This is a genomic window from Ignavibacteria bacterium (assembly GCA_017302895.1).
Classification (GTDB): domain Bacteria; phylum Bacteroidota; class Ignavibacteria; order Ignavibacteriales; family Ignavibacteriaceae; genus UTCHB3.
This window is the reverse complement of record JAFLBV010000004.1, coordinates 1-57671: the sequence shown is the minus strand read 5'-3', so window position 1 is coordinate 57671 and position 57671 is coordinate 1. Positions and strand designations below refer to the sequence as shown.

Below are 57671 nucleotides of genomic sequence, written 5' to 3'. Positions count from 1 at the left end.
GGTTTATTCCGCACAATTTGCGGAGAAGATAAACACTCATTTGCTGAGTATTGAGATGATCGTTAAAGACGGGGCAGATTTCGTTTCAATGTCTGACTTTGTAACGGATGAAGAGGCATTCAACTACTTAACAAAAAACCTTGAGAAAAGTAAATTATTGTTGGGCTCACGCTTCGCATTTGAGCCGGAGTATTCCAAGGGGAAACATCGCCTGTTATCCGTTTCAAAAATAGACGGAAAACCTTTCAAATCAGATTTGTCTAATCTCATTGATTATACAGATACTTCCGAGACCTGGTACCAAAATGTAAAGAAATATAATCAATCCTTTTGGGAGAAGCCGTTTGTAGACCGGGAAACAAAAATACTGGCTTCCCGTTTTTCGGCTCCCATTATTAGAGATGGCAAATTCATTGGTGTGGCGAGTGCCAGAATTGATCTAACAGGCTTCAAGTCCATCCTTGACACCTCATTTTACAAATCCGTTAATTTTATTGTCGTCTCCGGAGATGGTACTTTTATTTACCATCCTTCAAAAAAACGCATCATGAAGGATAACATTCTTACCATTAGCGGGAGCAGTATCAACCCGGAAGATCAGCATGCCGAGGGCAAGTCGATGATTAGAGGTTTAACGGGGAAGGCGGTTCTTCGGAATAATGATAAACCCGGTGAAAATTTACTCGGATATTACCATCCGATTAAACAGACCGGGTGGAGTGTAAGTATATCAGTTGATGAACAGGAACTGTTGGCACATGTGAAGACGGGAACTTACATTTCGATGCTGATTTCAGCATCCACGATATTGATAATGTTCCTTTTGTTGTTCTGGCTTTCAGATAGAATTGCAAAACCGATAAGAACACTGACTGATAAAGTAAATCTTATTGCTGGGGGTGGAAAGCGGGAGCAAATTGAAGTAACCTCAAATGATGAAATAGGCGTTCTGACTGAGTCTTTTAACCTTATGTCCTCCGAGATAGAAAAAAGGGAGACAGAATTAAAGGAATTGACCCACAGATTCAAGTTTGCTTTTCAGGCAACCAATGATGGTATCTTTGACTGGTTTATTAAATCGGGTGAGCTATACTTTAGTGACAGATTTTTTGAGATCTTTGGTTACAGTCCGGGTGAATTTACTCCTTCAGTTGAAAAATGGCTTTCAATGAATCATCCATCTACAGTGGAGGACTCGTCAAAGGCTGTTTATGAGGCGCTTGCGAATAATTCATCATATGAAACTGAATTTCTCGGAATTAAAAAGAATGGAGAAACTTTCTGGGTACTTGCCCGAGGCATCGTTGTCGAAACTGATGAGGATGGAAAAGCAACAAGAGTTGTAGGGACTAACTCCGATATAACCGCCAGGAAAAACGCCGAATTTCAAATCCAGGAATTAAATAAAAACCTTGAAAGCAAAGTTGAAGAGAAAACAAAATCACTCGAAGAAACTTTGCAGAAGATGAGCTCCCTCAATTCAAGACTGGCTTCCCAAAATCTCGCCTTAAATTTGTCAGCTATCGTTTCCCACTCGGATATCAAAGGAAATATTACAAAAGTTAATGACCAGTTTTGTCTTGTCTCCAAATACTCTGAAGAAGAGGTCATAGGCATGAATCATCGAGTTCTTAACTCAGGTTATCATTCGAAAGAATTCTTTGCGGAAATGTGGGAGACAATACAAAACGGAAATGTCTGGCGTGGACAGGTTCGGAACAAAGCAAAAGACGGTTCATTCTTTTGGGTTGATTCAGTGATTGCCCCTGTCATGGGCGATGACGGAACTCCTGTTGAATACCTGTCAATCCGTTTTGATATTACCCAACAAAAATTGATTGAAGAAGCAGTTAAAGCAGCGGAGGAAAAAAGCAGAAATATTTTACAATCTGTGACCAACGGTATTTTTGGAACCGACAGGGACGGTTATATAACCTTCGTAAATCACTCGATGGAAACAATGCTGGGCTTTGCTCCTGATGAGCTTATCGGACAGAAATCGCATCCGGTTTTCCATCATCATCATGCGGACGGGAGTGAGTATCCGTTAGATACCTGCCCGATGTATCACGCGTTGTCGGAGGGGAAAACAAGTATCGTGGATAATGAAGTCTTATGGAGAAAAGACGGCAGTTCGTTCCCTGTGGAATACTCGGCGACACCCATCATGAACGGGGACGAGATTATTGGTTCTGTAATAGCCTTCACTGATATAACTGAAAGAAAGGCAATTGAAAACAGACTTCGGATAATTCAATACAGTGTTGATAATGCAGCTATAGGAATATTTTGGATAGACCCCGTTAGTGCCCGTCTCATAGATGTGAATAAAACCATTCTGTTGAAAACAGGCTATTCAAAAGAAGAGATAGCTTCATTAACAATTCCTGAAATCGATAAAAGTTTCTCCATGGAAAAATGGACCGGTCTTGTGGAAAAATTAAAAACCGGAGAAGTAGTCTCCTTTGAATCCGGTATATGGACAAAGGACGATTTCAGAATACCTGTGGAAGTTAATGTCCGCTACCTTGAGTTTGAAGGACAGGGGATAGTCATTGCTTTTGCACCCGATATTACAGAGCGGAAGCTTGCCGAAAATCAAATTCTTGAAGCCCGGGCAAATTTAAACCTTGCTCTCGAAGCAGCCAAGATGGGCACATGGAAATATTATCCTGCTGAAAACAGACTCGAAGCTGACAAAAACACGATCAAATTATACGGTTTGGATGATGTTGAGCTTGATGGCTCCATGGGGCAGTGGTTTACCTTTGTGCATCCTGACGACATTCCCGGTATTGCATCCGTTATGGAACAAACCATCAAAAATCAAATTAGTGACTATCGAACTAATTTTAGAATTGTAAAACCGGATCAAGAGGTCAGGTATATCATGTCAATCGGGAAATTCTCTTACAATGAGAATGGTGAACCTGCGATATCCACCGGGCTTATTTGGGACATCACAGATATTAAAAAGATTGAAAATGAATTGTCGATGGCGAAGGAATCAGCGGACGCAATTGTCGAATCTTCGCCTGTACCGATGGCTGTTACTGATCCTGCAACGGGTGAGATAATTAAAGTAAATAATGCCATGGCTGAATTTAACCTGATGTCGACCGAAGAGCTTAAATTCAAAAAATCAGTAGATATCTATTCTGATGTTGAAGCTCAGCGTCCCATAATTTTTCAAAAACTCAAGGAAAAGGGCAGAGTAGAGAATTACGAGATACTTTTAAGACGGATTGGGACCGGTGAAAACAGATGGTGTTTGCTCTCACTTTACCCGATTTTCTATCTTGGAAAAAGTTCTTTCCTCATCTCCTTGATTGATGTCAATGATTTGAAAGAGATTCAAACACAACTGGCTATGGCGAAGGAAGAGGCCGAAGCGGCAACTGTTGCGAAAAGTCAGTTTCTTGCGACCATGTCACATGAAATTCGCACACCTATGAACGCGATTATCGGGCTTTCTCATCTCGCGCTTAAAACCAGTCTGGACAATAAACAACTCGATTATTTATTAAAAATCGAGCGGTCGGCCATAGCTTTGCTTGGCATCATAAATGATATTTTGGACTTTTCCAAAATTGAAGCCGGAAGACTTACCATCGAAAAAACTGAATTTGACCTTGAGCATGTGCTGGAAACAGTCTCCAACCTCGTATCTGAAAAAGCACAGGAAAAAGGTTTGGAGTTTGCCATACGAATTGCCAATGATGTTCCACTTAATCTTATCGGTGATCCTCTCAGAGTAAGTCAAATCGTCACCAATTTTTGCAGCAATTCAGTGAAATTTACCGAGTCCGGTGATATTGTGGTGACAGTTGATGTTGAGAAAAGAGAGGGGAAAAACATAAAATTGCGGTTTGCTGTCAGCGATACAGGTATCGGTCTCTCTTCCGAACAACTCGGCAAAATGTTTCAGTCGTTCAGTCAAGCGGACAGTTCAACAACCCGTAAATATGGCGGTACAGGTTTGGGATTGGCAATCTGTAAAAAACTTGCCGAACTGATGGACGGTACTACCTGGGTGGAAAGCGAGTATGGCAAAGGCAGTACATTCTACTTTAATGCTGTTCTTCAGGTACAGGAAGAGCAAAAGCGTGATGAATATATCCCGGCAATTGATCTGCGCGGTCTTAAAGTGTTGGTCTGTGACGACAATGAAACTGCAAGAAATATCCTCCGAGAAGCCCTTGAAGCATTTTCATTCAAAGTGACCTTGGTTGATTCCGGACAACATGCGATTGAATTAATTGATCAGGAAATCGAACATCCATTCGAACTTGTACTGATGGACTGGAAAATGCCAAAGATGGACGGGTTGGAAACATCAAAAATAATCGCACAACATAAAAAGAACAATGTTCCTACCATTATTATGGTAACCGCTTTCGGTCGCGAGGAGATTGCAGAAAAAGCGAAGGAAATTGGGATAAAAGCCTTCCTTACCAAACCCGTCTCTTATTCAGCCCTGTTTGACACTATCATGGAGGTATTCGGTAAAGAAGCCAGGACCAAGCATGCCGGTACAGGTAAAGGTATGAAGCATGTAAAGGAACTGGAGAAAATTAAAGGAGCGAGAATCCTTCTTACTGAAGATAATGAAATAAATCAGCAGGTTGCCTCCGAATTACTTGAAGGTGCCGGATTTATTGTTGAAATAGCCAACAATGGTAGAGAGTCATTTGAAAAGGTTAAAGTCTCAGGAACCCCTTCCGGGTATGATATAGTTCTTATGGATTTACAGATGCCGGTTATGGATGGTTATACTGCCACCAGATCCATCCGGGAAATGAAAGAATATGATGATCTTCCAATAGTTGCCATGACAGCCGATGCAATGATAGGAATAAAAGAAAAATGCTTCTCGGCAGGAATGCAGGACTTTGTTACCAAACCAATAGATCCTGATGAAGTATTCGGAGCACTCGTCAAATGGATTAAACCGGGTGAAAGGGAGGTTGTTGAAGCAAGGGTTGTGACAGTAGACCGCTCAAATCCAGTTGAATTACCGTCTTTTTCAAATATTGATGTGATTGATGGATTGCGCCGTGTGGGTGGGAATCAGAAATTGTATCTAAGTCTGATTGATAAATTCTATTCCAAAAATCAGGACTTGGTAAACGAAATAAAAGAGGCAATAAGTCAAAATGATCAGGAGAAGGCGGTCCGTATTGCTCATACTGTAAAAGGAGTTGCGGGAAATCTCGGTGCGAATAAACTGAATAGAGCCGCAGCATTTGTGGAAGCTGAGTTAAAGAAGTCACTCGAAGTTGATACTGATGTTCTTTTATCAGAGTTCGGTGATGAATTATCATTGATAATTGAAGAAATAAGGCTGTGGAAAGAGTTATCAAAACCCGCTGAGAATGAGCTGATTGTTGCAGATGAGGGTCAGTTGGATAAAGAGAAATTTAAATCTTTAATATCCGAATTAATACAATTAGTCGAGGATAACGACTTTGCCGCATCCAACAAACTCGAAGAAATTTTAAGTCTTTCAGGTATCTCAGTGTTTAAGGAAGATTTAAACAAGGTTTCAGTATCGTTAAAAGATTATGAGTTTGATGAGGCGCTTGAACTTTTGGCAAATATTTCAGCAAAAAACATACTTTGAATTTGAATTCAAGTTTAGGAATTGTTAAATTAATTTCCATAATTAACAAAATATGATACACCGAATTTTATTTGATTCCAACAAAAAGATTCTAATGTCTAAGCTTTCAGGCAGAAAAGCCGGTTGCTGTCAGGAAAAAACACACACCATAACTAAATATAATCCCTTTATATGAATACAATTTACGATTACAAAATCCTGATCGTGGACGATGCCCCTGAAAACCTTGATGTTTTGGGCTCTGTTCTAAAGGATTTTAAGAAAAGTGCTGCAATCAACGGTGAACTCGCTCTGAAAATAGCAAACGGTAAGAACAAACCTGACCTTGTTTTGTTAGACATTATGATGCCGGGCATGGATGGATTTGAGGTTTGCAGGCAATTGAAAGCAAATCCTGAAACAAAAAACATTCCCGTAATTTTTATCACAGGTAAATCATCCGTTGAAGATGAAACACTCGGGCTTGAACTCGGGGCTGTCGATTTTATTCCCAAGCCGATCAGCCCGCCGATTGTTTTAGCTCGCGTAAAGAATCATCTGGAACTCTTGAAAGCCAGGGCTAACCTTGAGCGTCAAAATGAAGCTCTGTCGGAACGAAATAAATACATCACCGACAGCATCAATTATGCCAAGAGGATTCAAACGGCCATTCTACCGGACAATGTTAGATTCTCGAGCATGTTCCCTGAAAGTTTTCTCTTCTACAATCCCAAGGATATTGTCAGCGGAGATTTTTACTGGTTTGGGGAGGTCGGCAAAAATCAGATTTTAGCTGCGGTTGACTGCACGGGGCACGGAGTCCCGGGAGCATTTATGTCATTAATTGGGAATACCCTTCTTAACGAGATAGTTTACACTAAACATATTATTGAGCCCGGTGAAATTCTTCAGGCGCTTGACTACGGAATAATTACCGAGCTGAATAAAGAGTCGAACACTGAAACACTGGATGGTATGGATATTGCTCTCTGTGTTGTCAACACAGAAGCACAGACATTGAAGTACTCCGCTGCCAACAGACCTTTGTTTTATTTTAACCAAGACGGTTTTAATGAGATAAAGGGTGACAGAAAGTCAATCGGTGACAACCGGAAAGTTATTACATATACAACTCACACCTTAAGCCTCAGAGATATTAAGGCGTTTTATATCTTTACTGATGGCATTATTGATCAGAATGACAGTGAAAATACTAAATTCGGTACAAAAAGGTTCCGGGAATTATTAATTGAGTTGCAGGGCAGCAGTGCATCCAACCAGTTGGAGCGTCTTGAAAATGAATTTAACATGCATCGTGGAAATGAATCGCAGAGGGATGATATTACAGTAATCGGCATACTTAACAACTGAGGAAATAATGGATTTGCCTGAACTGGAAGTGATAGAGGAAACCGGTACTCCGGAATTCTCATATGATTACGAAGGTGTCTGCAACAACGAGTTTCTTGTGAAATTTACAGGATATCTGTCGGGTATGTATGAAAAAATAATGACTCCACAGGAGTTCAAGACAGTATTGTTTTGCTCCAATGAATTATTGCAAAACATTGGTTTTTATTCTGTCGTCCGGGATGCGGGTGAAAAGAGTCTTGCAGCCGGGATCGGGAAATTTTCACTTCACGGCAATGCTGAAAAAATAACTGTCTCCTCCGAAAATGCTGTGACCCGTGAGCAGGCAGATAAAATTTCGAAAAAACTTGAATCATACAATCGCTTAAACCCGGAAGAACTAAAAGTTCTCTATAAGCAAAAGCTTAAAGAGCAGTCTCCTGAGGACTCCAAAGGGGGAGGGATTGGTTTTATAGAGATTATAAGAAAAACGAAGAATCCTGTCGTCTGTTCCTTAAAAACAATTGACGGCTCACTGTTTTTAAATTTAACCATTACAGTATGGAGAAAAGCTCATCATGAATAATTTAACAATACCAAAGACTCAAAACACCTTTGGTGTCAATTTCGATTGTTCCACCGGCATACTTGAACTGGCAGGTTCGTCATATCCGGAGAATACCACAGAATTTTTTAAGCCTGTTATCGACTGGATACAGCATTATTTTCTCGAAGTTACCGGTGATTTGACCCTCAACATTAAGATAGATTATCTTAATTCGAGTTCGATAAAATACCTCTCCGATATGATTGACAAACTGGATAACTATCACAAAAGTGGCGGGAGTGTCGAATTGAACTGGTATCACAAAGCGGATGATGAAGATATCATGGAGATGGGTGAAGAGATAAAAGAAGATGTTACTTTTCCATTCAATATTATATCCTATTGAGGCAGGCATGAACACAGACAAAACAGAACTTGACGATACAGAAGAAATATTTGCTGAATTTTTTGCAGTTGTGGCAAACGCAAAGGAATTACCTAACAGAGGTCAGCAAGACCCAAGGTTACTCATGATCGAGTATATGAAATTGACTGAGTCGATGGAGAAGTTGCTTAAAACCTCAGTGAGAATTGCCAAAATGAGCGACAAATCACAAAAGAAACTTCTCAAGTATAAAGAGCTGGTGGATTCGTTACGCAGGCTTGATTGAGGCGTGTTTAAAACAGGAACCCCGGGAAGATTGACTTTCCGGGGTTCTGCAGTTCTGAAACACCGAGGTTTTTATTTTATTTCGATGGTTTTTGGTTTTATTCTCTCGTGTTTTGCGAGGCGGAGAACCAGTTGACCGTCCTGGTATGAAGCATCAACACTTTCTGTATCTATTGAGTCAGCTACCTTGAACTTGCGGTAGAAGTTGCCGGTGTTGATTTCCTTCAGCAATATTTTCTTGCCTTCCTGTTTGCTTCTGTCGATTCTTCCCATCAGAACAAGATTTCCGTTTTCAAGTTTGATGCGGACATCATCTTTCTTTACACCGGGCATCGAAGCATATACATAGAAAGCTTCATCATCTTCGAGGAGATTGACCTCGGGGAGTACCCAGTTTTCTTTATCGAATGCTTCTTTCCAGGTATCCTCTGTCAGGCTTACCATTGCCTCGTTGTTTTCTGTCTTTTTAATTTCGTTTGACATGACAATTCTCCTTTCTCTTTATTTTATTTCAATGCTTTTGTTAGTGTCAGGTTCTTTCTCTGCTTTTTTGAGAGAGATAGAAAGAATACCATCTTTGAAGGAAGCTTCAATGCTGTTTCTGTCGACTTCGAATGGCATTTTGAAACTGCGTTTGAACGATCCTGCAATTCTTTCGCTGATATAGTAGCGTGTATTTTCATCTGCAGTAAGGGTTTTCTCACCCTCGACAGTAATGGTATTCTCTACAACCGAAAGCTTAATATCCTCTTTTTTCAATCCGGGTAATTCAAGGTGAATGGTAACAACACCATCTTTCTCAATTATGTCTGCTCTGGGACTGAATACAGCCGGCATCGAAAAAGACGACTTGAATTCCCTTTCCAGTGAATCAGCAATCTCGTTGCTCATTCTTAACATTTCTTTTACCGGATTATAAACTAAAGTTCTCATTGTTTTTGCTCCTTTGTTTAATTTCTGAATGATTGTTGAACTCTTTGGCTATTATTATACAAATAGCGTGCCAAACTGAAAATCGATCGAATTTCACTGTTTTGAGTTTGGCAGACTAAATTGTTATGACAAAATGACAGACAAAATGACAATTACTGTATGAAAAAAATGACATACTGCGACAAAATGACAGACAAAATGACAAAACAAAAAAATATTTATGTAAAACTTGATAAATTCGCAATAATTACGCATGTTTGAGAAGTTACTTCAGCACATTTGAAAGGCGTCAAGTTGCGATTCAGAAGCAGATATTCGATAAAAACCATTTTAACTGCAGGATTGATTGTCATACTTCTTCAGATTATTACTCAACTGTTGTTTAATGTGAGCGGGAATTCCTATGATCATAAAGCAACCGATGTGATCTACTCGTTCGCTTATAAGAATGGTGCAACGCCTGCTGCGAGCAACAGGGTGGTATTTCTGACCATAAATGATCAGACATATGACTGGTTGAAATCCAATCAGCTTGACAGAAAATTTCTGGCGAAGGCGATTGATGATTTGTCAGCGTACTCACCCGAAGCTGTAATGTTCGATATTCTGTTTGCAAGACCTTCATCTCCGGTTGCCGATTCCATTTTTGCTGAATCACTAAGAAGTGCGGGTAATATCTGTCTTCCTGCGGGACTTTCTGTATCGTTCGAGAATAAAGGAGGTTTGGACAAAGAAGGAGTTTACTATAACCGGCTTGTGAAGGAGTTTTTGATTCATCCCAGGGAATCAGGGGAGGGGCAGCCGTTTATAGCAGGAAGAGGCCTTTATCAGGCGGATATTTTCGCAGGAGTAACCAGCACTTCCGGTCATATCACTGCAGTTTCGGAATCGGATGGGGTATACAGATTTTATCCCATGCTCATTAAAGTTGACAGCGGTTATATTCCCACTTCAACCCTGGCGATGTTTCTTAGAATGTATGATATAGCTCCTGACAGCATTTATGTGAAATGGGGGGAGAGCATTACCATTCCGGCATTAAAGGAGAGCAAACTTGAAAAGGATGTGGTTATTCCGATCGATGAACATGGTCAGACTTTTATTCCCTACCCGTTGAAGTGGCAGGATGATAAAAGAAAGATGGAGATAAAAAATTTCACCGATAGAGCAGAGAATCCCGAGTTGACGGATGAACTTACTGCATTTTTTGAAGGAAATGTCGTTTTTGTGGGAGATGTATCCACTGGAATTTCGGATACGGGACCCACAACTCTCGATATTGCTGCACCTCTGGTGGTGATACATGCGGCGATGATGAACGCACTTATGACTGACAGTTTTTTCAGTTCCTTTGGAATTTTTACATTCCTTCTTGTGATAACAAGTGTTACTGTTTTGATGACAGTGATGAGTACATTCAAAAACGGCATATTCCTCCACTTCTTTTTTATCGCAGTATTACTTCTTTCCCTGCCTTTTGCCTATTTGATGATAGTCGAGCGGATACTCTTCCCGGTTGTAACATTTCAGGCATTCACCGTGCTGGGTTATCTGACTTTGTTGCTGACAATTCAATACACATCTGCAAAAGAGCAGTCATTCATCAAATCGGCATTTTCCCGGTATCTTTCGCCAACTGTGGTTGACAGGTTGATCGAAAACAGGGAGAGTCTTGCCCTTGGCGGAGAGGAGAGGGAACTGACGGTGCTCTTCTCTGATATTGCAGGATTCACAACAATCTCCGAGACTATCAAACCACAGGAACTTGTAAAGCTACTCAACGAGTATTTTACAGAAATGACCTCGATTGTGACAACCAATGGAGGGATCATAGACAAGTATATTGGTGATGCGATAATGGCGGAATTTGGTGCTCCACTTGCATTTGAAGGGCACGCTCTGGCTGCTGTTACTTCCGCTCTGCAGATGCAAAAACGATGTGATGAACTGAACAGACTTTGGAAGGAGAAAGGACACCCTGAAATAAGGATGAGAATCGGGATTAACACAGGTGGTGTGATTCTCGGGAACATGGGTTCTCAGCAGGTTTTTGACTATACAGTCGTCGGGGATACAGTGAACCTTGCATCAAGACTGGAAGGTGCCGGAAAAGTTTACGGTTGCAATATTATGATCTCGGAGACGGTTTATGATCAGATTAAAAACTCGGGAATAAAAACCCGGGCTCTCGATTTCATAAAAGTGAAAGGGAAAAACAAAGCCGTGAAGGTTTTTGAAGTAATTTCAGATGAAGTTTACGAAAAAGAGAGAGTTTATTTCCTGAAATTTGAGGAGGCACTTGGGAACTACTTTGCGCAACGGTTTGAAAGTGCGGCTGCTTTGTTTACAGAGTGTATTGATTTGAAACCCGGTGATGCTGCATCAAAAGAGTTTCTAAAAAGAATAAAGTACTTTACTGAAAATGAAGTCCCTTCTGATTGGGACGGATCATTCCAAATGAAGGAAAAATAAGAGGTGCAACGGTTGACGCATAAATATTAAATTTAGGGTCAGTTTTTTTTATTTTTTGTAAATAATGGTACCAATGAGACGATCAATATTCCTGTTTTTTCTTCTTTTTACATTCTCAGTATATTCACAGACCTACAAAGAACTCGCAACCAAAGTGCAAAATTTCTTCTCTCAGGGGAATTATGGCATAGCCCTTGTGTTTGCTGAACAGGCAGCGGTGCAGGCTGAAAAGGAATTCGGGAACAGCGACACATCATACGCCAAGGCGTTGAACAATCTGGCAATGGTCTATCAAAAGAGGCTGCGTTACCTTGATGCGGAGCGGACATTTCAGAAAACCCTGAAAATAAAAGAAAAAGCTGTTGGGACTTCCAACTTTTCATATTCAACTACCCTGATTAATCTTGCAGATCTCTATAAAACCAGAAAAGATTATGTGAAGGCGTTCGAATATTATCAGCTTGCAGCAAACATTGACAAGGGAATCGTCGGGGAGAACAGTGAAATTTATGCATCGAATCTCGCAAATCTTGGCAGGATCAGCTACTACCTTGAGGATATCGGCAAGGCATTAAACTACCTCGGTGCAGCGCTCAAGATTAGAGAGAAAACCCTCGGGAAAGACAATGCGCAATATGCGGTGAATCAGGTTTATCTTGCCGATGTCTATCAACTTACGGGTGATTTTCATACCGCTGACTCACTTTACAAGCTGGGACTTTCGATTCTTACATACAAGATTGGTACAATCCATCCCCTTTTTCTCGGTGCTCTCAGACAGCTTGCCAACCTTTATATACAAAAGGGGGAACTCAGAATCGCAGATTCCCTTTTGTTTAATGCACTAAGCATTATTGAACCAAGATATACGAAAAAGAGTCTGGTTTTCTTCGATTTCCTCGGAGATTATGCAGCCCTCAAGTTGAAACAGGGTGATCTGATTAAGGCTGAGGAGCTCGGAATTGAAGTATATAACGGTCGCAAGGAGTTGCTCGACAGTTTGCATCCTGACATCAACAAATCAGCCCTCCATCTCGCTAAGGTGTTTTTTAAGCAGGATCGATTTGAAGAGGCATCGATAATGCTGGCTGAGATATTCGGCAGATGTCTGGACATCCGGCAGATACTTTACCCGGCACTTCCGATACCCGACATTCAGTTAGTTGAGAAAGATGCGGAGGAGGCGTTTGGTCTCTACAATTCAATCTTTATGAATAAAATGGCATCAAATGATGAAATCCGCCATTTGGCTTTTAATAATTACCTTATACTCTCAATGTTGAATCCGGGAAAGTACTGGTTTTCAAAAAAACAGCTTGATGGAAAGTATATTACCGAGGAGGAGAGCGACTATGTTTTTTGGCTTCGTCACGCTGAATACTACGGCAATCTAAAACTCCTGCCGAAAAAGGATCTTGCAGCGTGGAATGAAAACCTGGAAACGGTTTATAACGCTGTCACTTCGACTGCATCGCGACTCGCATCAGATTCAGTATTTGCAAAGTCTTATCTCAAATTTTCATTTGAATGGAAAGAATATCTAAAAACACTTGCTAAAGATGAAGTTACAATAGTTATTCTAAGAGGCGAGACAAACAGTGGTGAATATCCGGGTGAAAACAGCTACGGAGCGCTCATTCTGGATGGTGAAAAAGATGCAGACCCACGGTTTATCGAAATAAAAAACGGTAACAAACTTGAAGAGGAAGTGCTTGCAGACTATAAAAAAGCCGATTCTGACAAGCGTGGTACCAAATTCTACAAGGAGCTTTGGGGTGACATTTCAGCAGTCCTGACAAATAAAAAGAAGCTCCACATCAAACTGTCCGGTATATACAAACAGGTGGCTATTGAGCTTCTTTTTGATCAGGCACAAGGGAAGACCCTTGGCGAGTTGTATCAGATAGAATCGGAGTAGGAAGTCTCGTAGAGGTGTTCTGCCATACCCATCCCGAGGTATGTTTTTTCACCAAACCCTGCAATGAATCCGGTCTTAATTAGATTCGGATCACCAATAATGGTGCAAGGTGAGAGGATACCGATCAAATCCATCGGTTTTGCCTTGGGATTCTCAACAGAAATCTTTTTGGTTATCCGCTCATGCTTGCTGGCGTATTCCTGATCCCAAAAAATGTGGAGAGGTCCTGCCTGATAACCGTAGTTTTTCGAGATAGCCTTGTATTTGTCGATAAGATTATCCCTGAGCAGGGCATCAAGTTCGTGCTTGTCCTCAGGTCTCAGGAAATAAATTCTTTCCTTCTGATTAATAAATCTGAATGTTGATTGAACCAGGGGGGAAAGAAAAATGAACCTCATCTCGGAAGAGAAGGAGGATTCAGGAATAAAATCGAGTTTTGCTCCCCTCACTTCCACATCCTCACCCGCGATTTTGATTTTCAAATCGTGTTTAACCGACTGGTCGAGCTGGTCGAAATCGAGGAATTCGTGAAGAATCGGGAATGAGACATGAATGAAGGCTTTTGGCGAAAGCAACTGTATCATCGGACCCGACATCTTCATTTTCTCGAACCGTAGAGAGAAAGTAAATAGATCAAATTTCTTTGGATCGATTTTGTAGTCGTTATCCTTCAAAAATTCGGCAAATTTGGGCGTACCTATCCTCAGCAACCGCCTGATGGCCGTTGAGATTCCGTAATTATAATTTACAGACAATTTTTTGGGCTCAAAATGAACCGATATTCTTATTCGCATAGATCCCGTAGTACGATTGAATATAAAAATGATTAAAATGCGGTTTAACGCAAAATTACAAAAGTAATGCTTAAAGATACTAAAAAATCGATAAAAAGCAGACCGTTTGTGCGGTTTTAATACTCAATAGTGAATTTAAAGTTTATCCATGTCACTTCCGTGGTATTACCTGTAGAAACCTGTTTAGCAGAATTATGCTTGAGTGAGAGATAAAATGTAAGATCACGAAAAGCCTCCCATGAGACACCCACCTCAAAGTTGTTATAGTTGTACACATCGCCGGTCAGGAATTTAATATGATCGGAGTCGAATTCCGGTCTGTGAGGTTCAAAAAGATTCCCACCTGCATTATAAGCCAGATTGCCGTTTTCATCATAAATATTCCAGCCTTTACGGGTGTAACTGTAAGAGGCAAAGATATTTGTAATGAAGTTGAGAGCATAATCGGCTTTGAAGAGAATTTGATCCGCATTCGGTCCGATTGGATGCCCGAGAGGGGAATCCCAAGAGGTGTAGGTGTTTTTTGGATTCGCATGTGTATAAACATAAGGTCTGATTCGAGTGTACTCAGCTATAAGAACAAGATCGGGTACGGGAGTATACCAGTAGGCACCGAGTTGATAAGCAGTTTTGTTTGAAAACCTTTCAAGATCTGCGAGTTGCATCAGGATGTTCTCATCGAGGAAGAAAGATGCCTGCAGTTCAAGATTTGGGATAAAATCGGATTGGAAATCGAAGAAAAGTGTTCCGTTATCTCTGTCCTGCAATGACATCTCGGCAAATTTGTAAAAGATCAACGGATTCAGGTAGGTAAGATCGACACCTCTGCCTGAATAAACTATCGCCTCACCGATTGAAAGATCGAAGAGATTGGGGAGGTGGAGTTGAAATTTATTCGCGGCAATATACTTTGTATAGTTGTCGTCCCGTATTCTCTGGAATCTGCCTACGGTGGAAGCCTGATATGAAGTGTATCTTATGGGACCGTATTTAAACTGGAATTTGAAGAAATCCAGATTGGCGTGATCGCCGGAGAGTACAAGATTACTCCCGTATCCAAATGCGAATTTTGTTTTTTCCCTTCCTATTTGAGCAAGCATTTCCATCCCTTTTACAGGGCTGGTGCTCCATTTCAAGTAGCCGTCTGTATAATCATAACTTGGGGCATACTCTATATCTTCGACAAATTTGAAATTGTAGGCGAGTCTGGGATCCACATCGAGTGCGAATTCCCTGTTACCTGTTGCGAGTCCCTTAACCACATAAAGCATGTAGCCGAAATTTTTAGCGACAGTTCCCTGGACACGAAAACCCATGTCGTATATGGCAGCGTTATTCACATTGGGTTTCAGACGGTGTCCGTACTGCAATGATCCGATTCCTTCTGCATAAGCCGTAACAAAACTGTCGGCGTAGGCGTAAAAATATTTGATTTTTTGCGACACGATGTCTTCAATATTTTGACCGAAGCTTTCACCCCCGAGGAGATTAGTTACATTTTCCCCCTTTGTAATGCCGGAAACATTCTCGAGGTAACGCTGGAGTTTCTTTCTCTCAGTGCGGGTAAGTTTTTCCTCTTGCCTTTTTATTTCTTCAAGATAGCCGGTAACCTCTGCATACGACATGTTTGGAACATCGTCATGTATACTTTCGATGATTCCCTTCACTTTCATTTTCTTCAAAAAGGCATAGATACCGTCATCGATGTGGAGATTTTCAATTTGTGAAAATAGTGGTACGGTGAATAATAAAAAGACAATAAATAAAACTGTTTTTTTCATATTATATTACATCCAACAAGTCTAAGGCAATGAGAAAACTGGAAATTAAAAGGACAATTTTGACAACTTTTTCACCAAGTTTGAGTACCGTTTTTGCTGAGAACCATGCTCCGAAAATGGAACCGATACCCAGAATGAAGCCTGCAATCCAGTCGATCTGTCCGTGATAAACAAAGATAAAAAATGCGGGTATTGTAAAAATAAAAGCTATAAAAACCTTATGAACATTTACTTTCACGAGGTCTATCTTGAGAAAACTCCTTAGAATAAACATTATAAAGATTCCCGTGCCTGCCTGAATAAAACCTCCGTAAAAACCAATTGCGAAAAGGAGGGGGTAAAGCAGGGCTTTTGTTTTTACGGGATTTGCGCCTTCACCGGTTTTTACAGGGATAAACATCAACAACGAAAGAACAATGGTGACAATACCGAGTATTTTTACAAAAACATCCCCCTCAATTCTTACTGCAGCCAATGCACCTATTACTGCTCCCGGTATTGTAAAAATTGCGAGTCTGAATGATTCCTTGAAGTAACTCATCTTCTCATTGGAAAATGCAACCACTGCTGTCAGATTCTGCATAAGGATGAAGATGCGGTTTGTGCCGTTTGCAAGATTCGGATCAAGTCCTATGTAAATCAATGCGGGTAGAGTAAGAATCGAACCCCCTCCTGCCATAATGTTCAAAATCCCGGTAAAAAATCCGGTTACAAGAAGAAGAGAATATTTGAGAAGGTCGTCCAAGTGCTGTTCATAAAGATTGAGAAGTAAAGACCAAAATTAAATAAATATTTCAGAACTTTAAACATTTCCGGAACTTGTAATAAATAATAACAGTTTGTAATAATAAATCCCGGAGGTTAAAATGAGATTGTTCGTATATGCATCGTTTGTTGCAGCTTTTATGTTTGGATTTTCCTGGAGTGGACACACGACACTTGCAGGTAATAATGGTGATCCAAAAAAAGAGTTGAAGAAGCAGGAATGTCCTTACCTTAACGGTGAAAAAGCTGCTGTTTGTCCCTATACCGGAAAAAAGGGGACACAGACAGGAGAGAAGAAGGATTCGGGGAAATCCGAGTGCCCTTACACAGGAATGAAAGGTGATTGTCCTTATTCCGGAGGAAAATCGGAGTGTCCTGTAACGGGTGAAAAAGGAAAGACTTCTTCAGAGAAGGAATCCCGTCCGGTGAAGAAGATCGAAGTGAAAAAAGTTTAGTTTCAAACTAATTAATTGGTCGCATTGAGGCTGCCTTGAGAAAGGCAGCCTCTTTTATTTTTGCCTCAATTTACAAACCTGTATTTCTCCTTTTTTCTGTAGTAGATACCGTGGATAGACTCCGGGGAGAGCGCAAATTCATCCGCCAGAATCTCTTTTATTATGCTTGTCTTAAGCCCCTGATTTTTAAGCTCATCGAACTTTCGTTTTATCAGGAAATTTCTGTACCCCGACTCGTCGATCAGCCCGTGGTTCCTCAGTTCCTCAAAATTCATTTCAGGTAATGCTTCCATTTTATCCTCTCTTTCATCAATTTGTTTTTTGATATATTAAGAAAATGTTGTACATTTAAGATGTTAATCTTACAAAAAATAAAATTATTAACTTATGGTAGCACCAAACTAAGATAAAGAGCTTATACAAGTCAAGTTTAAATTGAAAAAATGAGAGAAAAATCTTTAATAGCATCAAGATTAAGAGAATTCGCTTACTCCAAAACCGACCGTTTAACGGAGTTTGCGAAGTCACTTGATATGTTGCCCCAAACGCTTAATTCCTATCTCTCGGGGAAGATCACCCCGGGATCAGAGCTGTTGATAAAGCTTTCTGAGATGGGGTGTGACATCGAGTGGCTGCTTACCGGCAGAACCGGCAGTGATGCAAGAGCCCGACATAACACGGGTGACAGAAAAGAGCGGGTGTATCCGGTAATGGGGACTGTACCGGCGGGAAAAGCCGAAATTCAGGACTGGAGCGATCTGAACGAATTCCGTGATCTTGAGTATGATCCCGACACTCACTTCTACCTGAAAGTTGATGAAGAGTTTGGTTACAGCATGATGCCTCTGGTAAATCCGGGAGATTATGTTCTGGTGAGCATGTACGGAAAAGTAAAGCCGGGTGATCTGGTGGTTGCCCTGTATGATAAAACAAAGGGGGCATTAAAAATATACAATGAGAATGAAAATCTGCCCGGGATTGCCATGTTGAGTTCTTATAATCAGTCAATTCAACCCATGGTTTTCAAGAGAGATGAAATTAAAATTTATAAAGTTGTACTGATAGAAAAGAAGGGTTGATCATCAAACCGAAAAGTTATGCAGAACGCTCTTCCGATAAAGGAATGAAAACAACCTTCATCGGGATACTTGTTTCTTTTGTACTGGTAATAACCAAAGGCACCGCCGGAATTCTGGGAAACTCCTATGCACTCGTTGCTGATGCAATAGAATCATTATCAGATATTTTTACATCCACAATAGTTCTTGCCGGACTAAAATATGCATCCCGTCCCAAAGATGAAGACCATCCATATGGTCACGGAAAGGCAGAGCCGCTTGCGGGAATGTTTGTTTCATTGATGCTTGTTGCGGCCGCGGTTGTCATCATCGTGCAAAGTCTCCATGAAATCATTACCCCTCATCATGCCCCTGAATCGTATACACTTCTTGTGTTAATTGGGGTAATATTTGTGAAAGAAGTACTATTTAGGAAAATTATTGTCGTTGGCGAGGGACTTGGCAGCACTGCAGTGAAAAATGATGCATGGCACCACAGAAGTGACGCAATAACTTCAGCAGCAGCATTCATCGGAATAGCCATTGCGCTTATTGGCGGAGAGGGTTATGAGGAGGCGGATGATTATGCAGCTCTTTTCGCTTCATTTATCATCATTTATAATGCCATCTCGCTTTTCATGCCGGCTCTCAAGGAGATACTGGATACAGCACCTCCGGTGGAATTCAAAGAAAAAATAAAAGCTTGCGCCATGGAAGTGGAGGGGGTTGAGGATATCGAAAAGTGCCATATTAGAAAGATGGGTTTCGAATATTACATCGACATGCATGTTATAGTGAACGGTAATTTGTCAGTACACGAAGGACACAAGATCGCACATCAAGTTAAAGACCGGATTAAGGAAGTGTTCCCGAGCGTTTCAGATGTGCTGTGCCACATCGAACCTTTCGATCCCGACTCCTATGTCTCCAAGAACAAGGATGGGAACCTGTTTTTGTAATTCAATAATGCAATAATCCAATAATCCAACAATATTGAATAGTGGATGAGTTAAAAACACTTTAAATTAATCGTATGATCTCGGGGAAAGCCGCGACGAGAGCGAGGGCTACCAACTGAATAATGATATAGGGAATTACACCTTTGTAAATATCAAGGGTTCTTACCTCCTTCGGTGCAACACCTTTCAGATAGAAAAGTGAGAAGCCAAACGGAGGAGTGAGAAACGAAGTTTGAAGATTCAGAGCAATCAGAATAGAAATCCAAAGCATATCCATTCCAAAATGTCTGAAAATTGGATCTACTATCGGGACGACAATAAAAATGATCTCGATGAAATCAATCAGGAACCCCGCCAAAAAGATAATCAGCATCACCAAAAGCAGGAAAATCTGAGGTGAAATCTCTGAAGCCATTATCATCTCGGTAAGCACCACATCCCCTTCCAGTTCCCTGAAAACAAGACTGAATGCAGTTGCCCCCACAAGAATTATTAGTGCCATCGTTGTTATGGTCACAGTTTTTTTTGCGACATAAAGAACATTGTCTTTGTTCAGTTTTTTCCGAAGAGCTGCCAAAACGGTTGCACCGATCGCGCCCACACCCGCCGCTTCCGTGGGAGATGCAATTCCAAAAAATATTGAACCGAGAACGAGAAGAATCAGGATACCCGGGAGAAAGATGGCTGAGAGGAATTTTTTAATTCTTCCTTGTCTGAAATCGGCTAGTTCCTCATCTGACATTGGGGGAAAAGCAGATGGTTTGAAAAAATTGAGTGACAGTATCCATAAAAAATACAAACCTGTAAGCAGGAGTCCCGGGATTACCGCAGCCATGAAGAGATTACCGACAGGTACATTGGTTACACTTCCCAAAAGAATTAGGATGATACTCGGCGGGATGATCTGCCCGAGAGTACCCGAGGCCGCAATTATTCCTGCAGAATCGGGAATTGAGCAATTCCTTTTTATCATTACAGGGAGGGAGAGTATTCCCATCGTCACAACCGTTGCCCCGACAATGCCGGTAGAGGCACCAAGTAGAGCACCAACCAGCAGAACACCTATAGCCAGACCACCCCGCAGTTTCCCAAAAACCAATGCCATCGTTTCGAGCAATTCCTCGGCAATTCCCGATCTCTCAAACATTACCCCCATAAAAATGAAGAGAGGGACTGCCAAAAGGACAAAATTTGACATTATTCCGTAAACTCTGAGGGGAAGAATCGACAGGAATTCCGGTCCGAGCATTAAGGTACCGAACAAAACAGAGACACCTCCGAGTGTGAACGCTACAGGAAACCCCATCAATAGAGAAATAATGATAACTGCAAAAAATATAAACGGTACGAGCTCTTCCATCATTTATCCCCGGAGTTTTGTTTGTATTCAATTAGCGATGCATGCAAAAATGAGATACCCTGCATCAGGAGAAGGATAAATCCAATCGGAATGAAAAGTTTTAGAATGTAACGGGCAGGAAGTCCACCCGGATCGGAAGAAGCTTCATTGATTTCGAATGAGACGAGGAAAAAGTCGATTGAGAACCAGATTACAAAAAGACAAAACGGAATGAGAAGGAATATGACGCCCAGAATGTTAACGAGAGCCTGTTTCTTGGGAGAAAACCGGGAGTAAAGGACATCGATTTTAACATGTTCATCGTGTTTCAATGTGTAGCCGGCAGCGAGGATAAATATAAGGGCAAAGATATGCCACTCGAGTTCCTGTGCGGCTACACTTCCTGAATTGAACAGATATCTTGCGATCACATCGATAGAAACAAGCAGAACAAGCAAAACGGAGAGTAATGCAGAGATTCCCCCTGCAGCCTCCTGAATTTTGTCATTAAACCGTAAAAATTTTTCCATCAAGATTCCTGAATTGAAAAGGCGTAATTTAAGGAAAAATGAGTTTACAAAAATCTATTTGGCTTCCCAACTGCATACATACTGGAGCATATTTCCAACTTTCATAAAAATGCGGACAGGGAATCCCGTAACTTTTACCTTGCCGGCAAAGTTACCCGAAGAATTTTTTGTCAACATTGTCAGTTGTTCACCGCATTCTACCCCGGCTTCATCACCCGGGACAAAAAACTCAAAATTGACCATTCCGTCAGCTCCAGCCAGGAACGGACTTGTAAGCGGTGAAACCAGACGGCAGCCATTTTCGACAAATTTTTTGAATAAAAGGGGAAACTCACCGGTTTTACCCGTGGATGCATTAAAAGCAAATTCCGCGACACCAAAATAGTTGCCTTTTTCACCTTTATGTTTTGCGAAAAGGGTCAGTTTGTACTTGCCGGGTTTTGGGAAAATCATGTGAATCGTCCCTTTATCAGCAGCTCTTTGCGCAAGGGTTGAATGATCGATGCTGTTACCTTCGGAGTCATACAACGATGCCATAAAAAGGGCGTCTTCGGCTGCAATAAAATCAAGTTTGAAACTGTCTCCGCAATCGTACCGTCTTGCCGGCTTGGTGACAAGATCGAATCCCAGAGCGAAGAATCTCTCTGTGAGATATGGCATGTCAATAAACTGTTCAAACGAAACCGGTTTTGAGAGGAGTTGCCATTCAGGGGATTCGGGGAAGTGTGTGTGGATGAATTTTTCAGGAGACAAAAGGTAGTAACCAAGTGTATAATGGGGAACAAAGTTGATGCCATCTATGAAACCGGAGTTCCAGGTTACATCGATAAGCTGCCATTTCCCGTTTAGCTTCACAGCAGTCCAGGCATGATTATTTTCGAATTTCTCACCTTCCGCAAAGAGATTAAATCCGTAACCTCTGGCATAGCCGGGAATTTTTTTATTTTCAATTCCCGCAGTGGTGAGCAGTAATTCGAAAACATTACAGTATCCCTCACAGACCGATTTCCCCGTTTTAATGACATCGTATGTATCATAGACAATCTTGCCATTACCGAAATATCCTTCCACATCATATCTGATGTTCAAAGCTGTCCAGTCGTGGAGGACTCGTATTTTTTCTTCATCGGAGGTGATGCCCGAGGTGACATGTTTTACAAATTCAGGGATGATTTGTTTCGGGTCTGTTTTCATTTTTGCTGCAAGGTCTGACGGGATGTCTATCGCTTTTGGGTGGGGTGTTTGTGCCGACAGGGAACCGCACAGCAGAAATAAAATAACAATTGTAAAAAAGAGATGCTGCAACATTTCTGGAGCCTTAATTTTTCGTAAATGTTATTCGTAACATACGAATTTAGGGGTTCAATTGATTAAATTTGAAAAAGAATTTTTGAATTTTTACGGGTTAATCACTTTTGATCGACCTCTGCAACGGAAGGAATAAAATTTAATATGGAATTGATTTTAATAATTGCCGCCGTGTTCATTGGACTTTTTGTCTTGAAGAGTCTGGCGGGAATGGTAAAGCTGGTGGTAAAAATTGCAATATATGCGCTGATAGGCCTGGCAGTTTATCGGTTACTGGTACATTTAGGAGTAAATTTTTAGCTATTAGCTATAAGGTACGAACTATGAGCTTAATTCCAAAAAGATCATAGTTCACTGAAGGCTAAGCCGCCCGATAGTCTCTGATGTCAACGATGACACCTTTCTTGCAGGTTTCATTTGATAACTCAAGAAGCGACCGGGCGATTGAGCTGTCAACATACTCTTCACCACAGTTTTGGCAAATATCAGCCGGAACACTGCGATAAACAGCAATAAATTCACCTTTGGCCAAAGTTACCACAACTTTACCTTTAGCAGTCTCACCATTTTTACAAACAGGGCATTTCATTCTGTTACTCTTTCAAAAAAGAATTTTTCCATTCTTTTATTTCCAAGCTTATCTTGCGTTTCCATAGAGGAGCGCGGGCATTTCGAAACACCAAGCATCGGTCCATTAGACTTTTAAGATCATCGTTTGTAAATTTTTTATACCTGAAAATCTCGAACAAGTTAATAAAATCACCGAGTTCCATCGGGAGAATATTAACAAATTCTTCTTCATCATTTTTGTACCAAACACCGATCCTAAAAGTCTCAACTACATTATTATCAATACTGGGGGCAACGAATAAACAATAGACAGTTTTATCCTTAAAAATGTTTTGATATTGAACTGTGTGTCTTCTTACTGGCTCACTTTCTACTGCCATTTGCCTAGATGATGAAGTCAAAGTTACTTCAACAACCAAAATGTAGTTCTTAAATACAAAAATTAAGTCAGAACCCCCTCCGGGGGCAGTGTTTCGCGGGAAAAAATCATAATCTACGGGGAACCTTCTTGTTTCATGAACAGGACAAATAATTTCATTTATAGCGAGAAATGACCTCCATACAGCCCATTCTAGATATGCGGGTCTATCATCAATCTCAAGATGTCCCGTTGGTTTCTCATTATTTAATATAGCAAGATATTCAAGGATTTCATTGACTGATTTTATGGATTGCTGTTGTGAAGCGAAATCAACTTCTCTTTCCCAATTATTGTATTCAATGAGGTCAAGACGAAGATCATTGATTTCTTTCATTCCTGAATCTAAAGTAATAGTCTCGGCTCTTTTAAATAATTCGTGTCTTTTATCTTTTACTCCGGATTTTAACCTTTGAACCTCTTTGAAAGAAAATTCAATATCATCAATAGGAAGGGGATAACTACAGTTATAAAAATTGGAAAAATATTCATACGGATTGGTATTGAATGTGAACACGGGTTCCGATTCCAAAAGATAATTCACAAATTCAACTTTGCTGTCTCTTATACTGATTGTTTCTCCCTTTCTTGAAAATAACCCTGTCAGCAAAAAATACCTGAATGTGGTATCTGAATAATCAGAAACGACGGATTGAGGGTCTATGGTGATTTCCTTCCGAAGGGATTCCACATATTTTTTCTTAATTGCCTTTCGTTCATTTGAATTCTTACATGATGATAAATCGTGCCTGAAAGCAAGTAAATTCTTTACAATATTCTCAGCTAGATCGGGGCTATGAGTATAAAATCTTTGTAAAAATAATCCGACCTCTAGTTTTGATAATCCATCGAGATTTTTAGATCTTAATAGTTGTAATACTTGTAGAAATAGTATAAAAGGTTTTAAGGGGCCATTATCAAATCTTCTCTCCAAAGAATTTGGCAGTTCATAACAAAGTAATTGTCTGGTATAAATTTCTTCTATTTCTGCAATTCTATCCGTAGATATTAACTTTTTGCCTGCAGGAGTGATCTGATAAGGAAATGATATCTTTGAACAATTTATCTTTTTGAAGAATTCTTCAGCAGAAAATGTTACCTTATCTATGAGATACTTTTCATAGCTAATAAAACCGAGTTGATAGAAAGCGGCACGCCATTTTCGTCCATTCCAAGCTGAGGGTTCACCCTCGAACTCAACAACTCGGTTTTCTCTTAATTTGTTGAGGAGTCGTTCTTCCTGATCTTTACCTTTTGCGTTGCCAGAAAAACCTTCTTCAACAAATACCCTTAAGGCGTTTTCAATTCTCTTAGGATTTCTAACAGTAGTGTTTCCTATATTCCAAACTCTTAGCATAAAACTTATTTTCCTATAAACAGATATTCTTGAATTCGATTATTCGCATTGCCAATTTTGTGATTTTGGTTACCCATCGAATAAGTATGTTTGATTTCATGAGTTTGGATATTCGATTTATATTTTGACAGCATTTCGATTATCTCTTCCTTTTTGGGTAGACTATTGGAGGAGTATGAAATTACGATAATTGAGTTCTTAAACTTATTCATCAAGTTATCCAATGCAATTGCTGACGAAGTTTTTTTAGAGAAAGGAGTGTCATAGCTCTTAAACTTTTTCACTGCAGTGTGTTCCTGAATTTTCAGATTATCCCAATTTTTAACCAGTCCTTCGACGAAATGATACCTTCGTACATAATCATTGTCAGATTTTGGAGAATAGTATGGTGGATCTAAGTAGACGAGATCAGTATTAAGCTGAATATCTTCTGAATTCAGGTTGAGCGCTTTGTTTGTTTTATTGTTGTCAAATACTGCGTTGTTGTAAAGAGATATACTTTCTAAGAAATGATCTTGAATGGATTTTTGCATGTCAACCCGACCGTCATTATACCTTTCGCCTACAAATGTAAAAATTCCCCTCGACCTTTTCTTTAAACATGCCCTTACTAACGATGAATATGCAAGAGCTTTTTTATATTCATTTTCGAAAAGACTTATATTGAATCTTACGAAATCTAAAAATTTATTATCCTCTTCGGAAAAGAAAACATCCTTAAAGGTTGACTGAATAAAATTATCGTTTTCATTGTATTTTAATAATATCTGAATATCTTGATCTGATAGTTGTACGGAGGGATTTTCAATAATAGCTTTTGCGTTTAGATAACTAAAGGTTAAAAAATCATTGGAAATTACCCGCTTATTTTGGCATTTCATAAAATATCCAACAACATTACTCCCGGCAAAAACATCGAGAAAACTTTCAAACTCCAGTTTACCAAGGTGTTGCCAAATTGAACCGAGAATTTTATTTTTGCTCCCCATATATCTGGTACCGGGGAAATTTCGAAAATAATCCGGGAAGATGTCGGTTTCGATGATGTTTTCCGTTTATCGACCAATTACAATAATGTCAGTTCCTGAGCGAGAAGCGGCATTGCTATTGATTAGTCTCTTTGTTTGAAGGATTTTTATCTCAAAATCTTTATAAAGATCAAAAATTAGAGGGTGTTCTGAATTTGTCAGGAGGACATGGCACCCTTTATCAACAAGTTTCCTGAATACGGTTGCCAACTCAATTTGATCTGACTCGTAAAAAAATTCTTTTGTGTATCTCTTAAAGTCAGAGAATTTACCAACTGGTTGATAAGGTGGATCCAGAAATATAAAGTCTCCCTTTTCTGCAAATTTCCCTATTATTTCCTTGTAATCTCCGTGAAGTATCGTTGTATTTTTCAAAGCATCGGCGACCTTAAATAAATTGTCTGTGTTAATTTTAATATTCTTGTTATTCGCATAAGGGACATTAAACTCACCCTTTTTATTTACTCTGAAAAGCCCGTTGAAACAAGTCTTGTTCAAAAAGATCATCCTTGCCGCTATCTCAGTTTTACTGAGATCATCTGTTTTTAAAGACCTTAGCTGATAAAAGAAATCTGCTGTATTCCGATAACCATTAAGAACTGAAATAATGGATTGGACATCGATTTTAATTTGATTGTAGGTAATTACCAATTCTTCATTCGAATCTGAAATAATGGAATTTGAATGATTTAGCTTAAAAAATAATGCACCTCCACCTACAAAAGGTTCAATATACTTATTAAAATTTGCCGGGATTTCATTCATTAGGGCAGGTAATAACTGTGTCTTCCCACCTGCCCACTTTAAAAAGGGATGGGCTGCTAAACCATCGCTAAAAAGGAGGGGTGTAAAATTTTTATCAAACCTGAAATCAGTTTGGCCGAATGTTCTTTTTTCTGGTTGCATTATTTTTATCCTGAAAATATCTTTCTAACGCAAAAATAAGGTTTCCACTCGACAAATGCAAAATTCTCACTTGAGCTGCGCTTCAAAACTAATAAATAATTTCATTTCCAATAAATCAATTCAACTTTTGCGGGAAGGGATTTAATTACCACCTCGCCATCGAGGCCGGGTTCGATGTGTTTATCGTTCAGTTCGATTCTTTCTTTCCGGAATTTTGGAGGAATCACATATCTAATGCCACCTTCGGGAATTTTGATGTCACCAGTAATATTTATGGTGGCTTCAAGTCCTTTTTTTACAATTTCAAAGTTCAATTCCCCATAGTAGGTGGGGAGATTTTCGAACTTGAATCCCTCCTCAAATTCATACCAGGCGTTCGGAAAACCGGGAGCAACAAGAAGTGAATTATCAGATTCTCTCTCGTGGACAACCATTGCCCTGATTGCATTGATAAAATCGGATCCGCACCATGTGTGGGGCATATCACCGACGAATCTGGCATATCTGTAATCACGAGTGACCACTTCAGCCCAGTGGTTCCAGCCCTGTGGTCTTTGATCTTTCATGAAGAATTGAATCAGTTCCCAAACGATATCGGTTTGTCCCGAAAAGTTAAATGTGCCGATCGTTCTCATTTCATACGGGGTATACTCATTCCATTTTAACTTTCCATCCCGTCTGTCAGTAAAAAATTTGTAGTATCTCTTGAAAGTATTGTCGAGATACGGTTGTGGCAGATTGTGGATTTCACCTCCCGGATAGACGGCTATTGTTGTGGAAGTCGCATCGAAGTCACCTTTTTCTGCACACCCGGGGATGTAATCGATACCTGTTCTCTTGATGGAGAGATTTATTGAATTGTAGAGATTTGTCTCGAAAGAGTCTCTTGTAACTGACCAGGATGCTGCAAGATCGTTCCTTCCAATCAGTTTAGCCATCGTGACCGCATCCTTAAGTCCGAGCAATGTGAAGAAATTATCCCAGTATGAATGCATCGGTTTATCTGAGTACCCTTCGTGGCTTATCGATTCAGGAACCAGTCCATAGAGTGATCTGATGGAATCGTTTGGATTGTTTTTGAAGTGATCCGTGCTTCTTTGGGCGATCATGTGACGGATGAAACCAACAGCATCTTCAACCTTGGGGAAGAGGTTTTTAATAAAATCCTTGTCGCCTGTATATCTGTAATATTGATAAATCAGATAGATAAATTCGCCGTTGCTGTCATTTTCGGGAACGGGGTCGGGACCTCTTTTATCGACTACACAAGGGACCATTCCATTGGGATACAGATATTTTGAATACCATTCAGCGAATTGTTTAACTTCTTTTTGCAGCCCCATTTTCAGAAGTGCAGCCGAAGTGAGGGCACCATCCCTTATCCATGATCTTTCATAAGAGCGGGAACCGGGTTGGATACCGACATTATCTCTGTTTATCAGGATGTAGCCGATGTTGGTTTTAACTGTGTTAAAAACAGTTTCAAGTTCTTTCGGAACCTTCCATGAGATGTGTCCCAGTTTCTTCTGCCAGAAATCTTTGGTTTTCAAAAGTTCTGTTTTATAAATGTCATTTTTTGACGAGAGTTTAACCAGGGTTTCCGGAATTGTTTTTTTATACTGAGGAATGGCGAATGTAAACCGCCGGGTCTCACCGGGTTTCAGTTTCAGATTAAAAGAATAGGCGGCTGAGCCCAGTCCGGTTTTATCGGTAACTTTTTTTGAATCTGGGAGTTTGTTTTCCGAGATATAAGTTGAAATGTCGCCTTCGTCAAAAGTGAGGGCTCCAAAATTCCCGGTGATGCCCAAAGGAATTACGGCTGTTTTACCGTTTACAAGAGCGTATCCATTTTTCAGGTCGATGGTCTCAATTTTGGCGGTACCACCGTAGAAATTCAGGTCCTGCCAAGGAGGATTAACCTGAAAAGGTCGAAGTGCGAGGAAGAGAGAGCCGCTGATTTCCTTCCCGGTTTTGTTTGTGACCGAATATTCAGAGTAGAGGACTGAGTTCTCCACTTCACCCGAGGCAAAGGAGGTAATTTTCAGATCAAAATTATCTCCCTCCCAGATCACTGATGGAACCGGGATATAGTTATCCACGAGTGAATGGGAAATTTTGACATCATTCCATGTGTAAAATTTGCCCTCCAGATGAAGAAACGGCTCCACAGAGAAAGACTGTTTGTCGGTTTCGAGCAATCCGTCTTCGCTGAGGAGTCCCTCCTTCACATCACCTGAGACACCTGTTACAGTAAAGTAATTTTGTTGTTTCAGGGTATAGCGCGGGAACCAGCCTCTTGGGCTTGATGCAGCAATAGTGTAATAAAGGTTGTTATGGTTGTCAGCAAAGCTCAGGTCTTTAAATTCAATCTCTTTAAGATAAGATTCATATTTTTTCTTGTTATCAACAACAATTCTGATGTACCGGTATTGAGCTTCGGGAGTTACAATATAAGTTTTTCCCCCCTTCCCTTTGTTTTTGGAGAGGGTATTCCACTTTTTCAGGTCATTGGATGCCAGAATAGAGAAACCGTGCGGATACATTTCCTTGTCCCACTCGAGTACGATACCACCGAACTCCTTTTGTACGGTCAGATCGATATCGATGGTGAACTCCTTGATTTTGGTACCACTGCTAAGTCCCGTCTCAGACTTTCCGTCAAAAAGTGAATTGGGGACATCCTCTTCCCCGTAAAAATTATTTGTTACAACAGGGGGAAGTGTCGGTACAGTCGGCGGATCGAGTTTTTCAATTTTCAGTTCATCGATAAAGACAGACCCTTTGCCACCATTGATTGATGCAACTATCAGTTCAACTCTCCCGAGTTTTTTAATCTCACCGCCACCCTGCGGACCCCATGCAAAACCGAGATTCCGTTTCCGCACAGTCATCTTAGTCCATTCAGATGGAAAGTCAAAACCTTTTCTGTTAACCCACCATACATTGTCGCCCGATGGATCAACCAGTTTAAATTCAAAATTGTTTGGGGGAAGACCTTTTGCCTTCACATAAAAGGTTATCTGGTAATTATCAGGGAGGTCGAGGGATAAGAGGTCATAGATTCCGCCGTATCCACTGCCCACTTTGAAATCGATATCAAATCTGACACATTTACCTGCGAGGCCCTTGTCAGACTGTTTATTTACCGAAACACCCTCGGATGAGTTGATTTTCCATGCAGCTACAGACTCAAATTTTTCTTCAAAAAGTACCTGTCCATGAAGTTGAATAGCCAGAAAAACAGTAAACAGAATAGATGTCGCCAAAATTTTAATCTTCATCGGGAGACCTGATAATAAATTGGGGAAAAGAATATTCACTTATGTAAATCCCGTCCGGAAAATGTAAAATTTACAAAAATGTAAATATTTACATTTTTTTAGCCAATCAGTGGCATAAAACCCGCCGGGTGGAAAAGTTTGAAAAATTATCACCAAAAATATAAAAAAAGGGTATTAAAGGAGAAAATTTATCTGAAAAGTAGAAAAAAAAGAAAAAAATATCTTCAAGATGAAAGATTTAACTTGACATTCTGAAAAATTTGCCGTAATTTAACAGTGTGTAACCGTTTACATTTTTTGATACAAACAAACAAACAGGAGATGCCGTGAAAAGCAATATCTACAAGCTCTTCGCAGTGATATTTGTACTGGCAGCAGTTCAAACAATCGTTGCACAACCGTATAACGATCCAAGTACCCGCGAGGCATATCTCGCAGCAGGACCAATCGTGGTCGATGGCAATATGAATGAAGCAGCGTGGAACAGTGTCCAGGAATATCTGGTATTCGGACCGAAGCCTGCTACAACAATTCAGATGCAAGGCGTTACCGCCGGTGTATATGTAAAAACAGATGTTCCCTATCTTGACACCACATGGACAAAGATGAAATTCCTTAAGGTTGGCACGAAACTGTATATCGGTTTCTCCAGCGATGACAAATCGGTTTGTAAATTTGGTGACAGTTGGGAAGGTGACGGACTCTTTATGAAAATAAAGACAGCCGGTGGTCAGGAAAAAGAGTATAAACTCTATTTTAATGACGGAACTGCAAACTCAAACATGGTATTCGAGAATCAGGCTCCCGGAATGGGCGCAGGACTTAAGGGTTCCAACACCATAGTTAATGATACAACACAGGTTGATAATGGCTACAGTGCTGAACTGCTTATCTATCTTGATTCACTTGGATATGATGCGAATGTTACATCTGTTCCCGTTACAATTAATATTTTTGATCCTGACGGTTATCATGTTGGAATGACAGCATGGGGACCAAAAGGCACCTTCTACAAGACCTGGTGGGGCAGTGAGTGGGGCGGAGTCTGGAGAGACATCGCATTCTATAACGATCCACAGTCAATCAATGTTTATCAGTCGGCAAATCCAATAGTTTTGGATGGTCTTTTAACCGAACCTGACTGGGCATATCCATCCCAATATCTGGTATTCGGACCAAAACCCCCTCTCACCGGAACCGGAAGTTCTGTTACCTCGACTGTACTGGTAAAAGGTGTGTATAAGGATACAACCTGGACACCGCTTAAGGTACTCAGAATTCAGAACAAACTTTACATTGGATTCACATCCAAAGATAAACAAGTTTGCCGTTTTGGAGACAGTTGGGAAGGCGACGGCCTCTTCATGAAGATTAAAGATGCCTCGAACGCCGACAAAGAGTTTAAGTTGTACTTCAATGCCGGCGGTGTAAATCCTGAGATGGTATTCGAAGCACAGGTTGCAAACTCAGGTGCCGGTATCGGAAGGAAAGCAGTCGGAACTTTGGTAAATGACACTACCCAGACAGACAACGGATATTCAGCAGAAATGATGATCGATCTGGCAGTTCTTGGTTATGCTACAGTTCCACAGTCGGTTCAGGTTATGATGAACATTTTCGATCCTGACTTCTACCATAACGGTATGGGCGCATGGGGAGACAAAGGAACATTCCACAAAACTTTCTGGGGCAGCGAGTGGGGTCCAGGTATGAGAACACTCAACCTGACCAACAATTCAACTCCAGTCGAGCTTACTTCATTTACCGCCCAGGCAGTTAATGGAAATGTTAACCTCGAGTGGACAACAGCTTCCGAGAGAAACAATGCCGGATTCCAGATTGAAAGAAGTGTTGACGGTCTCGTTTTCGCAGCAGTCGGATTTGTAAATGGCAAAGGAACTTCAACAGATGTAAACCGCTATTCATTCGTTGACAGGGAAGTTTCAGGTAAACTGTTCTACAGACTGAAACAAATCGATTTCAACGGTGAATTTGGTTATTCTGATGTAATTGAACTCGGTTCCATAGTATCTGATTTCGCTTTGGATCAGAATTACCCAAATCCATTCAATCCTTCAACGACAATATCTTTTGCAATTCCTGCCAAATCATTTGTAACCCTGAAAGTTTACAATGTACTTGGAAAAGAAGTTGCAAATCTTGTTAACGGAGAATTTGAATCGGGCAGACATTCAGTGGATTTCAATGCAAGTGACCTCGCAAGCGGTGTATATTATTATACCGTAAGTGCAGGTAACTACACCTCCACCAAAAAAATGATCCTGATGAAGTAATTTATTCAAACCGCAAAGGACGCAGAGAACGCAGAAAATAAAACTTTGCGTACTTTGCGTTCTTAGCGGTTTATTTTTTATTCTTACACACAAAAAACATGGAAAGAGACCTTGGAAAGATTATTTGAAACCAAATACGGATATTTTACAGAAGACGGAAGCGAATATGTTATAAAAAGACATGACACCCCAAAGCCTTGGGTTAATGTGATCTCGAATGGAGATTACGGTCTGGTTATTTCGCAGACGGGTGGTGGTTTCAGTTGGTTGACGCATTCTGAGTTTAACCGGGTAAACAGATGGCACCAGGACCTGATACAGGATAACTGGGGCAAATACCTCTATGTAAAAAACAACGAGACGGGAGAAGTTTGGAGCCCCACATTTATGCCGGTTAAGACTCCACTCGACAGTTACGAGTGCAGATACGGATTTGGTTACACGGTCTTTACTTCTGAATATAAAGGTATTAAAATCGAGATGACGGTCTTTGTTCCGTTGAACGATACACTTGAGATTTGGAATGTCAGGTTTATAAATAACTCCGGCAAAAAAGTATCTCTCTCCTTGTTCACTTATTTTGAATGGTGTCTCGGTTCATCAGCAGATTTCCACAGGGAATTTCACAAAACATTTATTGAAACATATTTTAACGCCGATGGCAACTACATGCACGGCACAAAAAGGCTCTGGGAGATTCCTCTCGGGGACAGGGGGCACTGGAATATCGATTACCAGTATCACGGATTTTTTGGGGTTAACAAAAAAGTCGTCTCTTACGAGTCGGAAAAAGAAAATTTTATGGGGCAGTATGGTGATTTGAAAAATCCTGCCGCACTGAATGACACACCATTGAAATGTCAGACCGGTTCCTGGAATGACCCTGTTGCGTGTCTGCAAAACGAAATTGAACTGGAAGCCGGAGCGGAAGATACAGTAATATATCATCTGGGTCTGGTTAGCGAACTTAATGAAATTGACTCTAAAAGAGCGAAATATGACACTCCCGCCAAAGTGGCTGGGAAACTTGCGGAAGTGAAGACAATGTGGACGGAGATGCTCTCTCCGCTTGAAATTAATACACCGGATGTTGCCATGAATTTAATGGTTAACAAATGGTTGAGGTATCAGGCAATTGCAGGAAGATTATGGGGAAGAACAGCTTATTATCAGCAGAGTGGTGCCTTTGGTTTTAGAGACCAGCTTCAGGATTCTCTCGTTTGGTTGCCGATTGATCCTTCTCGAACAGAAGCACAACTGAAACTTCACGCTGCTCATCAGTTTATTGAAGGAACTGTCCTTCACTGGTGGCATCCAATTACCGAGACAGGACTTCCGACCAAAATGGTGGATGACCTTTTGTGGCTGCCTTTCATCCTGTCGATGTATGTCAAGGAAACCGGCAATCTTGATTTTGTTGAGACAAAGGTTGAATATTACGATAAGAAAGAATTAAAAGAAACTCTATACGAACATTCTCTTCGTGCGATTGATGTGGTTTTTTCCCGCCTTAGCGACAGGGGAATTCCTTTGATTGGGGCAGGTGACTGGAATGACGGACTGAGTGCCGTTGGTCTAGAAATGAAGGGGGAATCAATCTGGATGGCGGAGTTCTTCTATTTTGTGCTTCAGGAATTTGCGAAGATTGCAGAGCAGAAACGGGATTATACCACACTCGCAAAACTGCACTCGGGTGCCGAAAAAATAAAAACCGCATTCAACGAACATGCATGGGATGGTGAGTACTATTACCGGGGAACCAAGGACACGGGTGAAAAATTCGGATCTTCGGAGAACTCCCAGGGTAAAATATTCCTGAATCCACAAACCTGGGCTGTCATGAGCGATATCGCCCCGTTTGAAAAACAGGAGGCAGCACTTAAGGCAGTCGAGAAATATTTACTTAAGAAAAACGGGACTCTGTTGCTTCAACCTGCATACAGTGTACCGGACAAATATATCGGTTACCTTTCCCGTTATGCACCGGGAAGAAGAGAGAACGGTGGAGTTTACATGCACGCGGCTACCTGGGCAATCTGGGCGTTTGCAAAGTTTGGGAAACCTGAAGAAGCATACAGAGTCGTGGAGGGAATTTCTCCCGTACTTAACGGAATGGATCCAGATCTTTGGAGTGCAGAACCTTATGTAACTCCCGGCAACATCGACGGACCCGATTCACCCAACTATGGCAGAGCAGGTTGGACATGGTACACAGGTTCGGCTTCATGGTATCAAAAGGTATTTGTTGACTGGATCCTCGGTGTTCGTGCTGAAGATGAAGGGCTTATAATTGATCCTGCGATTCCCGCAGTTTGGGACGGTTTCAAAATAAAGAGGCTTTACAGAGGTACTGTCTACAATATCGAAGTCTTCAATCCTGAGCATGTTTCATGTGGAGTCGCAAAAGTTGAAATTGACGGAATCGAAGCAGAGGACAATATCCTGAGACCCCGTTCCGAAAAAGAAGTCTCGGTTAAAGTATATCTCGGAGATATCGATGGATCACTTCTCGATCATAAATCAAGTGGCATCACCGGATACAAATTCTGATGAAGAAATTACTATTCAAACTGATAACATTTTTTGTTTTTACATGGTCGCTAACCTATGGGCAGGATTTTGTCTTTTTCACTAACAGTGCGGTTAATACCTACTGGGATCCCAGTCTCGGTTCATTTACTGCACCCGCATTTGTGGAATTGATATTCGACAGTAAATTTCCTGTTTCCACACAATACGCTTTCTCGGGAGCAAACAGCCTTAAGTTGAGGTGGCGCTCGATGGATTCGGGTAACTGGCGTCTTGGTGTAGCAGGTTCAGGCAATCCCTTATTTAATGTAAACAACAAAGATACCCTCAGTTTTTATATCTATTCCACATCAGAAATTCCCGGTTCAAATCTGCCTCTGCTTTACCTTCAGGATAATGCAGGAGCAAGAACGGGCATGGTTCAAATGGGCAGCTACCTTTCTCATCTTCCCGCTCACACCTGGAGGAGGGTTCTTGTGCCCCTTTCATTATTCAGAAATGCTGCAGACACCACAGATTTGACAAAGATAAGATATGTCTTTTTCTCCCGCGGGGTAGCAGATACTACAGAACGAATCTGTTTTATTGATGAAGTCAGGATGGTAACAAAAGGAACAATTGACCCGACACCTCCTTCTATTCCTTCCCAACCGGTAGCAAAAGGATATGAGAAGCATTTTGATTTGAGGTGGATGAAAAGTCCCGAAACCGATGTAATGGGGTACAACATCTATAAAAAAGAGGGAAACACGTACATCCGCATTGGAACGACAAATGCCAATGACAACTACTATTTTGAGTGGACGGGTGCAACGGGAATATCCAAAACCTTTGCGATATCCGCATTTGATACTTCTTACAATGAATCGGAGAGAACATCCGATTTAGCCGTTACCACTTCACCAATGACCGATGAAGATTTCCTCGACATGGTGCAGGCGGCAACTTTCAGATACTTTTGGCATTATGCTCATCCTGTGTCAGGACTCGCAAGGGAGCGCCTGGGAAGTGGTGAAACTGTTACCACCGGCGGTTCCGGTTTTGGAGTGATGGGAATACCTGTTGGAATAGAGAGAGGTTTTATAACCCGCACAGAAGGTGCCGAGAGGACATTGAAAATAGTCAATTTCCTTTTGACCAAAGCGGACAGATTCCACGGAGCCTGGTCTCACTGGTTGAATGGTACGACAGGGGCGGTAATCCCTTTCAGCACTTATGACAACGGCGGTGACCTTGTGGAAACCGCATTTCTGGTGCAGGGACTTTTGACATTAAGACAATATTTTGACGGTCAGAATCCCGTTGAGACTGAAATCCGGCAGAAGATAACACAGGCGTGGGAAACCGTCGAGTGGAACTGGTACAGGAGATACTCAAACACATACAAACTCTACTGGCACTGGTCGCCAAACTACGCATGGCAGATGAATATGCCCGTAACGGGATACATGGAAGCTATGATAATGTATATGCTGGCGATCGCTTCTCCGACATTTCCGATGCCTCCACAGTCATACTGGCTCGGTTGGTCAGTGGGATCGGGCTATCAGAATACAGGTACCTATTACGGATACCGGCTTTGGGTAGGACAAAACACGGGCGGACCACTTTTCTTCGCACATTACTCATATCTCGGTTTTGATCCGAGACACAAAAAAGATCAGTTTGCTAATTACTTTGAGCACAACAAAAACCAGACCCTCGTAAACAGGGCATATTGTATCGCAAATCCAAAAGGATATGCGGGTTACAACGCCAATACCTGGGGTCTGACCGCATCTGACAATCCGTGGGGATATGCAGCTCATGAACCGACAAGCTGGGGAGACAACGGGACCATCGCTCCGACAGCCGCAATTTCATCCATGCCTTACACCCCTGTTGAATCGATAGCAGCACTAAAAAACATGTACAGAACCTATGGTGCAAACCTGTGGGGAGTTTATGGATTTAAGGATGCTTTCAATCCTCAGCAGAACTGGTTTGCATCGAGCTATCTTGCGATAGATCAAGGTCCCATTCTTGCAATGATCGAGAATTACAGAACGGGTCTGTTATGGAACAGGTTTATGAAAAATCCCGAGATTGCTCCCATGCTTGCAGCGGTTGGATTCACAGCAGATACAACCACATCGGTTGAAGACGAAGCTTTACCACCGCTGCCTGCAGAGTTTAAGCTTGAGGGAAATTATCCCAATCCTTTTAATCCGACAACAAAAATATCATTTTCAATTCCGGAAAATGGATTTGTCGATCTAAAAATATATGATGCACTTGGAAATGTAGTATCGGAAACCAATGGAGAATGGTTTGAAGCGGGAAGGAATGAATTTTATTGGAATGGTCTAAACAAGCGCGGATCGTCAGTTAATTCGGGAATTTATCTATACAAAATAACCGCGGGAAATAAATCCCTCACGGGTAAGATGGTGTTGATGAAATGAATGGTTGGTGGAAGCAAGTGAACCTTGGTTTTCGATTGGTTTTTTCGGGAGGTTACTTCTTGCTTCCATTTTTATTCCTCTTCGGCGGATGTAGTGATAAAAAAGACGGTACAACAGAAATTACTTTTTGGGGGATGGGAACCGAAGGGGAGAAGATACAAAAAGTAATTCCCGAGTTTGAAAAAAGAAATCCGGGCATAAAAGTAAAAGTACAGATGGTTCCCTGGACGGCAGCTCAGGAGAAGCTGATTTCCTCATTTGCCGCCGACAATACACCCGACCTCTGCCAGCTTGGCAATACATGGGTGCCACAATTTGTAATGATTGAAGCACTGGAACCTCTCGATGCCTACATTTCAAAAAGTAAAAGTTTAAAAGCAGCGAATTACTTCCCGGGCATCTGGAACACAAATGAAGTGACGGGAAAAATTTTCGGTGTTCCGTGGTACATCGATACCCGGATCATATATTATCGAAAAGACATCTTCAAAAAAGCTGGTTATGACAATCCTCCAAGAACCTGGGAAGAGTTGCTCGACCTTTCCCGCAAAATTGTCAGAATGCAGAATGATCCGAACAAGTATGCGATATATCTTCCTACAAACGAGTGGGCACCTTTTGTAATCTTTGGACTGCAGAATGGCTCCGACCTGATCAAAGACAACTGGACCTATGGTAATTTCAGCGGCAAGGAATTTCTCGATGCCTTTAAATTCCTCATGCAGTTTCACAAGGAAAAACTGACCCCATTGGGGGTTTCTCAGGTAACAAATGTGTATCAGGCGTTTCAACAGGAATTTTTTGCAATGTATATTTCAGGACCTTGGAACATCCCTGAATTCAAAAAATGGATGAAGGATTCCACCGGTGAGAAGTGGGGAACTACACCACTTCCCGGAAAAAACGGATTCCCGGGTGTCAGTCTTGCAGGCGGATCGAGTCTTGTGATGTTCAAAAATTCCAAAAACAAGGAAGCCGCATGGAAGTTCATAGAATTTCTTTCGGAGAAAGAGACCCAGCTCGCTTTCTACAGGGAAACGAACAACCTTCCCGCTGTGATCTCAGCCTGGGATGAACCCTACTTCAAAAACGATCCGTTTATTAAAGCATTTTATGATCAGTTTCAACATGTGGTTCCAACTCCAAAGATACCCGAGTGGGAACAAATTGTATTCTCAAAGCTGCAACAATTCGCGGAATATGCCGCCCGTGGCACCATGACGGAGGCTGAAGCCATGAAAGCGATGGACAAGGAAGTTGATATAATTTTGGAAAAGAGGAGATGGATTCTTAGCTATTAGCTATGATCTATGAACTATGAGCTGATTTTTAGTTATTAGTTTTGAATTATGACTTATGAATTGTGCTCTAATAAAGTTTTGAAATTTAGGATTAAATAAACTCAAGTACTCGAGTTACTCAAGTACTCAAAAAAAAGACGAATGAAAAAAGCTGCATATTTCTTTTTGGCACCGGCACTTACAGCGATATTTGTATTCTTTTTTATCCCTGTGATAAGTGCATTCATAATCAGTTTTACTGATTTTGATATCTATGCCATCGGCAATTACAGCAAATTCAGATTCACAGCATTCGATAATTACATCAAACTTTTTGATAATGCATTGTTTTGGACTGCTCTGAAGAACACCCTCTTTTTTGTAGTTATTTCGGGACCCCTCTCGATTGCTGTTTCTCTTGGTGCAGCGATGATGCTGAACTCGAAACTTGTCAAGTTCAAAGGGATATTCAGACTTGTATATTTTATGCCGGTGGTTACCACTCTTGTAGCTGTTTCGATAGTGTGGCGGTTTATTTATCATCCGGAATTTGGATTGCTGAATTACGGTTTGAGCTTTTTGGGAATCGGGAAAATCGACTGGCTTGGAGATCCCAACTGGTCAATGCCATCCATTATACTTCTCTCGATCTGGAAAAATTTCGGATACAACATGATAATTTTCATAGCCGGCTTACAGAACATACCCGAGGAACTGTACGAAGCCGCCGAGATTGAAGGGGCAAACGGCTGGCAAAGATTTATAAAAATTACTCTCCCCATGCTTGCGCCAACTACTGTATTCATAACAATTATTACAATGATTGGCTATTTCCAGTTGTTCGCAGAGCCCTACATCATGACACAGGGGGGACCGCTGGACAGCACACTGAGTATTGTCCTTTACATGTATCAGGAGGGATTCCGCTGGTGGAATATGGGATATTCCTCTGCTATTGCGTTTGTGCTGTTTGTGATCATTCTGATTGGTACAATGATTCAGATGTGGGTTCAGAAGAGAAGGGAGGCCTGAAGTGAAGAAATATTTAATTTATGCGTTTCTGATTTTTACGGGATTGCTTACCCTCGCTCCGTTTATTTGGATGCTATCCGCATCTTTTATGCTGGATGGACACGCCTCGGTTTTCCCGCCGAGGTTTATTCCCGACATTTTTTCGCTGACGCAATATGAAACATTGTTTTCGAGACTCGATGTTTCGAGGAATCTTCTGAACAGTCTGATTATTTCGACGATGGTTACGGTTGTTTCATTAGTATTTAATTCGATGGCGGGATTTGCCTTTGCAAAGTACAGATTTGCAGGGAGGGATGCCATATTCAAACTGCTGCTTAGTTCAATGGTTATTCCTTCACAGGTTACGATGCTGCCATTATTCCTTATGCTCAAGGAACTCGGGTTTTTGAACACATACATGGCAATTTTGATACCGGGACTCGCGAATGTGTTTGGTATTTTCCTCATCAGACAGTATGTAATGGCGATTCCGGACAGTCTCCTCGAGTCAGCACGAATTGACGGTGCCACAGATTTTCAGATATATTATAAAATCATCGTTCCGCTTGCTGCACCTGTGATGGTTACTCTTGCAATATTTACATTTATGGGGACATGGAATGATTTCCTCTGGCCTCTTATTGTATTGAATGACAGCGACATGTACACCCTGCCGGTTGCTCTTGCCAATCTGATGGGGGAACATACCAAAGATCCTGAACTGATGATGGCGGGAAGTGTAATTACAATCCTGCCGGTTATGATAATGTTTCTTGCTTTACAAAAGTATTACATTAAGGGGATAATGATGGGTGGAGTAAAAGAGTAAAATTCTTTAAATATTTTTGATTTTCCGCTTGAATTAATCAAAAATCTTTATTAAATTGATCTTTGTAAACGCTTACATTTTTTTACAATTGAAACCAAGATCATGACCAGAAAAAACATCCATGAAGTCGCAAAATTGGCAGGGGTGTCGATAGCAACAGTATCGAGAGCTTTTAATAACAGCAAATTGATAAAGGATGCTACCAAGTCGAAGATTATGAGGATCGCTGAGGAGATTGATTACAAGCCGAGTCCTCTCGCCCGCGGACTTTCGACACAGATGACAGATACGATTGGAGTGATCATTCCAGATATTGCCGGAGAGTTTTTTACCGACATCATTCATGGAATAGACGAAGAGGCTCACAGGTGGAACAAATTTATAATTGTTGCGAGCTCTCACAGCCAAAGAGACGCAGTGGAAACACTGATCGACTTCATGTCGAGTGGTAGAGTGGACGGAGTCATAATGATGGCTCCGCAAATCCACAAGGAAGTGCCCGAGATTATCGGGAAGAGCCGCAGACCAGTGGTTCTCATAAATTCTCTGAACGATATCGATGAGGCAATCAGCATAAGTATCGACAATTATCAGGGAACAGTTGCCAATATCGAGCATCTTCTCGAGCACGGGTATGAAAGAATTGCCATGATTAAAGGACCGAAAGACAACTGCGACGCTGAAGAGAGGTTTTTGGGTTATTCAGAGACGCTGCTGAAGCACGGAATCAACATTAATCCCAGTTGGATAGTCGACGGTGATTTCACTGTCCGCTCCGGTTACTATGGTTTCATGAGATTGATGACCATTGCCGAGAGACCGCAGGCGATTTTTGCGGCAAACGACATGATGGCTCTTGGGGTCTACGAGGGAGCAAAGATTCTGAAGGTTGCAATTCCGGATGATATAGCCGTAACAGGATTTGATGACATCTATCTGAGCAGACTCTTGAGTCCAAGACTGACTACAGTTCACGCTCCTATTGAAGAGCTGGGTGGAAAGGCGGTAAGGTATTTACTAAAAGTAATAAACGGCGAAGTAAATCCGTTGGATGCCTACCATGAAAAACTTTCGACAGGGCTGATAATCGGCAATTCATGCGGCTGTTCGGGTGCCAATCCGTCACCATTATTTTAAATTTTTTTTAATCAATCAATCAGTAACAAACATACAGGAGAAAAGATGAAACGAGTAATAACAGCTTTGTTCATTCTTCTATTTTCAGTCAATTTTTCAAACGCGCAAAATGTGGTGCGCAGTGATGCCCTCTGGGGAAAGGTCGCTTTGGGGACCATTACCCTTGATGGCAACATGAATGAAGCCGACTGGGCAAAAGCCGATTCGGTACAGGTTATCTATGGTCAGCCGGGCGCTCTGCCAACCAGCGGTTGGACAGCGGAATTCAACGAGAATGCCATTACTGATCCTATCAGAGCAACGGTAAAATTCCTCGTTAAAGACCACTATCTCTATCTTGGATTCAAGATGCCCGACTCTTCAGTTGGTGGAATTGCTGACTGGGCAAGATGGGACGGAATCCTTATGAACATTCGCGACAAGGCAAGTCCAAACAGACCCCTCCCCGCTACAGAATTTTTCTACACATGGTGGTACCTGAATGTGCCTCAATATCTGCAGCCCGGAACACCACCCCGTTTTATCGGCAGATTTGGCAACTTCTCTGACACTACCAGAACTCCCGAACAGAGAGCTGCATGGGATGCCGGTTACAGAACCATCGGTGGTGTATCTTGCGATGATACCACTCCTGATCAGGGCTGGGAAGTAGAGATGAGAATAGATGTTGCGGTGCTCGGTTACGATATAACACGATCTACCGGCGACATCATCCAGTTAAACTTCTCGATATGGGATTGCGACTGGGTTTACGGGAATACTCCATCGAGGATCAATACAGCAAGAGCATACTATCAGTATCCGTGGGGAAATGCAAATGGTGCAAATGCTGCCAGAATCTATGCAAAACCGGATGTAACTGTAAACACCACCAACCCTCCACTCGCTCCTGTTGAATACACCTTCTACAACGGTTCCAACAAACCTGCTCCCGTTATCGATGGCAACCTTGACGAAGAAGTCTGGAGAGGCGCTCAGGAACTGGTAATCGGATGGGACGATACACTTGCCAGAGCAGCATATCCCGGAATTGGTGCCTACCAGAGTGGACAGTATCAGCCCGAACTTGTTGCAGGAAGCAGGCCTCCTGTTGTAGATCCGGGATATGTAAAAATCAAATATTTCCACAGAGACGGATTCCTCTATTTTGGTGCTGATTTCAACGATCAGCTTATTCAGGGAACCAGTTTGTTTGATGCCGTCGACGGTTTCGCAACTGTACTTATGGATCGTGATTCCCGTGCATCAGACAATGCACTTGAAGCAAGGATGCTCAGGCTCACATTCGATTCGACAGGTGCTCTCAAACCCGGTGATTATATGCAGACACTTCTCGATTCCACACAATCATCCTATGCCTTCAGGTTAAAAGGCGCATCGACCATAAACAACAACAACGATGTTGATGAAGGCTATGTAATTGAAGGAAAAATTCAATTAACAGGACTTCTGGGTTATCCTCAGGATCTCGGCGACAGAAGTCTGTTCTTTGGGTCAGTACTTTATGATGGTGATTCATTCACCGATCCTGCATTGAACTATGGAACAAGAACCTGGTTTATGCGTGAGCATGCCGGCGGACCTGCCCTTGCATGGGTTTACCTCAGCAACGATGGTGTAGTTGATGTCGAGGATGAATTTACAGGAATACCTTCATCGCTTGAACTTTATGGAAACTACCCGAATCCTTTTAATCCTTCAACCAAAATCAAGTTTTCCGCTCCTCAGTCAGGTCAGGCTGAAGTGCTGGTTTACAATTCACTTGGTCAGCTTGTCAGCAGGCAAATGATCAATGCGATTGCCGGTGCGCAGGAAATCAACTTTGATGCAAGAGGTCTTACCTCGGGTGTATATCTCTATAAGGTCAACTTTAAAAATGCATCGAATGGCGGCATTTCGTCAGCTTCAGGCAAAATGATTTTGATGAAGTAGTTTTTTCGGTCCAAAGTGCAGATAAATGAGTGCAGAGGAAGATTTTTCTTCCTCTGCACACTGCACAACGGCTTATATTTGACAGTTTCAAACCACTTATGAACTGGTGAAAAAATGAAAAAAACCGGCTACAAATTTCTTCCGGTAATTCTGCTGATTTTTATTGTTCTGATTTCCGGGCAGTTAAATGCTCAAACGGCGGGAAAACTTGCTGGCAGGGTGACTGATGAAAACGGTCAGCCACTCATCGGTGCGACTGTTATCGTTGAAAGCACCAACAAAGGAGCTGTCACAGACTTCGACGGCTATTATACCATCCTTAATCTTCGTGCCGGAACCTACTCTGTGGAGTTTAGATACACCGGCTTTCAGTCGAAAAAAGTTGAAGCTATTGCGGTTTCAACCGATCAAACCACAAAAATTGATGTAAAACTTCAGAGTACATCCTTTACCACAGAAACAGTTGTCGTTACCGCAGAAAAACCACTCGTTGAGTTTAATCAAACCTCTTCCGTAGTAAATGTTTCGAAGGATGAAATTGAACTTTTGCCTGTTCAGGATCTGGGACAGATTGTGAACCTTCAGGCAGGTGTTGTGGATGGTCATTTCAGAGGCGGAAGACTTGGTGAGGTGCAGTATCAGGTGGATGGTGTTTCGATTAATAACCCGTTCAATAATGCAGCTACACTTCTACTCGATAAATCGGTGTTGCAGGAGGTACAGATTATCTCCGGAACATTCGATGCAAAATACGGACAGGCAATGTCGGGCGTTGTGAATGCTGTATTAAGGTCGGGCGATGATAATTTTGAGTGGTCAGGCGAGTTTTACGGTGGAAGTTTTTATACCACTGACAATCAGAGATATCCTGATGCTGATAAACTCCGTCCTCTTGGCATACAGAATTATCAGTTGACACTTTCAGGTCCAACAGGTTTACCCCAGACAACTTTCCTTGTTTCAGGAAGAAGATATGCCGGTGACGGATACCTCTATGGAACGAGAAGATTTATGCCAACTGATAAAAATGATCTCGAAAACAAAATCTTCAGGCCCACAGGAGACAACGAACTTGTACCGATGAACACCACAAGAGAGTGGAGCGGGCAATTCAAGTTGACCAACACTTCAATCAAGAACATGAATCTGAGCTATCAGGCTATAATGAACTCGATCGAAGCATACTACTACAATTTTGGTCTCCGTCTGAATCCCGACGGGAACAAACCAAACAACACAGTTTCTGTTTCGCATGGTGTCGATTTTACGCACACCCTCTCTTCGGAAATGTTTTATAAGGTGAGTGTACGGCAGAATTACTTCGACTACAAGTCATACAAATACGAATCAGTTTTTGATCCCGGATACATAGCTGCAGGTGAGTTCAAGAGTGACAACAATTACGAACTTGGTGCAATAGTTCAGGGTGTTGACCTTGGAAGATATATCCAAAAGACGAACAGTATAATTGCCAAAGCTGATTTCACCTGGCAGATTAACAGGCACAACCTCCTCGAGGCTGGTGTCGAAGGACAAATATCTGACATCCAGTTTGGTTCGCCGGGATTCCTGCAGATGACCATTGTAAACGGGGTATCAACACTCGTTGCAAAAGACCAGCCTGTACTCATCACCGATCCGAGAATAAATCAGTACTTCCCGAAACAATATGCACTGTACCTACAGGACAGGATTGAGTTGGGAGATTTGGTGGTCAGAGCCGGATTGAGAGCAGAGTATTATGATGCAAACGCTGAAGTGCCGAGCGATCTTTCGAATCCCGCCAACTCCATTTCAGGTGCACCAAAGTCAGTTCTTAAACCAACTTCAGTAAAATTTGCGCTGGCACCGAGACTTGGTTTCAGTTTCCCTCTTACTGCCATGTCATCTGTTTATTTTGCCTATGGACACTTCTATCAGATGCCGGGTCTTGCTGACCTCTACTCGAACTCAAACTACAACATCTTGAAGGATTTGCAGGATGGCGGCATTTCATATGGCACAATGGGAAATCCTGATTTGAGACCTCAGCTCACCGTTCAGTATGAAGGTGGATTGAAGCAGGCTTTCAGTCAGATTTTTGGCGGTGAATTGACGGTATTTTACAAGGATATTAGAGACCTTCTTGGCGCTGAATTTATTTCGACCTATGCTGCTGCTGACTACCCAAGACTGACCAACATCGATTTTGGTTCGGTCTACGGTTTCACACTCGCGTTTGAGATGAGGAAACTTGGTCCGATTACAGCATCAGTTGATTATACCATGCAGTATGCCCGGGGAAATGCAAGTGATCCGTATGAGACCGCCAACAGAGCTGCTGCCGGGAAAGACCCCAGACCAAGAGATATCCCCTTCGGATGGGATCAGAGACACACACTTAATTTCACTGCCGTTTATTTACAGCCGAACGATTATACCATATCTGCGATTCTCCGTTTTGGAAGCGGTATGCCATACACCCCGGCAATCGGGACAGGCTTCAATGCAGACCTCGAAACGAACTCCGGAAGGAAAGACGGCTATGCAATTCTCGATATCAGGGCGGAAAAATACTTCGAACTTTCCTTCATAAATCTTAGTGTTTTCGCAAGAATGACCAATGTTCTCAGTACAAATTTCGTGAATGGATTTGTCTTCGCGAACACCGGAAGTCCTGATTACTCTGTAAATTCATTTGCCGACAGGGCAGCACTTCTTAACCCGGGCAGATTTTATGAGCCGAGAAAAATTGAGATTGGCATCTCTTTCAGGAGTAAATAATTATGCGGAAAAGTGGAGATCTTAATATGAATTCAAAAAATAAAATCTTTCGACCGGGAAGGTTCTTTTTCGTCCTCCTGATGATTTTGTCACCTGTTGTTCTTTTTGCTCAGGTTCCCCCGGAACTGAGGGGCAGAATTGATGCGGAAAGAATGGGGCAGCACGACTTTAACAACATCAGAACCCGGTTTTTTAACTATGGAATGGTTGGCGATTATCCCCCGGATCCGTTGAAAGTTGACCTCACAGTTTTCCATTCGGTTGAAATTCCAAAAGGTTCCGGTGAAAACTATACCGATGGTATTACACCTTTTGTTTTGGCTAAGGTTATGCAGGAAAACGGAAAAGTTGCCTACATGATGCAATCGGGATACCGTGAGAGACAGACTCAAAGTCCCCTCACAGGAAAGACCATGCGATATGAGCCGAGACCCGGATATCACCAGGATGATCCGACAATAAATGTGGGACGGTCTGTTGCAATGTCGAACGACCCGAGAACCTGGCCCGACAAGTGGATTGACAAGATGAATGATGCCACAGACCCCGGATGGGGCGGTTCCTGGAACGGCTATTTTGGTAAGGTACCAAAACTCGAAATGCAGGAAAGTTTCACCGTAATGGATGACAACTTTTACGATGCATGGGATTATTACCCCGACAGTCGTGACCGCACAAGAAGAGGGCTTGGTCTAAGAATTGAGCAAAGAGGCTTCCAGTGGAACAACCCGCAGGCGTCTGATGTAATTTTCTTCCATTATGACATTACGAATGAAAGTACTACCGACTATAATGACAATATTATTTTCGGACTTTACATGGACTCCGGTGTTGGCGGTTCGGGAAAAGGGAAGGATCCATATCCTGAATCTGACGATGACAATGCTTACTTCACCAAGGAAGAGGGAATTAACCTTGTTTACACCTGGGATTACTACGGAAACGGTGTAAAAGGGCCAACAGGTTATCTTGGATACTCATACCTCGAAACACCCGGAAATCAGTATGACAGCAAGGATAATGATAAGGACGGAATTAAGGATGAGAAACGAGACAGCGGTCCGGGCACCCTCATTACAGGTCAGGACAATATCCGTTCTTATGCTACTTCAAACTACAATCTCGCCGATTTTCAGGCAACCTACGGTCCTATCGAGAACAGACCTGCTTTCAAAAGAGGTCTGTGGTGGACAGGTGATGAAGACATGGACTGGGTTGGTGAGTATAACGATACCGGTGCTGATGGTCTTTTTGGTACAAATGATGCCGGTGAAAATGATGGTATCCCGACGAATGGTGAACCCGGTTTCGATAAAGTTGATATAGATGAATCAGATCAGGTTGGCCTGACCGGATTCAAGTTCAACAGAATCAATGATCCTGCGGGTGGTGGACAAACAGACAACATCGTCTTTTTTGATGATGGCAGAGGCTGGCCCGAGAGACTCTACAAAAATTTCTCCGATCCCGATTCTTCCTTTGATGCAGCGATTACCAGAACCAACCTGAATATCGGATTTTTATTCGCTTCAGGTCCTTTCAAACTTCCTGCCGGAAAGACAGAAAGATTCAGTCTTGCTCTTGCTTTTGGACGCGATCTAAGGGAACTCAAGAACAATGTGAAGATCGTCGGTAAAATCTACAAAGCCAACTATCAGTTTGCGGTTCCGCCTCCAACTCCAACTCTTACGGGATTCGCCGGAGACGGTTATGTCGAACTCTCATGGGATGAAGCTGCTGAAAGGGCTTTCGATCCTGTTACCAGTGAAAATGATTTCGAAGGTTACAAGATTTACAGAAGTACCGATCCAAACTTTAATGACATTAAGACCATTTACAGTGGAACAGGAACTGAGCCGATGCCGTTCGGAAGAGCTCTTGCACAATTTGATTTAAAGGACAAGGTGCTTGGCTACTCGAAAACCACAGTTAAAGGTGTTGCTTACTATCTTGGTGATGACACAGGCATCAGGCATACTTTCCGCGACACAACAGCCGTTAACGGTCAGAAGTACTACTATGCAGTAGTTGCTTATGACAAAGGTTCAGATTCTTTGGAATTGTATCCCTCTGAAAATGCTTATTCAGTTACTCAGACACTTCGTGGTGGAACAGTGTTACCGAAGAATGTTATAGAGGTGGTGCCGAATCCAAACAGCATGGGATATGTTCCGGCAACAACCGAGAACATAGTTCACAGCCAGGGAAATGGTTTCGGAAGTGTATCGGTAAAAGTTGTGAACCCTGCTGAAGTGCCGGATAATCATCTTTTCAAACTGACATTTTTTGGTCAGGATGACAGTGTAAAAGCAGAGATGTATCGATTTATTGATGAGACTTCAGGCGATACTCTCTTTAGACTCGGTTACGACTTTAAGGGCGAGGGCTCGGGTCCGACAGCTCTTGGTCTGCTCCCCGTGGTTACCTCCATTGATACTTTTAAAGTCGATTCCACGAAGACAGGATTTGTAGCGGGAAGTCCTACAAATGCTTCTCTTACTGTCAGATACAGTGCCGTAAGACCGATCAACCTAAAACGACCCAACTACCCCGAAAACTTGAGAATCGAATTCAGCGACCAGGTTCTCGACACTTCCAAGGCATTCCCGGGATTCCAGGCGAAGCCTGCAATGTTTAGAATTACCGCTGTGAAATCCGACGGTACCGAGTCGAAACTGAATTTCAAGTTCTACGATAAAAACAATTCTAAGACCCTCGATCAACCCGACGACTATATCGAGATTCAGACTTATCAGACAAAAGCTCCGACGGTTGCAATTCCGACCTGGAACATCAAACTTGATACAGTTGGACAGTGGCAAAGAGGACCCCTTGTGCCGCCGTCAAAAGGTGACGAGTACCGTTTTGTGATCAACAAACCACTCGGCAGTCAGGATGAATTTACTTTCAGATCGATTGGCCAAAAGTTTGATCAAAACCTGGCAAACAGTCAGTTTAACAACAAACCGTATGTTGTTCCTAATCCTTATGTAGCTGCAGCATCTTTCGAACCCCAAAGATTTGGCGTTCAGGGAAGAGGCGAGAGAAAACTTGAATTCAGGAATCTCCCTCCAAACTGCACCATAAGAATTTATACAGTGACGGGTGAACTTGTTCAGACACTTCAACACGATGGAAATATCTTGAACGGCTATGTACCCTGGGATCTTCGTACGAAGGATAACCTTGAGGCAGCACCGGGTTTGTATATCTTCCATGTTGATGCCGGTCAGGCGGGTGTACACACCGGTAAATTCGCAATTGTGAAGTAGGAGAGACTAAAATGAAAAAGATAACAATTATCACCGCGTTCTTTTTGGTTCTTTCCTCTGTCCTGCTTTATTCGCAGAGCAAGGCGGGAACCACAATAGCACAATTTCTGAAGATAGAACCGAGCGCCAGGGCCGCCGCTTTGGGAAATGCAGGTACGGCACTTTATGGTGAGGCAACTTCGCTCTACTACAATCCTGCCAGTCTCGGGAGACTTGACAAGCTTGATGCCCAGTTTACCTACAACAAATGGATTGCAGACATCAACTACAACTATGCGGTTGCTGCTGTTCCGATTCAGGGACTTGGTACATTGGCACTTCAGATGACCTCTCTAAACTCGGGTGAGATGGATGTGAGAACGGTTGAACAACCACTCGGTACGGGTGAGAGGTTCAGCGTCACCAATTTCGCACTCGGTCTCGGGTATGGTATTATGCTCACAGACCGTGTTTCTGTCGGACTTCAGATGACCTATTATCAGGAATCGATCTGGCATTCCAATCTTTCCGGTTTCGCCCTCAACATCGGTGTACAGTACCAGGTCGAGGTTGACGGTCTTACGATTGGAGCCGCTCTCATGAATTTTGGTCCGAGAGCCAAATATGAGGGAAGGGATGCTTATGTCAATTTTGATTTCGACCCGAAGAAATACGGAGACAACGATCAGTTACCGGCCGAACTCAGGATGGATGAGTGGGGTCTTCCTACAGCCTTCAGAGTTGGTTTGTCATATCCTGTTAAATTTACCAAGGACTATAAACTTATCCTCTCAGTCGATGGTTTTCATCCTAATGACAATAATGAAAGCATAAGCCTTGGTGGTGAGTTTCAGATACTCGATTTGGTGTACCTGAGAGGCGGTTACAGAAACCTTTTTCTTCCTTCTCTCGAAGGTGGTGCCGTCCTCGGAGGTGGTGTGAAAGCATCGATTTCGGGAGGGTACACAGTCAGGTTCGACTATGCCTGGGCTGACTATGGAAGGCTGGATCAGGCTCACCGATTCACTTTCAGTGTCGGTTTCTGATCTCAATAATTAATAATATATTCTACCGCCGGGCAGTCCCCGGCGGTTTTTGTTATAATAACAATCCGGACGAAGAAATGAGATTATTACTCTTATTACCCCTTGTTTTCCTTTTTGGCGGCTGCTCAATAGCTCAAAACAGCTATTTACCTGAGAAGTATGTAAAATATCAGAGCATTCCTCAGGTGCAAAAGGATTTCCTCGATTCACTTCAGAGGGAGACATTTCAATATTTTATTCATGAGATGAATCCTGAAAACGGACTGGTAAAAGACCGTTCAGCAGACTGGTCACCGGCAAGTATGGCTTCCACCGGGTTTGCAGTGCCTGTATGGGCTATTGGTGCTGAGAAGGGATGGATAACAAAAGAGTTTGCGGCAAAGGTCACTCTCAATCTGATCAATTTTCTTCTGGGAAGTGTTCAGAGTGCGGAAGTTGACGCCACGGGTTACAAAGGTTTTTATTATCACTTCGTCGATATGAAAAAGGGGAAAAGGGAGTGGAAATGTGAATTGTCGACGATCGATACAGGGCTGCTTTTTGCCGGGTTGATATTCGCACGAAACTACTACAGCGGTGACAATGAAACTCACCGTGCTATCCGGGAAGGAGTCACAAAAATCCTGGAGAGGGCTGAATGGGATTTCTTCACAATCAACAATCCTAAAAGTGATTACCACAATGGTTTAAGTATGGGCTGGCATCCGGAAAAAAGCGAATTGATTGATCATTGCTGGTGGGGGTACAACGAGGCAATTGTTCTTTTTGTAATTGCTGCCGGCTCCAATTCAAAAGATTACGGAAGAACCTATGACCGCTGGTTGAGGGATTACAAGTGGGGGACTCCATATCCGGGACTTGGTCATTTCATATTTCCGCCACTCTTCGGGCATCAGTATTCTCATCTCTTCCTTGATTTCAGAGGTATTTTTGACAGCAAAACGGGGGAAAAAGGGATCGACTACTGGGAGAATACCCGCAGGGCTACATATGTCCAGCAGATATTTGGCAAGGAAAATCCCAGAAAATGGGTCGGATTCGATGAGTTCACCTGGGGCCTTACCGCCTGTGACGGACCCGGTGAAAAATACAACAAAAATGGATACAAGTTTATCGATTATTCAGCCCGGGGATTCAGTATGCCCGGTATGGACTGGAACGACGACGGAACCATTGCTCCCACAGCCGCAGGTGGATCGATTCCATTCGCTCCGGAGATTACAATTCCCACCCTCATGAACATGAAGTATAAATACGGCAGTTCGGGGCTTTGGGGGAAATATGGCTTTCAGGACGCATTCAATCCCACTGCAGGTTGGGTGGCACAGGATTGTATCGGTATTGATCAAGGACCGATAATACTGATGATCGAAAACTACAAAAACGACTTTGTATGGGAGTATTTTATGAAAGATCCTGTTGTTCAAAAAGGACTTGAAAATCTTGGTTTCACGAGATAAGGAATTACAATGAAAAAGATTGACTTAAGCGGACAATGGCAGTTTATAACCGATGAACATTCTCAAAAGACTTTGGAAGAAGTATCTGCCGGCTTTTTCTCAGGAGTAAACATCGCACAGGCTGAACTCCCTTCGAACTGGGAACTCCACGGATTAAGAAACTTCAACGGCACAGTTTGGTACAGCCGGGAAGTGGAGATAGAAAAATTAACCGCTGGCAACTCCGTATTTTTAAGATTTGAGGGAGTCGATTACTTTTGTGAAGTTTACTTCAACGGAGCGTTTTGCGGAAGACATGAGGGTTACTTTGCAGGATTTTATATTGAATTGCCGAAAAGTGTTCCACATATCGGGAAGAATTTGCTCATCGTGAAAGTTTCATCCCCGCATGAGGAACCGGGTGAGGTATGGCCTCTGAAAAAGAGATTGATAAAGGGGGTGCTTAATCACCATGACTGCAGACCCGGTGGATGGGATATGGAGAAGGGACAAAACGCAAACACCGGTGGTATATGGAATTCGGTTTCCATGATAATTACTCCGGGGGTCGTTCCCGCAAGAGTGAAAGTCAGTTATGAATTTTATAATGAAACAGAATGCGGACTGAACATCAAGTTAAAACTTCTTGCCGGAGACGGGGGAGTAAAAAAAGATGAACTAAAAGCTGTTATAATAACACCCCACTGGGAAGTGATTGAGATAAAGCGAAATCCCGTCTTCTCTCACGGAGTTAACAAGATTTCACTGATTACAAAGATATCAAATCCTCAGCTTTGGTACCCCTGGGATATTGGGGAGCAGAATCTGCACGAACTGGTGCTCTACTACGGAAATGAAGAAATCTACAGGGAGCATTTCGGCATCAGAAGAGTTGAACTCGATAAAGACAAACGGTTCTATATTAACGGGAAGGAATTGTTTCTCAGGGGTACAAATGTGATTCCTGAACAACTTCTCTCCTCTCTCTCGGTAGAAAGGATAGACGGGATGGTGGAACTGATTAAAAATGCAAACATTAACATAGTCAGGGTTCACGCCCACATTACTCGAAAAGAATTTTACACAGCATGTGACAAAGCCGGTATTATGATCTGGCAGGATTTCCCTTTGCAGTGGACTTATGATGAATCACCTGAATTCGCTTCAACGGCTATAAAACAGATAAAGGAGATGGTAAACTCATTCTACAACCACCCCTCAATCGCTTTTTGGTGCTGTCAGAATGAACCCGGAGAGCAGGTGGAAACCCTTGATATGCACCTCGAGAAAGCTGTGAAAGAGGAAGACTCGTTACGAATTATAAGGAGAGCCTCGAATTATGAGGAGCACCCTTATGACGGCTGGTACTGGGGAACATGGGAGCATTATGCCGGAGCACCAATGGGCCCCCTTGTAACGGAATTCGGAGCACAAGCTCTCCCTGCTCCCGGGTCACTTGAAAAGTTCCTGAAATCAGTGCAGCCACCTTATGACTGGAAGGAATGGCAATATCACAATTTTCAACCAGACCAGACTTTTAATATTGCCGGCATTGATCCGGGGAGCACGCTTATGGAGTTTGTGGAAAATTCTCAGGATTATCAGGCAAACCTGCTTTCATTCGCGATTCACCAGTACCGAAGGAGAAAAGGGAAAGGAATAACGGGAGCATTTCAGTTTTTCTTCATGGATTGCTGGGAATCGATAAGCTGGTCAGTTATCGACTATTATGGTGTTCCCAAAAAAGGGTATGAAGCGGTCAGGAAAGCTTTTGATCCGCTCCTCCTTTCGGTATTTTTGAGACAGGATAGATATTTCCCCGGGAGCATGCTCAATTTTGAGATTTGGGTAATAAACGACAAGTATGAGGAGTATGACTATTGCAAAATTGAGGTGTTGCTCAACGGTTCCACAGTTGTTGAGATTGAGAACTTTGTTATCGGAAGCAACTCCAGTCTCCATTTTGGACAGGATTACTTCAACAAAATTCCTGTTCCACAGGATACTGCAAAAGGTGACGCTGTCTTTGATGTGCTCCTCTATTCAGGTGATCAGGTCCTCCGAAAAGAGAGCTTTAATGTAACTATCAGAGACCTTTCATGAGATCTGTAATTTTATAGAGATCTTCCCGGTAGAGTTGTTTTGTCAGATTATCCAGTCTTTCATTGCAGGGCTGAACCGCATTGATGTTTTCGACTGCCTGACCCTCTGTTTTTATGCCGGGGATGATGGTGGAAATGCCTTTTTGCCATAATGGAAAACTCATAGCAAGTTCCAGTGGATTCATCCCCTCAACTGCTGCTGAAGAGTGCAACGGATTCAGTTTTTCGTTTACAAGGGAAATAAATTCCTTCGTTAATCTGAATGACCGGTGATCGGTCGATTCGAATTCCCGGTCGGGGTTCATTTTCCCGGTAAGCAGTCCGAACTGAATGACCATCCTGGCAATAACTGCAGAGTTGTTCTCTTCAGCATCTTTTATCAGATCGAGAGCCTTTTGGTTGATAATGTTAAAAACCACCTGATAACTGCTGCACAGACTTGTATCTTTAAGAAAATTGTACTCGGGGTAGGGATCGAAAGTATTCAGTGAAATTCCCCAATATCTGATCTTTCCTTGTTCCTTTAGGCGCTCCATTGCTTCGATGCACTCTCCTTGCTCAAGGTGGACTACTTTTGCAGAGTGGAGCTGATAGAGGTCTATTTCGTTTCGTTGCAGTCTTTTAAGACTTTTTTCACATGCTGAAATGATGTGAGACTTGCTGTAATCAAGAAGAATGGTGTCGCCGTCTCCCACACGATGCCCGACTTTAGTAGCGATAATCACATCCCTCACATTCCTGAACGATTTACCAATTAATTCTTCTGACCGTCCCAAACCGTAAAAATCGGCAGTATCATAAAAATTTACACCCATATCATGAGCTTTAAGAAGAGCCTTTTGTGATGTCTCATCGTCCGTTTCACCCCATCCAATGGGAATGTTTCCGATTTTTATCGCACCACCAATTCCCCAGGCTCCAAATCCTGTTTCGCTAACGAGTAAATCTGTGTTTCCGAATTTCCTGTAGTTCATTTGAGTTTTGTTTCATTTAGGATAAAAAAGTAAAATGCAGAGACCAGGATATCTGTTCCTCAGAATTCTGGACACTGATTAGTGTATTTGTCCAGCACCCATGGGAAAAATGCCCGTTATGAAAATAAAGTTAAGGAAAAATTAATTATATAAAAAGTGTGGACTTCATGATTGTTCTTTTTCCTAATCTTGAATTTGGGTGTCGAATTAACTACTTTTGAAGTATTATAAACCAGTCAGGAGAAAATGGTGAGTAAAAGGGGAGGGAGTATTCTGGAGAGGGAAGCTGATAATTCTATCACTTTTCTTGTGTCCGTCAGGGAAGGTGAAGTGGAGGGGAAAAATCTCAACCACAGGATCTCAGCGGCCAAAATACTGATCGACAAGGTTTATCCTACCGGTGGTGACAAGAAGAAAAACGATGAGGGCGTTCTTAGAATCGAGGTTGTGGATCTTGCTTCCGAAATAAAGGCGGGTGAGCAAAAATGAAGACAGGGAAATTGCAGGTTGAACGAATTTCACTTCTTCCAAAACAGAAGCTGTTGAAATCGCTGATCGAAGAAAGTAAATATTCGTGGATTGGCTATGGGGGAGCGAGGGGTGGAGCAAAAAGTTTCGCAATCAGGGAAATAGCATTGATTCTGGGGCTTGATCCAAAATATGCATTACGATCGTTGATTTTCAGGCGATATTCGAAGGAATTGTTAAAGAATCACATTTTGCCCCTTTACGAAAAACATTCAAAATTGATGGAGCACTACAACAAATCGGAGAAAATACTCTATTCACCGAACGGCACGCCCATAATTCAGTTCGGCTATGCTGACAGTGAAGCCGATATCTATTCGTTTCAGGGTTTTGAGTATGATGTTGTGTTCGTTGATGAAGCAACACATTGTACACCCCATCAGTTGCGATTCCTGAAAACTTCAAACAGAAGTCTGAAAGAGGGATTTACTCCCAAAATGGTTCTAACCATGAATCCCGGCGGCACTTCACATTCATATCTTAAAAGACTGTTCATAGATAAAAAATACGACGGGAATGAAGATCCCTCTGATTATTTTTTTATTCAGTCGTACTTGTGGGATAATGTTTTCTGGTCTCTGAAGAATCTGCAAAAAGAGGGAACATCGATTAGTGAATATTACAATAAATGGAGCGAAGATACACGAAGGGATTATTGTATAAAGAAGAGTACCTATGCTGCCAACTTGAAGACACTTCCTGCTGAACTGCGGATGGCATATTTATATGGTGACTGGGAGGTTTTTGGCGGAATGTTCTTCAAGAATTTTGACCGGAAACAACAGGTGATCAAACCGTTTACACTTCCATCCGACTGGGCATTGACGGGAAGCATCGATCCCGGGTTCCACTCTCCCTGCTCCTTTGGTCTGACAGCCCGGGATTTTGAAGGAAAATATTACCGGATTTTCACCTACTACGAGAAACAGAGAACCCCGTCGGATCATGCAAATGCAATTTCACAATTGCTTAAAAATGACCCCGTACTTCTATCAATCACAGGAGGTAAAATACCATCGATGATTGTTGCAGGACATGACGCTTTTGCTAAAAAAGAGAGATATTCTGTGGTTTCCCATGAGAATACATTCGCAGATGTTTTTGCTGCAAACGGACTCTTTCTCTCTCCTGCTTTCACGGGCAGAAAGACAGGGTGGTGGTCATGGAAAAGTTTGTTTCCTGCAGAAGGGAAATCACCCTCCTATTTTATATTTGACGGCCTTAATACTCCTTTGATTGATGAAATGATGTCGGCTGTTTACGATTCAAATGATCCCGAGGATATTGCGGGAAAGGGAAATGACCCCTCAGTCGCTGATCATGCGCTTGACGAGCAGAGGTATGGTATCATGGCACTTTTCAGACCTGAAGGGACAAGGAAATCTGAACCACTTGCCCGATTTTCTGACGAATACAGCACAGGATTTTAGTTTCCGGGCCTGTCTGTGTGAGAGAACTCACATGAGGGCGTTTTCGGAGGCAAAATCGAAAAATTATCTGTCTTTAATAAGATATGTTTATTATTTTTGTTCAACCTTATTATGACAATTCTGAAAGTAATCATATGCTCTCATACATCATTCTTCTCGTCTCCGCAATCGCAATATTTAATATTTTGTTTATTGTTTTTTCGAAGGTTACCTCCAACAGGAGATTCAGACGCGAACAGCTTGAACTTGCGAGGATTACGACTCAGGGAGCGGTTGTCAGAGAGAGAGTCGATGTAAGAGAAACTGAAGAGGAAACGACTGCCAATTCTTTCAAAGCCAAGGGATGGGAGCTCCTGTCAGCAGAAATTCCACCGACCACCCAACGAAGCAGGCACATGAATACTTCCTCTTCGATGGTCTTTTCAAGAGTTACTTCAGAACATTTTAGATAAAAAACAGGCTGCCCGATTTGAGGCAGCTTTTTTTTTGTTTGCGCCTGCTCAGGCGGATGAAAAAAAAGGTTGCCACTTTCGTGACAACCTTTTTCAATTTTTGTTTGAGATCGATTGGCTATTGTAACTGCCATGTGAAGTCGGGGAGTTCATCCTTGTATGACTTCAGGTTGATCTCTCCCTGCC

Annotated in this window: 39 protein-coding genes and 1 pseudogene (1 of these 40 running past the window's edge); 26 read left to right on the top strand and 14 right to left on the bottom strand. The window is 42.0% G+C overall.

Annotated features, from left to right (window positions below):
* The 5 genes from J0L60_14515 to J0L60_14495 form a co-directional block, all read left to right on the top strand.
* Positions 1-5623, top strand: partial view of a PAS domain S-box protein gene (locus tag J0L60_14515; GenBank protein ID MBN8547343.1) — the 3' portion only. The gene continues 134 nt to the left of window position 1, outside the view; 5623 of the gene's 5757 nt are visible here — the last part of the coding sequence; the start codon falls outside the window, past its left edge; its stop codon occupies positions 5621-5623.
* A gap of 171 nt (positions 5624-5794) precedes the next feature.
* Positions 5795-6973, top strand: coding sequence for a response regulator (locus tag J0L60_14510; GenBank protein MBN8547342.1), 1179 nt, complete (start codon positions 5795-5797; stop codon positions 6971-6973).
* Positions 6974-6980: 7 nt separating this feature from the next.
* Complete coding sequence (locus tag J0L60_14505; protein ID MBN8547341.1) at positions 6981-7538, top strand: SiaB family protein kinase; 558 nt, start codon at positions 6981-6983, stop codon at positions 7536-7538.
* Complete coding sequence (locus tag J0L60_14500) at positions 7531-7905, top strand: DUF1987 domain-containing protein (GenBank protein ID MBN8547340.1); 375 nt, start codon at positions 7531-7533, stop codon at positions 7903-7905. The genes J0L60_14505 and J0L60_14500 overlap by 8 nt, the downstream gene beginning before the upstream one ends.
* A gap of 7 nt (positions 7906-7912) precedes the next feature.
* On the top strand, positions 7913-8170 hold the full coding sequence (locus J0L60_14495) for a hypothetical protein (protein ID MBN8547339.1): 258 nt from the start codon (positions 7913-7915) through the stop codon (positions 8168-8170).
* Positions 8171-8241: 71 nt separating this feature from the next.
* Here J0L60_14495 and J0L60_14490 read toward each other — a convergent pair whose 3' ends face one another.
* Both J0L60_14490 and J0L60_14485 read right to left on the bottom strand, forming a co-directional pair.
* Entirely contained in the window at positions 8242-8652 is a 411-nt protein-coding gene (locus tag J0L60_14490) for an Hsp20/alpha crystallin family protein (GenBank protein ID MBN8547338.1), read from the bottom strand.
* A gap of 18 nt (positions 8653-8670) precedes the next feature.
* Positions 8671-9102: an Hsp20/alpha crystallin family protein gene (locus J0L60_14485; GenBank protein MBN8547337.1), complete on the bottom strand. Its 432-nt coding sequence runs from the start codon at positions 9100-9102 to the stop codon at positions 8671-8673.
* Between the two features lie 294 nt (positions 9103-9396).
* On the opposite strand from J0L60_14485, the gene J0L60_14480 reads away from it, so the two are divergent.
* Together J0L60_14480 and J0L60_14475 are read left to right on the top strand one after the other, a co-directional pair.
* The gene (locus J0L60_14480) at positions 9397-11574 is read left to right on the top strand and encodes an adenylate/guanylate cyclase domain-containing protein (protein ID MBN8547336.1); all 2178 of its coding nucleotides are present in this window, start codon (positions 9397-9399) and stop codon (positions 11572-11574) included.
* 73 nt (positions 11575-11647) lie between these two features.
* Positions 11648-13492, top strand: coding sequence for a tetratricopeptide repeat protein (locus J0L60_14475; GenBank protein ID MBN8547335.1), 1845 nt, complete (start codon positions 11648-11650; stop codon positions 13490-13492).
* On the opposite strand, the gene cas6 is transcribed toward J0L60_14475, so the two are convergent.
* From cas6 to J0L60_14460, 3 genes are all read right to left on the bottom strand, one after another.
* The gene (gene cas6, locus J0L60_14470; protein ID MBN8547334.1) at positions 13474-14286 is read right to left on the bottom strand and encodes a CRISPR-associated endoribonuclease Cas6; all 813 of its coding nucleotides are present in this window, start codon (positions 14284-14286) and stop codon (positions 13474-13476) included. The genes J0L60_14475 and cas6 overlap by 19 nt on opposite strands.
* Positions 14287-14402: 116 nt before the next feature.
* Positions 14403-16067, bottom strand: a complete 1665-nt coding sequence (locus J0L60_14465) for a hypothetical protein (protein MBN8547333.1) — start codon at positions 16065-16067, stop codon at positions 14403-14405.
* Position 16068: 1 nt separating this feature from the next.
* Positions 16069-16812 (bottom strand): sulfite exporter TauE/SafE family protein, encoded by a 744-nt coding sequence (locus J0L60_14460; GenBank protein ID MBN8547332.1) that lies wholly within the window; start codon positions 16810-16812, stop codon positions 16069-16071.
* Between the two features lie 121 nt (positions 16813-16933).
* Here J0L60_14460 and J0L60_14455 point away from each other — a divergent pair, with 121 nt between their 5' ends.
* Entirely contained in the window at positions 16934-17287 is a 354-nt protein-coding gene (locus J0L60_14455; GenBank protein MBN8547331.1) for a hypothetical protein, read from the top strand.
* A 65-nt stretch (positions 17288-17352) separates the two neighbouring features.
* Here the strand turns inward: J0L60_14455 and J0L60_14450 are convergent, their stop codons facing one another.
* Positions 17353-17580: a hypothetical protein gene (locus tag J0L60_14450; GenBank protein MBN8547330.1), complete on the bottom strand. Its 228-nt coding sequence runs from the start codon at positions 17578-17580 to the stop codon at positions 17353-17355.
* Between the two features lie 150 nt (positions 17581-17730).
* On the opposite strand from J0L60_14450, the gene J0L60_14445 reads away from it, so the two are divergent.
* On the top strand, positions 17731-18366 hold the full coding sequence (locus J0L60_14445) for a LexA family transcriptional regulator (protein ID MBN8547329.1): 636 nt from the start codon (positions 17731-17733) through the stop codon (positions 18364-18366).
* Between the two features lie 44 nt (positions 18367-18410).
* A complete protein-coding gene (locus J0L60_14440; protein MBN8547328.1) occupies positions 18411-19304 on the top strand; it encodes a cation transporter in 894 nt (297 codons plus the stop codon).
* 61 nt (positions 19305-19365) lie between these two features.
* On the opposite strand, the gene J0L60_14435 is transcribed toward J0L60_14440, so the two are convergent.
* The 7 genes and pseudogenes from J0L60_14435 to J0L60_14405 form a co-directional block, all read right to left on the bottom strand.
* Positions 19366-20664, bottom strand: a complete 1299-nt coding sequence (locus J0L60_14435) for a TRAP transporter large permease subunit (protein MBN8547327.1) — start codon at positions 20662-20664, stop codon at positions 19366-19368.
* Positions 20664-21173 carry a TRAP transporter small permease subunit gene (locus J0L60_14430; protein ID MBN8547326.1) on the bottom strand — a complete coding sequence of 170 codons (510 nt, stop codon included), beginning with the start codon at positions 21171-21173 and terminating at the stop codon, positions 20664-20666. Before J0L60_14430 ends, J0L60_14435 begins: the two co-directional genes overlap by 1 nt.
* A gap of 54 nt (positions 21174-21227) precedes the next feature.
* Positions 21228-22481: a hypothetical protein gene (locus J0L60_14425; protein MBN8547325.1), complete on the bottom strand. Its 1254-nt coding sequence runs from the start codon at positions 22479-22481 to the stop codon at positions 21228-21230.
* A gap of 361 nt (positions 22482-22842) precedes the next feature.
* Positions 22843-23070, bottom strand: coding sequence for a type II toxin-antitoxin system MqsA family antitoxin (locus J0L60_14420; GenBank protein ID MBN8547324.1), 228 nt, complete (start codon positions 23068-23070; stop codon positions 22843-22845).
* Between the two features lie 4 nt (positions 23071-23074).
* Entirely contained in the window at positions 23075-24826 is a 1752-nt protein-coding gene (locus J0L60_14415) for an AlwI family type II restriction endonuclease (GenBank protein MBN8547323.1), read from the bottom strand.
* Between the two features lie 5 nt (positions 24827-24831).
* Positions 24832-26760, bottom strand: a pseudogene (locus tag J0L60_14410) (Dam family site-specific DNA-(adenine-N6)-methyltransferase).
* Between the two features lie 101 nt (positions 26761-26861).
* Positions 26862-30041 (bottom strand): discoidin domain-containing protein, encoded by a 3180-nt coding sequence (locus J0L60_14405; GenBank protein MBN8547322.1) that lies wholly within the window; start codon positions 30039-30041, stop codon positions 26862-26864.
* 326 nt (positions 30042-30367) lie between these two features.
* Between J0L60_14405 and J0L60_14400 the strand changes: the two genes are divergently transcribed.
* The 13 genes from J0L60_14400 to J0L60_14340 all read left to right on the top strand — a co-directional run bounded on the left by J0L60_14400 (position 30368) and on the right by J0L60_14340 (position 54102).
* Entirely contained in the window at positions 30368-32335 is a 1968-nt protein-coding gene (locus J0L60_14400; GenBank protein MBN8547321.1) for a T9SS type A sorting domain-containing protein, read from the top strand.
* A 111-nt stretch (positions 32336-32446) separates the two neighbouring features.
* Positions 32447-34885, top strand: coding sequence for a glycosyl transferase family 36 (locus J0L60_14395; protein MBN8547320.1), 2439 nt, complete (start codon positions 32447-32449; stop codon positions 34883-34885).
* Positions 34885-37308, top strand: coding sequence for a T9SS type A sorting domain-containing protein (locus J0L60_14390; protein ID MBN8547319.1), 2424 nt, complete (start codon positions 34885-34887; stop codon positions 37306-37308). Before J0L60_14395 ends, J0L60_14390 begins: the two co-directional genes overlap by 1 nt.
* Positions 37309-37367: 59 nt before the next feature.
* The gene (locus J0L60_14385; GenBank protein MBN8547318.1) at positions 37368-38609 is read left to right on the top strand and encodes a sugar ABC transporter substrate-binding protein; all 1242 of its coding nucleotides are present in this window, start codon (positions 37368-37370) and stop codon (positions 38607-38609) included.
* Between the two features lie 141 nt (positions 38610-38750).
* Complete coding sequence (locus tag J0L60_14380; protein MBN8547317.1) at positions 38751-39620, top strand: sugar ABC transporter permease; 870 nt, start codon at positions 38751-38753, stop codon at positions 39618-39620.
* Positions 39621-39690: 70 nt separating this feature from the next.
* Positions 39691-40431: a carbohydrate ABC transporter permease gene (locus J0L60_14375; GenBank protein MBN8547316.1), complete on the top strand. Its 741-nt coding sequence runs from the start codon at positions 39691-39693 to the stop codon at positions 40429-40431.
* Positions 40432-40533: 102 nt separating this feature from the next.
* The gene (locus J0L60_14370; GenBank protein ID MBN8547315.1) at positions 40534-41568 is read left to right on the top strand and encodes a LacI family DNA-binding transcriptional regulator; all 1035 of its coding nucleotides are present in this window, start codon (positions 40534-40536) and stop codon (positions 41566-41568) included.
* A gap of 45 nt (positions 41569-41613) precedes the next feature.
* The gene (locus tag J0L60_14365) at positions 41614-43500 is read left to right on the top strand and encodes a T9SS type A sorting domain-containing protein (GenBank protein ID MBN8547314.1); all 1887 of its coding nucleotides are present in this window, start codon (positions 41614-41616) and stop codon (positions 43498-43500) included.
* A gap of 114 nt (positions 43501-43614) precedes the next feature.
* Positions 43615-46263 (top strand): TonB-dependent receptor, encoded by a 2649-nt coding sequence (locus tag J0L60_14360; protein ID MBN8547313.1) that lies wholly within the window; start codon positions 43615-43617, stop codon positions 46261-46263.
* A gap of 26 nt (positions 46264-46289) precedes the next feature.
* A complete protein-coding gene (locus J0L60_14355; GenBank protein MBN8547312.1) occupies positions 46290-49535 on the top strand; it encodes a hypothetical protein in 3246 nt (1081 codons plus the stop codon).
* An 11-nt stretch (positions 49536-49546) separates the two neighbouring features.
* Positions 49547-50560, top strand: a complete 1014-nt coding sequence (locus tag J0L60_14350; protein ID MBN8547311.1) for a PorV/PorQ family protein — start codon at positions 49547-49549, stop codon at positions 50558-50560.
* A 77-nt stretch (positions 50561-50637) separates the two neighbouring features.
* Positions 50638-52020, top strand: a complete 1383-nt coding sequence (locus tag J0L60_14345) for a Tat pathway signal protein (protein ID MBN8547310.1) — start codon at positions 50638-50640, stop codon at positions 52018-52020.
* A gap of 9 nt (positions 52021-52029) precedes the next feature.
* Positions 52030-54102: a beta-galactosidase gene (locus J0L60_14340; GenBank protein ID MBN8547309.1), complete on the top strand. Its 2073-nt coding sequence runs from the start codon at positions 52030-52032 to the stop codon at positions 54100-54102.
* Here the strand turns inward: J0L60_14340 and J0L60_14335 are convergent.
* Positions 54086-55075, bottom strand: a complete 990-nt coding sequence (locus J0L60_14335; GenBank protein ID MBN8547308.1) for an aldo/keto reductase — start codon at positions 55073-55075, stop codon at positions 54086-54088. The genes J0L60_14340 and J0L60_14335 overlap by 17 nt on opposite strands.
* Before the next feature lie 246 nt (positions 55076-55321).
* Between J0L60_14335 and J0L60_14330 the strand changes: the two genes are divergently transcribed.
* The 3 genes from J0L60_14330 (at position 55322) to J0L60_14320 (ending at position 57485) form a co-directional block, all read left to right on the top strand.
* Positions 55322-55564, top strand: a complete 243-nt coding sequence (locus J0L60_14330) for a hypothetical protein (protein ID MBN8547307.1) — start codon at positions 55322-55324, stop codon at positions 55562-55564.
* On the top strand, positions 55561-57033 hold the full coding sequence (locus tag J0L60_14325) for a phage terminase large subunit (GenBank protein ID MBN8547306.1): 1473 nt from the start codon (positions 55561-55563) through the stop codon (positions 57031-57033). Before J0L60_14330 ends, J0L60_14325 begins: the two co-directional genes overlap by 4 nt.
* A gap of 134 nt (positions 57034-57167) precedes the next feature.
* Complete coding sequence (locus J0L60_14320) at positions 57168-57485, top strand: hypothetical protein (GenBank protein MBN8547305.1); 318 nt, start codon at positions 57168-57170, stop codon at positions 57483-57485.
* Positions 57486-57671: the final 186 nt, after the last annotated feature.

Coding starts and splice junctions, on each gene's coding strand:
- J0L60_14335 (MBN8547308.1), bottom strand. CDS start 55,075: ATGAACTACAGGAAATTCGGAAACACAGATTTACTCGTTAGCGAAACA.
- J0L60_14370 (MBN8547315.1), top strand. CDS start 40,534: ATGACCAGAAAAAACATCCATGAAGTCGCAAAATTGGCAGGGGTGTCG.
- J0L60_14435 (MBN8547327.1), bottom strand. CDS start 20,664: ATGGAAGAGCTCGTACCGTTTATATTTTTTGCAGTTATCATTATTTCT.
- J0L60_14430 (MBN8547326.1), bottom strand. CDS start 21,173: ATGGAAAAATTTTTACGGTTTAATGACAAAATTCAGGAGGCTGCAGGG.
- J0L60_14320 (MBN8547305.1), top strand. CDS start 57,168: ATGCTCTCATACATCATTCTTCTCGTCTCCGCAATCGCAATATTTAAT.
- J0L60_14330 (MBN8547307.1), top strand. CDS start 55,322: ATGGTGAGTAAAAGGGGAGGGAGTATTCTGGAGAGGGAAGCTGATAAT.
- J0L60_14325 (MBN8547306.1), top strand. CDS start 55,561: ATGAAGACAGGGAAATTGCAGGTTGAACGAATTTCACTTCTTCCAAAA.
- J0L60_14500 (MBN8547340.1), top strand. CDS start 7,531: ATGAATAATTTAACAATACCAAAGACTCAAAACACCTTTGGTGTCAAT.
- J0L60_14450 (MBN8547330.1), bottom strand. CDS start 17,580: ATGGAAGCATTACCTGAAATGAATTTTGAGGAACTGAGGAACCACGGG.
- cas6 (MBN8547334.1), bottom strand. CDS start 14,286: ATGCGAATAAGAATATCGGTTCATTTTGAGCCCAAAAAATTGTCTGTA.
- J0L60_14490 (MBN8547338.1), bottom strand. CDS start 8,652: ATGTCAAACGAAATTAAAAAGACAGAAAACAACGAGGCAATGGTAAGC.
- J0L60_14475 (MBN8547335.1), top strand. CDS start 11,648: ATGAGACGATCAATATTCCTGTTTTTTCTTCTTTTTACATTCTCAGTA.
- J0L60_14355 (MBN8547312.1), top strand. CDS start 46,290: ATGAATTCAAAAAATAAAATCTTTCGACCGGGAAGGTTCTTTTTCGTC.
- J0L60_14350 (MBN8547311.1), top strand. CDS start 49,547: ATGAAAAAGATAACAATTATCACCGCGTTCTTTTTGGTTCTTTCCTCT.
- J0L60_14445 (MBN8547329.1), top strand. CDS start 17,731: ATGAGAGAAAAATCTTTAATAGCATCAAGATTAAGAGAATTCGCTTAC.
- J0L60_14420 (MBN8547324.1), bottom strand. CDS start 23,070: ATGAAATGCCCTGTTTGTAAAAATGGTGAGACTGCTAAAGGTAAAGTT.
- J0L60_14455 (MBN8547331.1), top strand. CDS start 16,934: ATGAGATTGTTCGTATATGCATCGTTTGTTGCAGCTTTTATGTTTGGA.
- J0L60_14405 (MBN8547322.1), bottom strand. CDS start 30,041: ATGAAGATTAAAATTTTGGCGACATCTATTCTGTTTACTGTTTTTCTG.
- J0L60_14340 (MBN8547309.1), top strand. CDS start 52,030: ATGAAAAAGATTGACTTAAGCGGACAATGGCAGTTTATAACCGATGAA.
- J0L60_14510 (MBN8547342.1), top strand. CDS start 5,795: ATGAATACAATTTACGATTACAAAATCCTGATCGTGGACGATGCCCCT.
- J0L60_14360 (MBN8547313.1), top strand. CDS start 43,615: ATGAAAAAAACCGGCTACAAATTTCTTCCGGTAATTCTGCTGATTTTT.
- J0L60_14375 (MBN8547316.1), top strand. CDS start 39,691: ATGCTATCCGCATCTTTTATGCTGGATGGACACGCCTCGGTTTTCCCG.
- J0L60_14390 (MBN8547319.1), top strand. CDS start 34,885: ATGAAGAAATTACTATTCAAACTGATAACATTTTTTGTTTTTACATGG.
- J0L60_14365 (MBN8547314.1), top strand. CDS start 41,614: ATGAAACGAGTAATAACAGCTTTGTTCATTCTTCTATTTTCAGTCAAT.
- J0L60_14505 (MBN8547341.1), top strand. CDS start 6,981: ATGGATTTGCCTGAACTGGAAGTGATAGAGGAAACCGGTACTCCGGAA.
- J0L60_14425 (MBN8547325.1), bottom strand. CDS start 22,481: ATGTTGCAGCATCTCTTTTTTACAATTGTTATTTTATTTCTGCTGTGC.
- J0L60_14440 (MBN8547328.1), top strand. CDS start 18,411: ATGAAAACAACCTTCATCGGGATACTTGTTTCTTTTGTACTGGTAATA.
- J0L60_14380 (MBN8547317.1), top strand. CDS start 38,751: ATGAAAAAAGCTGCATATTTCTTTTTGGCACCGGCACTTACAGCGATA.
- J0L60_14465 (MBN8547333.1), bottom strand. CDS start 16,067: ATGAAAAAAACAGTTTTATTTATTGTCTTTTTATTATTCACCGTACCA.
- J0L60_14415 (MBN8547323.1), bottom strand. CDS start 24,826: ATGCTAAGAGTTTGGAATATAGGAAACACTACTGTTAGAAATCCTAAG.
- J0L60_14345 (MBN8547310.1), top strand. CDS start 50,638: ATGAGATTATTACTCTTATTACCCCTTGTTTTCCTTTTTGGCGGCTGC.
- J0L60_14495 (MBN8547339.1), top strand. CDS start 7,913: ATGAACACAGACAAAACAGAACTTGACGATACAGAAGAAATATTTGCT.
- J0L60_14485 (MBN8547337.1), bottom strand. CDS start 9,102: ATGAGAACTTTAGTTTATAATCCGGTAAAAGAAATGTTAAGAATGAGC.